General features: G+C 72.0%; 56 protein-coding genes, 1 pseudogene and 1 riboswitch (1 of these 58 only partly in view). Of the genes and pseudogenes, 25 read left to right on the forward strand and 32 right to left on the reverse strand.

Annotated elements, in window-relative coordinates; genetic code table 11:
* Positions 1-374: 374 nt before the first annotated feature.
* Positions 375-1,025 (reverse strand): DNA-3-methyladenine glycosylase, encoded by a 651-nt coding sequence (locus AB0J12_RS29930; protein WP_363267659.1) that lies wholly within the window; start codon positions 1,023-1,025, stop codon positions 375-377.
* A gap of 153 nt (positions 1,026-1,178) precedes the next feature.
* Between AB0J12_RS29930 and AB0J12_RS29935 the strand changes: the two genes are divergently transcribed.
* From AB0J12_RS29935 to AB0J12_RS29945, 3 genes are all read left to right on the forward strand, one after another.
* Positions 1,179-1,961 carry a sporulation protein gene (locus AB0J12_RS29935; protein WP_363267660.1) on the forward strand — a complete coding sequence of 261 codons (783 nt, stop codon included), beginning with the start codon at positions 1,179-1,181 and terminating at the stop codon, positions 1,959-1,961.
* Positions 1,962-2,001: 40 nt separating this feature from the next.
* Positions 2,002-2,541 (forward strand): YbhB/YbcL family Raf kinase inhibitor-like protein, encoded by a 540-nt coding sequence (locus tag AB0J12_RS29940; RefSeq protein ID WP_363267662.1) that lies wholly within the window; start codon positions 2,002-2,004, stop codon positions 2,539-2,541.
* A 144-nt stretch (positions 2,542-2,685) separates the two neighbouring features.
* Complete coding sequence (locus tag AB0J12_RS29945; RefSeq protein ID WP_363267664.1) at positions 2,686-3,192, forward strand: HNH endonuclease; 507 nt, start codon at positions 2,686-2,688, stop codon at positions 3,190-3,192.
* Between the two features lie 114 nt (positions 3,193-3,306).
* On the opposite strand, the gene AB0J12_RS29950 is transcribed toward AB0J12_RS29945, so the two are convergent.
* The 3 genes from AB0J12_RS29950 to AB0J12_RS29960 all read right to left on the reverse strand — a co-directional run bounded on the left by AB0J12_RS29950 (position 3,307) and on the right by AB0J12_RS29960 (position 5,707).
* Positions 3,307-4,251 (reverse strand): SPFH domain-containing protein, encoded by a 945-nt coding sequence (locus AB0J12_RS29950; protein ID WP_363267666.1) that lies wholly within the window; start codon positions 4,249-4,251, stop codon positions 3,307-3,309.
* Between the two features lie 166 nt (positions 4,252-4,417).
* Positions 4,418-4,849 (reverse strand): NfeD family protein, encoded by a 432-nt coding sequence (locus tag AB0J12_RS29955; protein ID WP_363267667.1) that lies wholly within the window; start codon positions 4,847-4,849, stop codon positions 4,418-4,420.
* Positions 4,850-4,909: 60 nt separating this feature from the next.
* Positions 4,910-5,707 (reverse strand): ABC transporter ATP-binding protein, encoded by a 798-nt coding sequence (locus AB0J12_RS29960; protein WP_363267668.1) that lies wholly within the window; start codon positions 5,705-5,707, stop codon positions 4,910-4,912.
* 151 nt (positions 5,708-5,858) lie between these two features.
* Between AB0J12_RS29960 and AB0J12_RS29965 the strand changes: the two genes are divergently transcribed.
* Positions 5,859-6,638, forward strand: coding sequence for a hypothetical protein (locus AB0J12_RS29965; protein ID WP_363267669.1), 780 nt, complete (start codon positions 5,859-5,861; stop codon positions 6,636-6,638).
* 298 nt (positions 6,639-6,936) lie between these two features.
* Here AB0J12_RS29965 and AB0J12_RS29970 read toward each other — a convergent pair whose 3' ends face one another.
* The 4 genes from AB0J12_RS29970 to AB0J12_RS29985 form a co-directional block, all read right to left on the reverse strand.
* On the reverse strand, positions 6,937-7,173 hold the full coding sequence (locus AB0J12_RS29970) for a chaplin (protein WP_363267670.1): 237 nt from the start codon (positions 7,171-7,173) through the stop codon (positions 6,937-6,939).
* Positions 7,174-7,319: 146 nt separating this feature from the next.
* Positions 7,320-7,961, reverse strand: coding sequence for a response regulator transcription factor (locus AB0J12_RS29975; protein ID WP_363267671.1), 642 nt, complete (start codon positions 7,959-7,961; stop codon positions 7,320-7,322).
* Entirely contained in the window at positions 7,954-9,132 is a 1,179-nt protein-coding gene (locus AB0J12_RS29980) for a GAF domain-containing sensor histidine kinase (RefSeq protein WP_363267672.1), read from the reverse strand. Before AB0J12_RS29980 ends, AB0J12_RS29975 begins: the two co-directional genes overlap by 8 nt.
* 71 nt (positions 9,133-9,203) lie before the next feature.
* Positions 9,204-9,467 (reverse strand): hypothetical protein, encoded by a 264-nt coding sequence (locus AB0J12_RS29985; protein ID WP_363267673.1) that lies wholly within the window; start codon positions 9,465-9,467, stop codon positions 9,204-9,206.
* Positions 9,468-10,231: 764 nt separating this feature from the next.
* On the opposite strand from AB0J12_RS29985, the gene AB0J12_RS29990 reads away from it, so the two are divergent.
* A complete protein-coding gene (locus tag AB0J12_RS29990; RefSeq protein WP_363267674.1) occupies positions 10,232-11,029 on the forward strand; it encodes a transglycosylase SLT domain-containing protein in 798 nt (265 codons plus the stop codon).
* A 122-nt stretch (positions 11,030-11,151) separates the two neighbouring features.
* On the opposite strand, the gene AB0J12_RS29995 is transcribed toward AB0J12_RS29990, so the two are convergent.
* Complete coding sequence (locus tag AB0J12_RS29995) at positions 11,152-13,695, reverse strand: FHA domain-containing protein (protein WP_363267675.1); 2,544 nt, start codon at positions 13,693-13,695, stop codon at positions 11,152-11,154.
* A gap of 239 nt (positions 13,696-13,934) precedes the next feature.
* Here AB0J12_RS29995 and AB0J12_RS30000 point away from each other — a divergent pair.
* Positions 13,935-14,489: pseudogene (locus tag AB0J12_RS30000) on the forward strand (streptophobe family protein); the annotation flags it as partial.
* A gap of 325 nt (positions 14,490-14,814) precedes the next feature.
* Positions 14,815-16,056, forward strand: coding sequence for a phosphoserine phosphatase SerB (gene serB / locus AB0J12_RS30005; RefSeq protein ID WP_363267676.1), 1,242 nt, complete (start codon positions 14,815-14,817; stop codon positions 16,054-16,056).
* Positions 16,057-16,152: 96 nt separating this feature from the next.
* On the opposite strand, the gene AB0J12_RS30010 is transcribed toward serB, so the two are convergent.
* The 4 genes from AB0J12_RS30010 to AB0J12_RS30025 form a co-directional block, all read right to left on the reverse strand.
* On the reverse strand, positions 16,153-16,671 hold the full coding sequence (locus tag AB0J12_RS30010) for a histidine phosphatase family protein (RefSeq protein ID WP_363267677.1): 519 nt from the start codon (positions 16,669-16,671) through the stop codon (positions 16,153-16,155).
* Positions 16,672-16,740: 69 nt separating this feature from the next.
* Positions 16,741-16,947 (reverse strand): hypothetical protein, encoded by a 207-nt coding sequence (locus AB0J12_RS30015; RefSeq protein ID WP_363267796.1) that lies wholly within the window; start codon positions 16,945-16,947, stop codon positions 16,741-16,743.
* Positions 16,948-17,135: 188 nt separating this feature from the next.
* Positions 17,136-17,252, reverse strand: a complete 117-nt coding sequence (locus AB0J12_RS30020) for an SGM_5486 family transporter-associated protein (protein ID WP_363267678.1) — start codon at positions 17,250-17,252, stop codon at positions 17,136-17,138.
* 60 nt (positions 17,253-17,312) lie between these two features.
* On the reverse strand, positions 17,313-18,680 hold the full coding sequence (locus AB0J12_RS30025) for a CynX/NimT family MFS transporter (RefSeq protein WP_363267679.1): 1,368 nt from the start codon (positions 18,678-18,680) through the stop codon (positions 17,313-17,315).
* Positions 18,681-18,750: 70 nt separating this feature from the next.
* Between AB0J12_RS30025 and AB0J12_RS30030 the strand changes: the two genes are divergently transcribed.
* On the forward strand, positions 18,751-19,440 hold the full coding sequence (locus AB0J12_RS30030) for a FadR/GntR family transcriptional regulator (protein ID WP_363267680.1): 690 nt from the start codon (positions 18,751-18,753) through the stop codon (positions 19,438-19,440).
* A gap of 27 nt (positions 19,441-19,467) precedes the next feature.
* Here the strand turns inward: AB0J12_RS30030 and AB0J12_RS30035 are convergent, their stop codons facing one another.
* The 3 genes from AB0J12_RS30035 to fabG all read right to left on the reverse strand — a co-directional run bounded on the left by AB0J12_RS30035 (position 19,468) and on the right by fabG (position 21,451).
* On the reverse strand, positions 19,468-19,809 hold the full coding sequence (locus tag AB0J12_RS30035) for a hypothetical protein (protein WP_363267681.1): 342 nt from the start codon (positions 19,807-19,809) through the stop codon (positions 19,468-19,470).
* Between the two features lie 149 nt (positions 19,810-19,958).
* Positions 19,959-20,726 (reverse strand): enoyl-ACP reductase FabI, encoded by a 768-nt coding sequence (fabI, locus tag AB0J12_RS30040; protein ID WP_363267682.1) that lies wholly within the window; start codon positions 20,724-20,726, stop codon positions 19,959-19,961.
* A 5-nt stretch (positions 20,727-20,731) separates the two neighbouring features.
* Positions 20,732-21,451 (reverse strand): 3-oxoacyl-[acyl-carrier-protein] reductase, encoded by a 720-nt coding sequence (gene fabG, locus AB0J12_RS30045; protein ID WP_363267684.1) that lies wholly within the window; start codon positions 21,449-21,451, stop codon positions 20,732-20,734.
* A gap of 254 nt (positions 21,452-21,705) precedes the next feature.
* Here fabG and AB0J12_RS30050 point away from each other — a divergent pair, with 254 nt between their 5' ends.
* The 3 genes from AB0J12_RS30050 (at position 21,706) to tyrS (ending at position 25,982) form a co-directional block, all read left to right on the forward strand.
* A complete protein-coding gene (locus AB0J12_RS30050; protein WP_363267685.1) occupies positions 21,706-23,229 on the forward strand; it encodes a TldD/PmbA family protein in 1,524 nt (507 codons plus the stop codon).
* The gene (locus AB0J12_RS30055) at positions 23,226-24,620 is read left to right on the forward strand and encodes a metallopeptidase TldD-related protein (protein ID WP_363267686.1); all 1,395 of its coding nucleotides are present in this window, start codon (positions 23,226-23,228) and stop codon (positions 24,618-24,620) included. The genes AB0J12_RS30050 and AB0J12_RS30055 overlap by 4 nt, the downstream gene beginning before the upstream one ends.
* 93 nt (positions 24,621-24,713) lie before the next feature.
* Complete coding sequence (gene tyrS / locus AB0J12_RS30060) at positions 24,714-25,982, forward strand: tyrosine--tRNA ligase (protein WP_363267687.1); 1,269 nt, start codon at positions 24,714-24,716, stop codon at positions 25,980-25,982.
* A 49-nt stretch (positions 25,983-26,031) separates the two neighbouring features.
* On the opposite strand, the gene AB0J12_RS30065 is transcribed toward tyrS, so the two are convergent.
* On the reverse strand, positions 26,032-26,316 hold the full coding sequence (locus AB0J12_RS30065; RefSeq protein ID WP_363267688.1) for a GlsB/YeaQ/YmgE family stress response membrane protein: 285 nt from the start codon (positions 26,314-26,316) through the stop codon (positions 26,032-26,034).
* A 213-nt stretch (positions 26,317-26,529) separates the two neighbouring features.
* Between AB0J12_RS30065 and AB0J12_RS30070 the strand changes: the two genes are divergently transcribed.
* Positions 26,530-26,931, forward strand: a complete 402-nt coding sequence (locus tag AB0J12_RS30070; protein ID WP_363267689.1) for a DUF3099 domain-containing protein — start codon at positions 26,530-26,532, stop codon at positions 26,929-26,931.
* A 212-nt stretch (positions 26,932-27,143) separates the two neighbouring features.
* Positions 27,144-27,362, forward strand: a complete 219-nt coding sequence (locus AB0J12_RS30075; protein WP_363267690.1) for a hypothetical protein — start codon at positions 27,144-27,146, stop codon at positions 27,360-27,362.
* A 25-nt stretch (positions 27,363-27,387) separates the two neighbouring features.
* Here AB0J12_RS30075 and moaA read toward each other — a convergent pair whose 3' ends face one another.
* The 3 genes from moaA to AB0J12_RS30090 all read right to left on the reverse strand — a co-directional run bounded on the left by moaA (position 27,388) and on the right by AB0J12_RS30090 (position 30,564).
* On the reverse strand, positions 27,388-28,377 hold the full coding sequence (moaA, locus tag AB0J12_RS30080; RefSeq protein WP_363267691.1) for a GTP 3',8-cyclase MoaA: 990 nt from the start codon (positions 28,375-28,377) through the stop codon (positions 27,388-27,390).
* Between the two features lie 196 nt (positions 28,378-28,573).
* Entirely contained in the window at positions 28,574-30,211 is a 1,638-nt protein-coding gene (locus tag AB0J12_RS30085; RefSeq protein ID WP_363267693.1) for a cation acetate symporter, read from the reverse strand.
* A complete protein-coding gene (locus AB0J12_RS30090) occupies positions 30,208-30,564 on the reverse strand; it encodes a DUF485 domain-containing protein (RefSeq protein ID WP_363267694.1) in 357 nt (118 codons plus the stop codon). The genes AB0J12_RS30085 and AB0J12_RS30090 overlap by 4 nt, the downstream gene beginning before the upstream one ends.
* A 249-nt stretch (positions 30,565-30,813) precedes the next feature.
* Between AB0J12_RS30090 and AB0J12_RS30095 the strand changes: the two genes are divergently transcribed.
* The 3 genes from AB0J12_RS30095 to AB0J12_RS30105 all read left to right on the forward strand — a co-directional run bounded on the left by AB0J12_RS30095 (position 30,814) and on the right by AB0J12_RS30105 (position 35,368).
* A complete protein-coding gene (locus tag AB0J12_RS30095; protein WP_363267695.1) occupies positions 30,814-32,340 on the forward strand; it encodes a S8 family serine peptidase in 1,527 nt (508 codons plus the stop codon).
* A 65-nt stretch (positions 32,341-32,405) separates the two neighbouring features.
* Positions 32,406-33,926 (forward strand): S8 family serine peptidase, encoded by a 1,521-nt coding sequence (locus AB0J12_RS30100; protein ID WP_363267696.1) that lies wholly within the window; start codon positions 32,406-32,408, stop codon positions 33,924-33,926.
* Between the two features lie 71 nt (positions 33,927-33,997).
* Entirely contained in the window at positions 33,998-35,368 is a 1,371-nt protein-coding gene (locus AB0J12_RS30105; protein ID WP_363267697.1) for a CoA transferase, read from the forward strand.
* A 119-nt stretch (positions 35,369-35,487) separates the two neighbouring features.
* Here AB0J12_RS30105 and AB0J12_RS30110 read toward each other — a convergent pair whose 3' ends face one another.
* Positions 35,488-36,198 (reverse strand): VIT family protein, encoded by a 711-nt coding sequence (locus AB0J12_RS30110; protein WP_363267698.1) that lies wholly within the window; start codon positions 36,196-36,198, stop codon positions 35,488-35,490.
* 195 nt (positions 36,199-36,393) lie between these two features.
* Between AB0J12_RS30110 and AB0J12_RS30115 the strand changes: the two genes are divergently transcribed.
* From AB0J12_RS30115 to AB0J12_RS30135, 5 genes are all read left to right on the forward strand, one after another.
* Complete coding sequence (locus tag AB0J12_RS30115) at positions 36,394-37,404, forward strand: DEDDh family exonuclease (protein WP_363267699.1); 1,011 nt, start codon at positions 36,394-36,396, stop codon at positions 37,402-37,404.
* A gap of 278 nt (positions 37,405-37,682) precedes the next feature.
* Positions 37,683-37,916: a hypothetical protein gene (locus tag AB0J12_RS30120; protein WP_078633039.1), complete on the forward strand. Its 234-nt coding sequence runs from the start codon at positions 37,683-37,685 to the stop codon at positions 37,914-37,916.
* Between the two features lie 84 nt (positions 37,917-38,000).
* The gene (locus AB0J12_RS30125; protein ID WP_363267701.1) at positions 38,001-38,795 is read left to right on the forward strand and encodes an SURF1 family protein; all 795 of its coding nucleotides are present in this window, start codon (positions 38,001-38,003) and stop codon (positions 38,793-38,795) included.
* 88 nt (positions 38,796-38,883) lie between these two features.
* Positions 38,884-40,671 carry a glycoside hydrolase family 15 protein gene (locus AB0J12_RS30130; protein ID WP_363267702.1) on the forward strand — a complete coding sequence of 596 codons (1,788 nt, stop codon included), beginning with the start codon at positions 38,884-38,886 and terminating at the stop codon, positions 40,669-40,671.
* 5 nt (positions 40,672-40,676) lie between these two features.
* Positions 40,677-41,432 carry an SDR family oxidoreductase gene (locus AB0J12_RS30135; RefSeq protein ID WP_363267703.1) on the forward strand — a complete coding sequence of 252 codons (756 nt, stop codon included), beginning with the start codon at positions 40,677-40,679 and terminating at the stop codon, positions 41,430-41,432.
* 18 nt (positions 41,433-41,450) lie between these two features.
* On the opposite strand, the gene amaP is transcribed toward AB0J12_RS30135, so the two are convergent.
* From amaP to AB0J12_RS30160, 5 genes are read right to left on the reverse strand one after another with little or no spacing between them, the layout of a single operon-like run.
* Positions 41,451-42,029, reverse strand: a complete 579-nt coding sequence (gene amaP / locus AB0J12_RS30140; RefSeq protein ID WP_363267704.1) for an alkaline shock response membrane anchor protein AmaP — start codon at positions 42,027-42,029, stop codon at positions 41,451-41,453.
* 5 nt (positions 42,030-42,034) lie between these two features.
* Entirely contained in the window at positions 42,035-42,658 is a 624-nt protein-coding gene (locus tag AB0J12_RS30145; protein WP_363267705.1) for a DUF6286 domain-containing protein, read from the reverse strand.
* On the reverse strand, positions 42,655-43,038 hold the full coding sequence (locus AB0J12_RS30150) for a hypothetical protein (RefSeq protein ID WP_363267706.1): 384 nt from the start codon (positions 43,036-43,038) through the stop codon (positions 42,655-42,657). The genes AB0J12_RS30145 and AB0J12_RS30150 overlap by 4 nt, the downstream gene beginning before the upstream one ends.
* Positions 43,035-43,220 (reverse strand): hypothetical protein, encoded by a 186-nt coding sequence (locus tag AB0J12_RS30155; RefSeq protein ID WP_363267708.1) that lies wholly within the window; start codon positions 43,218-43,220, stop codon positions 43,035-43,037. The genes AB0J12_RS30150 and AB0J12_RS30155 overlap by 4 nt, the downstream gene beginning before the upstream one ends.
* A gap of 49 nt (positions 43,221-43,269) precedes the next feature.
* The gene (locus AB0J12_RS30160; RefSeq protein WP_363267709.1) at positions 43,270-43,743 is read right to left on the reverse strand and encodes an Asp23/Gls24 family envelope stress response protein; all 474 of its coding nucleotides are present in this window, start codon (positions 43,741-43,743) and stop codon (positions 43,270-43,272) included.
* A gap of 85 nt (positions 43,744-43,828) precedes the next feature.
* On the opposite strand from AB0J12_RS30160, the gene AB0J12_RS30165 reads away from it, so the two are divergent.
* Positions 43,829-44,572 (forward strand): nucleopolyhedrovirus P10 family protein, encoded by a 744-nt coding sequence (locus AB0J12_RS30165; protein ID WP_363267710.1) that lies wholly within the window; start codon positions 43,829-43,831, stop codon positions 44,570-44,572.
* A gap of 237 nt (positions 44,573-44,809) precedes the next feature.
* Here the strand turns inward: AB0J12_RS30165 and AB0J12_RS30170 are convergent, their stop codons facing one another.
* The 6 genes from AB0J12_RS30170 to AB0J12_RS30195 all read right to left on the reverse strand — a co-directional run bounded on the left by AB0J12_RS30170 (position 44,810) and on the right by AB0J12_RS30195 (position 51,930).
* Positions 44,810-45,613 carry an enoyl-CoA hydratase/isomerase family protein gene (locus AB0J12_RS30170; protein ID WP_363267711.1) on the reverse strand — a complete coding sequence of 268 codons (804 nt, stop codon included), beginning with the start codon at positions 45,611-45,613 and terminating at the stop codon, positions 44,810-44,812.
* 158 nt (positions 45,614-45,771) lie between these two features.
* Positions 45,772-45,993 carry a helix-turn-helix domain-containing protein gene (locus AB0J12_RS30175; protein ID WP_190220789.1) on the reverse strand — a complete coding sequence of 74 codons (222 nt, stop codon included), beginning with the start codon at positions 45,991-45,993 and terminating at the stop codon, positions 45,772-45,774.
* 334 nt (positions 45,994-46,327) lie between these two features.
* A complete protein-coding gene (locus AB0J12_RS30180) occupies positions 46,328-47,926 on the reverse strand; it encodes an ABC-F family ATP-binding cassette domain-containing protein (protein WP_363267712.1) in 1,599 nt (532 codons plus the stop codon).
* Positions 47,927-48,129: 203 nt separating this feature from the next.
* Complete coding sequence (locus AB0J12_RS30185) at positions 48,130-49,434, reverse strand: hypothetical protein (RefSeq protein WP_363267713.1); 1,305 nt, start codon at positions 49,432-49,434, stop codon at positions 48,130-48,132.
* Positions 49,435-50,004: 570 nt separating this feature from the next.
* The gene (locus AB0J12_RS30190) at positions 50,005-51,138 is read right to left on the reverse strand and encodes an alpha/beta fold hydrolase (protein WP_363267714.1); all 1,134 of its coding nucleotides are present in this window, start codon (positions 51,136-51,138) and stop codon (positions 50,005-50,007) included.
* A gap of 90 nt (positions 51,139-51,228) precedes the next feature.
* Positions 51,229-51,930, reverse strand: coding sequence for a class II aldolase/adducin family protein (locus tag AB0J12_RS30195; RefSeq protein WP_363267715.1), 702 nt, complete (start codon positions 51,928-51,930; stop codon positions 51,229-51,231).
* Positions 51,931-52,158: 228 nt separating this feature from the next.
* Here AB0J12_RS30195 and AB0J12_RS30200 point away from each other — a divergent pair, with 228 nt between their 5' ends.
* From AB0J12_RS30200 to AB0J12_RS30210, 3 genes are all read left to right on the forward strand, one after another.
* Positions 52,159-53,418, forward strand: coding sequence for an inorganic phosphate transporter (locus tag AB0J12_RS30200; RefSeq protein WP_363267716.1), 1,260 nt, complete (start codon positions 52,159-52,161; stop codon positions 53,416-53,418).
* A gap of 34 nt (positions 53,419-53,452) precedes the next feature.
* Positions 53,453-53,674, forward strand: a complete 222-nt coding sequence (locus AB0J12_RS30205) for a hypothetical protein (protein WP_363267717.1) — start codon at positions 53,453-53,455, stop codon at positions 53,672-53,674.
* A gap of 124 nt (positions 53,675-53,798) precedes the next feature.
* Positions 53,799-53,945, forward strand: a riboswitch (cobalamin riboswitch).
* 106 nt (positions 53,946-54,051) lie between these two features.
* A protein-coding gene (locus tag AB0J12_RS30210) for a cobalamin biosynthesis protein (protein ID WP_363267718.1) crosses the window boundary here: on the forward strand, positions 54,052-54,897 show its 5' portion. It continues 96 nt past the right edge of the window; the window shows 846 of its 942 coding nt (coding positions 1-846); its start codon is at positions 54,052-54,054; the stop codon falls past the right edge of the window.

Below are 54,897 nucleotides of genomic sequence, written 5' to 3' on the forward strand. Positions count from 1 at the left end.
CTGGCGTTGACTTTTGGCACGCTGTTGAGTTCTCAAGGAACGGTCGCTTCCTTTGTACTCACCCTCTCGGGCTTTCCTCCGGGCTTCCCTTCGGTCTTGCGTTTCCGACTCTATCAGATCTTTCCGATCCGATTTCCTCGGTGTCTTGGGGTTTTCGGCTTTCGCCGTCCGCCCTTTCGACATTCACTACGTTAGCTCATTCTCTCGGCGACTCATAATCGAGCCTCGCGAGTTCGAATTCGGGTACGCGGACGCACCAGAAGCGACCCCGCCGAGGGGCTGTAGCTAGGTAGTGGGTTGGCCGCTCCGGCTGCAGGCGATCGCCGTACCCGGTTCAGCGGCTCGGGCCACATTACGCACCTTCCGGCGCCGCGTCAACCGCGGCGCCGCTTCGGGACATGGGCCCGGTACGGGCTCACCGTCGGGTCGTTGGCGACCCAGAAGCGCCACGGGTGGACGTCGCCGTCGCCGCCCTCGCCGGCGACGCCCGTGCGGGGGCCGTTGCGTACCTGGTCGGAGGGGATGGGCGTGCCCGTCAGCATGCGCAGCGGGGTCTCCCCCTCGGCGCACGCGTCCGTACCGTCCAGGGCCCGGCCCACGTCCAGGGCGGTGGCCAGGCGGGCGGGGCCCTTGGCCAACTCCTTGTCGTTCTTGGCCGAGAGGCGACGGACACGGGCCAGTTCGGCGCCCTCGACGATCTCGCCGGCGCGGAGCAGGACGGCGCTGGCTCGTCCGACCGGTCCGCAGACCAGGTTCATGCAGTGCCACATGCCGTAGGTGAAGTAGACGTACACATGTCCGGGCTCACCGAACATCACGCTGTTGCGGGCGGTCTGGCCGCGGTAGGCGTGGGAGCCGGGGTCGTTCGGGCCGTCGTAGGCCTCGACCTCTGTCAGGCGCAGGGCGATCGGGCCGTCCGGGGTGGAGCGGACCAGGATGCGGCCGAGGAGGTCGGGGGCGACATCGAGGACGGGCCGGTCGAAGAAGGCGCGGGGCAGGGGCGTACGGTCGGGGCTCGCGATCATGACCTCCGAGCGTACTGGAGTCGGTCCGTTCCATGGGGTGGTCAGGGGGCGTGCGGCCAGGGTGAGGGCGCGGAACCGGGCGGGGCCGGATCGCGTTTGTACGGATCAAGGACGCAGTCGCAGTCGTTTCAGTCGTAGTCGTTGAGGAGAACCATGGCGTTCAAGAAGCTGCTCGCGAGCCTGGGGGCCGGCGGGGCCTCGGTCGAGACCGTGCTGACCGAGGTGAACGTGGTGCCGGGTGGCGTGGTCCAGGGTGAGGTGCGGATCCAGGGCGGGTCCGTCAGCCAGGACATCGAGGGTCTGGCGGTGGGGCTCCAGGCCAAGGTCGAGGTGGAGAGCGGCGACCAGGAGTACAAGCAGGACATCGAGTTCACCAAGGTGCGGCTCGGCGGTGCCTTCGAGCTGCAGGCGGGGGCCGTGCACGCGGTGCCGTTCGGGCTGGAGATCCCCTGGGAGACGCCGGTCACCATGATCGACGGGCAGTCCCTGCGCGGGATGCACATCGGTGTGACGACCGAGCTGGCGATCGCGCGGGCCGTGGACTCCGGCGATCTGGACCCGATCAACGTGCATCCGCTGCCGGCGCAGAAGGCGATCCTGGACGCGTTCATCCAGCTGGGCTTCCGATTCAAGAACGCGGACATGGAGCGCGGCCACATCCGGGGTACGCGGCAGAAGCTGCCGTTCTACCAGGAGATCGAGTTCTTCCCGCCGTCGCAGTACAGGGGTCTGAACCAGGTCGAGCTGAGCTTCGTCGCCGACGAGCACGCCATGGACGTCGTCCTGGAGATGGACAAGAAGCCGGGTCTGTTCAGTGAGGGAAGTGACACCTACCGGTCCTTCCAGGTGGGTCTGAACGACTGGCAGGGGACCGACTGGGCGGCGTACCTCAACCAGTGGCTGTCCGAGGTCGGCAGCAAGCGGAACTGGTTCTAGGCTCGGACCTACTGAACGCAAGCGATCAGGAGGTACCGAGGTGACCGAGCTCAAGAGGCGGCCGCTCCCCCACGACTTCCATCCGCCCGTGCCGTCCTTCACGGTCACGAGTGAGGACGTCCAGGAGGGTGCCACCCTCAAGGACGCTCAGGTCTACGCGAAGGGCAACACCTCGCCGCAGCTGCGGTGGGAGGGCTTCCCGCCGGAGACCAAGAGCTTCGCCGTGACCTGCTACGACCCGGACGCCCCGACGGGCAGCGGGTTCTGGCACTGGTCCGTCTTCGACATCCCGGCCTCGGTCACCGAGCTGCCGGCGGGTGCGGGCAGCGGCAAGTTCGAGGGGCTGCCCGAGGGTGCGGTCCAGGTGCGCAACGACTACGGCTCGAAGGACTTCGGCGGTGCCGCGCCGCCGCCCGGGGACGGGCCGCACCGGTATGTGTTCACGGTGTACGCCGTGGACCAGGAGAAGCTCGGTCCGGATTCCGACGCCTCTCCCGCCGTCGTCGGGTTCAATCTGCGGTTCCACACGATCGGCCGGGCGCAGCTGATCGGTGAGTACGAGGAGCCCGCACAAGCCTGACGTTCACGGAAGGTTTGCCCGCCTCTGGTCTTGGAAGTGATCGGAGGCGGGCATTTTTTATTGCGTTGTCCATCTCGGCGCGCCCGTCCAGAGTTGATCCAAGCCCGCCGGGGGGTGGGCCGGTGCACACGGGAGGTGGGCTTGATGCGGGACACGCTCGTTCTGAACGCCAGCTTCGAACCGTTGTCGACGGTGACGCTGAACCGAGCCGTCGTTCTGGTGCTGCAGGACAAGGCGGTCGTCGAGCAGGCCCACCCCGAGCTGCGTATGCGGGGCGCCGATGTCGACATACCCGCGCCCCGGGTGATCCGGTTGTGCCGGTACGTACGGGTGCCGTTCCGAAGACAAGCGCCGTGGTCGAGGCGGGGTGTGCTGGTCCGGGACCGGCACCGGTGCGCGTACTGCGGGCGCAGGGCCACGACGGTGGACCACGTGGTGCCTCGGTCGCGGGGTGGGCAGGACACGTGGCTGAACACGGTGGCCGCGTGCGCGGAGGACAATCACCGCAAAGCGGACCGGACGCCGGAGGAGGCGGGGATGCGGTTGCTGCGGGAGCCGTTCGAGCCGACGCCGGCCGATGCGATGTTGCTGACGCTGGGGGCGGATGATCTTGCGTCCCTTCCCGGATGGCTGGCCCGGGATGCGGCCTGACTCTTCGCCGTAGGGCCTGTTGTCCGTCGTCGGCTGCGGGGTCGCGTGGCTTGTCGCGCAGCTCCCCGCGCCCCTTTCGGGGCGCGGTTCGCGGCCTTGGACCCAGTTGAACCCTCAGTCGATCGACGGCTTTTCTCGGCGGTCCGCGCCGTTGCCTGTCGAGCCGCCGCCCGAACCGCCGCCCATCGCACCGAAGTTGCCCATCGCGCCGGAGAGGCCCTTGAGGGCGTCGCCGATTTCGCTGGGGACGATCCAGAGCTTGTTGGCGTCGCCCTCGGCGATCTTCGGGAGCATCTGGAGGTACTGGTAGGAGAGCAGCTTCTGGTCGGGGTCGCCGGCGTGGATGGCTTCGAAGACCGTGCGGACGGCCTGGGCCTCGCCCTCGGCGCGCAGGGCCGCGGCCTTGGCCTCACCCTCGGCGCGCAGGATCTGGGACTGCTTCTCGCCCTCGGCGCGCAGGATCTCGGACTGCCGGACACCTTCGGCCTGGAGGATCGCGGCGCGCTTGTCACGGTCGGCGCGCATCTGCTTCTCCATCGAGTCCTGGATGGAGGTGGGCGGTTCGATGGCCTTGAGCTCGACGCGGTTGACGCGGATGCCCCACTTGCCGGTGGCCTCGTCGAGGACGCCGCGCAGGGCCGCGTTGATCTCCTCGCGGGAGGTGAGGGTGCGCTCCAGGTCCATGCCGCCGATGATGTTGCGCAGCGTGGTGACGGTGAGCTGCTCGATGGCCTGGATGTAGCTGGCGACTTCGTAGGTCGCGGCCCGGGCGTCGGTGACCTGGTAGTAGATGACCGTGTCGATGTTGACGACCAGGTTGTCCTGGGTGATCACCGGCTGCGGCGGGAAGGGGACGACCTGTTCGCGCAGGTCGATGCGGTTGCGGATGGTGTCGATGAACGGGACGACGATGTTGAGGCCCGCGTTCAGCGTCCTCGTGTAGCGGCCGAAGCGCTCCACGATGGCGGCGCTCGCCTGCGGAATGACTTGGATGGTCTTGATCAGGGCGATGAAGACCAACACCACCAGAATGATCAGGACGATGATGACCGGTTCCATCGTGGCTGCCCGTACCCTTCTCCGCCTCGGCGCTTTTGGAAGATCTTATGGCTGTTGAAGATCTTGCTGGTCGAGTCTGACAGACCGTCGGAGGGCTCGTGGGGTGTTCGGCCGAGTCCGTGCCCGGTCGTCGCTTGTCGCCTCGCAGGAGGTCAATCGCAGGAGGTCACATGACGATCGCGGTGGCCCCCTCGATGTCCACGACGTCCACTTCCTGCCCCACTTCGTAGGCGCGGCCGGTGTCCAGGGCGCGGGCCGACCAGATCTCTCCGGCGAGCTTGATACGGCCGCCGGAGCCGTCGACGCGCTCGAGGACGACGGCCTGACGGCCCTTCAGGGCGTCGATACCGGTGGCGAGTTGGGGGCGCTGGCGGCTGTGCCGGGCCGCGATGGGCCGTACGACGGCGATGAGGGCGATCGAGACGGCGAGGAAGACGAGCACTTGGACGACGACGCCGAGGCCGAAGCCCGCGACGACCGCCGCGGCGACGGCGCCCACGGCGAGCATCCCGAACTCCGGCATCGCGGTGACCACGAGCGGGATTCCGAGCGCTGCCGCACCGACGAGCCACCACACCCATGCGTCGATGTCGTTCACACGGCAATCGTAGGGGCGCCGGCCGGGTTGCCGACAGGGCGCCGGGCGGGGCGCACGGGGTCAGGACAGGGGCAGGCCCTGGGCGGTCCAGCGTTCGCCGACCTGCTCGACGACGAGCGGGAGGCCGAAGCACAGGGAGAGGTTGCGGGAGGAGAGTTCGAGCTCCAGCGGGCCGGCGGTGAGGACCTTGCCCTGGCGGATCATGAGGACGTGGGTGAAGCCCGGCGGGATCTCCTCGACGTGGTGCGTGACCATGATCATCGAGGGGGCGATGGGGTCGCGGGCCAGGCGGCCGAGGCGGCGGACCAGGTCCTCGCGGCCGCCGAGGTCCAGGCCGGCGGCCGGCTCGTCGAGGAGCAGCAGCTCCGGGTCGGTCATCAGGGCGCGGGCGATGAGGGTGCGCTTGCGCTCGCCCTCGGAGAGGGTGCCGAAGCGGCGGTCGAGGTAGTCGCTCATGCCGAGTCGGTCGAGGAAGGCGCGGGCGCGCTGCTCGTCGATCTCGTCGTAGTCCTCGTTCCACGTGGCGGTCATGCCGTAGGCGGCGGTGAGGACGGTCTGCAGGACGGTCTGGCGCTTGGGGAGCTTCTCGGCCATGGCGATGCCGGCCACGCCGATGCGGGGGCGCAGTTCGAAGACGTCGGTGCCGGGCTTGCCGAGGGTCTCGCCGAGGATGGTGGCGGTGCCCTTGCTGGGGTAGAGGTAGCTGGAGGCGACGTTGAGGAGGGTGGTCTTGCCGGCGCCGTTCGGGCCGAGGATGACCCAGCGCTCGCCCTCCTTGACCGACCAGGAGACCTGGTCCACCAGAGCCCGGTCCTCACGGACCACGGATACGTCCTGAAGCTCCAGAACATCGCTCATGAGCGCGTTGTCTCCCCTTGCAGTGTGGCCGGTCGCGGCAGTCGCGTACGCCTGTGGCTCTGTTCGCCGCGCCGGTGGGCGCGGCCCTGAACGAATCTACGCCACCGACCGGGCGGGCCGTTCCATCGGTCCGGTCCTTAGGGTGGGGGGCATGCTCGTGGAACCGCGCGCCGGCCGCCTTGCCGCCTGGGGAAATGCCCTTCTTGCCGGACTTGCCTCTCCGGATGACGCCGTGCTCGCCATCGTGGGCGAGGACGCGGTGCACCGGGTGGAGGGACTGCCGGGTGAGTCGGTTCCGGTCGGTCTCACACTGGCGCTGGGGCGGCTGCGGTCGCTGGGGGTGAGCGGGCTGCGGGTCGCGCTGCCGGCACCGGGGCATCCGTTGGGGCTGAGTGGTCCGCCGGAGTTCAACAAGCGGGCGCTGGAGGCCGAGGAGGCGGTGGTCTGCCACGGGGGCGCGCTGGGGCTGGTGCCGGAGGTGTACGAGGCCGGGCCCGAGGGCGATGTGCAGGTGGAGGTCGTCTGGCACTGCCTGCCGGTGCGGGAGGCTCCGCCGGCCGATGTGCCGTCGCTGGGTGAGGCCGAGCGGGAGCTGGCGGAGGCGTTGCGGGAGGCGACGGCCGCGCTGACGCGGCTGGACGTCGCCGGGTCGGGGCCGGTCGCGCAGGCGGCGCTCGACGCGTACCGGGCGCGGGCCGAGCGGGGGCGGGAGGTGCTGGCGCCGGGGTATCCGCCGCGGGCGGTGCGGGTGCTGGAGCTGGCGCAGCGGGTGGGGCTGCTGGTGTCGCTCGCGTCGGAGAAGGGGCCCGGCGGTGCGGTGAGCGCCGGGGAGATGTTCGCGCGGGCGGAGGCGTTGCGGCCGGTGGAGCGGGTGGCCCGGCGGGCGCAGGTGGCTGCGTACAACGCGTATGTGGAGGAACGGGAGCGGTGAGCCTGCGGCGGGAGTGAGGGTGCGGTGAGCGTTCGTTGTTCTTGTGCCCTGGGTCGGGGCGGGGTTGGCTCAGCGGGGTTCGCCGCGAGGTGACCGGCGTCGGTGCTGAGGGGTCGGGTGCGTGGCCCGGTGCTGAGGAGTGCCGCCCGCGCCCACCGGTGCCGCCCTGCGGCACGACTGCCCGCGGCTTGTGCGGCCGCGCGGCTGGTGCGGCGGGGGTGGCCGCAGCCGGCGCCGGCCTCCCGGGTGACGCCGGGAGGCCGGGGGCACCGAGGGAGGTGCGGGGAATGTCAGTGGTTCAGGCCGAGTTGCCGAAGGCCCGGTTCAGCGCGCCGATGACGTTGACGCTGTTGCCGACGACGTTGACCGGCACGTGGACCGGGGCCTGGATGACGTTGCCCGAGACGGCACCCGGCGAGCCCACGGCCGTGCCGTCGGCGTGCGCGCCCTCGGTGGCGGAGGCCAGGCCCGCACCGGCGGCGATCAGCCCGCCGGCCACCATCGTCACGGCCGCCGCCTTCTTCAGGTTCTTCACTTTCAAAGCCCTCCTTGCGATGGCCGCGGCAGTCGCCGCGGCACGCACTGGAGAACGGCGGGGCCCCGCCGTGGGATACGCCATTCGGGGGGCATTCCCACGACGGTATGAATCTCAGTCCGGAAGGGAACCTTCCGAGTTGCCGATCATCCGGACACACCATGACGAACGGCCCACAGCGCGGCCTGTGTGCGATCCGCCAGGTCGAGTTTCATCAGGATGTTCGAGACGTGGGTCTTCACCGTCTTCTCGGACAGGACCAGCGCACGGGCGATCTCCCGGTTGGAGCGGCCGTCCGCGATCAGGCCCAGCACCTCGCGCTCCCGCTCGGTGAGCGCATTGCCCCGGCCCTGGCCGGAGTTCGCCTCCTCCTGGGAGAGGAGCGCGGTGGCGACCTCGGGCTGGAGCAGCACATGCCCGGCGTGCACGGAGCGGATGGCGCCGGCGAGCGCGTCGGGGTCCACGTCCTTGTACACGTACCCGGCGGCGCCGGCGCGCAGGGCCGGGACCACCGTGCGCTGCTCGGTGAAGCTGGTGACGATCAGCACGCGCGCGGGGTTGCCGAGTTCGCGGAGCTTGCGCAGGGCCTCCACGCCGTCCATGCCGGGCATCTTGACGTCCATGAGGACGACGTCCGGCCGCAACTCCTCGGCCCGGGCTACGCCTTCGGCGCCGTCCGCGGCCTCCCCGACGACCTCTATGTCGTCCTGCACCTCCAGGAAGGTGCGCAGGCCCCGGCGGACGACCTGGTGGTCGTCGACCAGCAGCACCCTGATTGCCTCAGCCACCGGGGACCTCCATCTCGATCGTGGTGCCCTTGCCGGGCGCCGATTCCACGGTCAGCCTGCCGCCGACCCCGTCCGCCCGGTCGCGCATGGAGACCAGGCCGAGGTGGCGTCCCGCGCGCCGTATCGCCTTCGGGTCGAAGCCGGTGCCGTCGTCGGTGACGCGCAGGACGGCACCGGGACCGCGGCGGTCCAGGGTGACGTCGACGTGCTCGGCCGCGGAGTGCCGCAGGGCGTTGTGCAGGGCCTCCTGGGCGACGCGCAGCAGGGCCTCCTCCTGGGCGGAGGGCAGGGCGCGGATGCCGCGGGCGGCGAACGTGACCCGGGCGGAGTGGGCGCGGTCGAGGACCTGGATCTGGGTGCGCAGGGTGGCGACCAGGCCGTCCTCGTCGAGCGCGGCGGGGCGCAGCTCGACGACGGCGGCGCGCAGTTCGTCGGCGGCCTCGGCGGCCAGGGCCGCCACCTGCTGCAGCTCGCACTTGGCACGGGCCGGGTCGCGGTCGACGAGGCGGGCGGCGGCCTGGGCGGTCAGGCGCAGGGAGAACAGCTTCTGGCTGACCGCGTCGTGCAGTTCGTGGGCGAGGCGGGAGCGTTCCTCGGCGATGGTCAGCTCGCGGCTGCGCTCGTACAGGCGGGCGTTGGTCAGCGCGATCGCCGCGTGCTGGGCGAGGATGGCGAGCAGTTCCTCGTCCTCCTGGGTGAAGCCGCATCGTCCCTCTGCCCTCGGGGCCGGGGGCTGCGGGGGGTGTCCCCCCACGGGGCGCACCTTGTTGGCCAGGAACAGTGCGCCGATGACCTCGTCCCCGTCGCGGATGGGCAGGCCGAGGAAGTCGGCGAGTTCCGGGTGGGCGGAGGGCCAGCCCCCGAAGCGGGGGTCCTTGCGCACGTCGGCGAGGCGCTCGGGCCTGGCCTCCTGGAGCATCGCCGCGAGGATGCCGTGCTGGCGCGGCAGCGGGCCGATGGCCTTCCACTGCTCCTCGCTGACGCCGTCGACGACGAACTGGGCGAAGCCGCCGTGGTCGTCGGGGACGCCGAGGGCGGCGTACTGGGCGTCGAGCAGCTCGCGGGCCGAGGCGACGATCGTCTTCAGGACGTCGCGTACCTCGAGATGCCTGCTCATGGCGAGCAGCGCGGCGCTCACCGCGGCGAGGCCGGACCGGGGACCGTGACTCATGACCTCACGGTACCGGCGGGGTACGACAGCGCGGATCCGCCCCGTGACGGCCATCGCCCAGGACCCGGGACCTAGGCCTCGGGGTGATGTGGCGGGCGCCGGCGGCACGCGGCTGGGGTCTGGCGCCGGACGCGCCGGGCGCCGGGGCGCTGCAGGAGACGGCTGCGGCGCTCGGGGCGTACGGCACGCGGGTGGAGGCGGTGCCCGGGGATGTGACCCATGCCCGGCACCGGTCGGAGCCGGTGGCGGCGGCCTGGAAGCCGCGCGGCGTCGATCTGCTGGTCGACGACGCCGGCGTACTGGGCGTGGAGCCGCTGGTGCCGCTGGAGAGCCATCCGCTGGACGGCTTCGGGCGGCGCTGGAGACGAACGTGGTCGCTCCGCCCGCGCTGGTACAGAAGGCGCTGCCGCAGCTGCGCCAGGCGAAGGCCGGTGCCGTGCTCTCATGGCAGACGGGTGTCGCACCACACGTTCGTAGAGCTCCCGCGGCTGCTGCGGGCCGGGTACCTGCCCCTGCCGTCCGGCCTACTACCCGCGCGCGTGGGCGGGCCCGCGGGTGCCGAGGTGGGGAGTCAACGCCGTCGGGGCGGGTGATCGCCGTGGGGACGACCGCGGTGCGGGCCGTGGAGTCCGCGGGGGCGCCGACGGGGTCGTACGCGCGCGTGGGGGTGGACGGATCAGGTAGTGACGCCCGCGCGGGATGCGCTCAGTGGACGGACTGCTGACCGGGCCGCACGAGCCGCAGGACTCGCACCCTCTGATCGCCCTCACTGAGCGCATTGCTCACGCAACTGCCGGTGAGACCGGACGACCGCGCATGTGAGCCCGCACATAGGGCCCACGTCACGTACGAAGGGGATTAGGAGGACAAGCCCCCCACATGAACGGGGCAGACCGTCCAATCTGTCCCGTTTTGCCATTACCTGATCCACTACCTGGCTTCGTACGTCACACCTTTGCCACGCGATTTTGCGGCCGCTAAGAATTGCTTCGTCGCTCAGCGCCGCGGGCTCACCGTCCGCGGCGTTCCTGCGGGAAGTGCCCGTAGTCCCCCGCCGGACGTGAGCGAACTCCGCGCTATTCGAAGAGGTCCGTTACGCATGCCCAAGAACTTTTCCAGCCGTCTTTATAGTCGCTCGCTGACCAAGCACCACAAGATCGCCGCCGCCGGTGTCGGTGTCCTCGGCGCCGCCGCGATCGCCATGTCCGCGGTGCCCAGCAGCGCCGAAGGCAAGACCACGGTCACCACCGAGGCCGCCGCGCCCGCGAAGGTCGCCTACAGCACCGAGCAGATCAAGGACGTCAAGGCGAGCATCACCGACCAGCTCGCCAGCGCCGATCTCAAGGCCCAGCAGATCGCGGCCCAGAAGAAGGCCGAGGCCGCGAAGAAGGCCGCCGTGGCCAAGGCCGTCGCCGCGAAGAAGGCGGAGGCCGCCCAGAAGGCGGAGGCCGCGAAGAAGGCGGAGGCCGCGAAGAAGGCCGCCGTGGCCAAGGCCGTCGCCGCCCGCAAGGCCAAGGAGGCCGCGAGCCGCGCCGCCAAGCGCCCCGCCCTCAAGCCGCACGTGGTCAAGAGCTACCCGAACAACCTCGACGGCTGGATCCGTGAGTCGCTCGACATCCTGAAGAAGCACCACATCCCGGCCAGCTACTCCGGCATCCACCGCAACGTCATTCGGGAGTCCTCCGGCAACCCGATGGCCATCAACAACTGGGACATCAACGCCATCAACGGCATCCCGTCCAAGGGCCTGCTCCAGGTGATCCCGCCGACCTTCAAGGCGTACCACGTTCCCGGCACGTCCTGGAACATCTACGACCCGGTCGCCAACATCACCGCCGCCTGCAACTACGCGGCCGACCGCTACGGCTCGATGGACAACGTCAACAGCGCGTACTGAGGTCGGCGCGGACCTCTTCTCGCACCCGCGACGTATCCGCGAAGACACGGTTTTCGCGAGCACAGACGCCGAAGGGCGGCACCCAACTGACGGGGTGCCGCCCTTCGGGGTCGTACGGCGTCCTACTTGCGCATGACTTCCGGCTCGTGGCGGCGCAGGAAGCGCGCCACGAAGAAGCCGCAGACCACGCCGAGCGCGATCAGCGCGACCATGTCCAGGCCCCAGGCGCCGACCGTGTGGTCCCACAGCGGGTCGGTCTCGCCGGCCTTCTCCGGCGGGCTGATCCGGTTGAAGTCCAGCGTGGCGCCGGCGGCGGCCACCGCCCAGCGCGACGGCATCAGGTACGAGAACTCGTTGACGCCGAGCGAGCCGTGCAGGCTGAACAGACAGCCGGTGAAGACCACCTGGATGATCGCGAACATCACCAGCAGCGGCATCGTCTTCTCGGCGGTCTTCACCAGCGAGGAGATGATCAGGCCGAACATCATCGCGGTGAAGCCCAGCGCCATGATCGGCAGGGACAGCTCGACCAGCGTGGCGCCGCCGAGGACCAGGCCCTTGGAGGGGATCTCCCGGCTGGCGAAGCCGATCACACCGACCAGCAGGCCCTGGCCCACGGTGATCAGGCCGAGCACGAAGACCTTCGACATCAGATACGCCGACCGGGACAGACCGGTCGCGCGCTCCCGCTCGTAGATCACCCGTTCCTTGATCAGCTCACGGACGGAGTTGGCGGCGCCGGCGAAGCACGCGCCGACCGCGAGGATCAGCAGGACCGTGGTCGCGGTGCCGTTGGGGATGATCCGGCCGGTCTGCGGGTTGACCGGGTTGGGCAGCAGGCCGCGGTCGTGGTCGATGAGCAGGCTCACCGCGCCGAGAACGGCCGGAAGGATCACCATCAGGGCGAGGAAGCCCTTGTCGGAGACGATCACGGAGACGTAGCGGCGCACCAGTGTGACCCACTGCGACAGCCAGCCCTGCGGCTTCGGCGGCTTCATCGCCTGCATCGGCGCGACCTGTACGGCCTGCGGGGCGACGGCGTCGATGTCCGCGGCGTACATCTGGTAGTGCTGCGAGCCCTTCCAGCGGCCCGCCCAGTCGTAGTCGCGGTAGTTCTCGAAGGCGGAGAAGACATCGGCCCAGGTGTCGTAGCCGAAGAAGTTCAGCGCCTCCTCCGGCGGGCCGAAGTAGGCGACCGCGCCGCCCGGCGCCATCACCAGCAGCTTGTCGCACAGTGCCAGCTCGGCCACCGAGTGGGTGACGACGAGCACGGTGCGGCCGTCGTCGGCGAGGCCGCGCAGCAGCTGCATCACATCGCGGTCCATGCCCGGGTCGAGGCCCGAGGTCGGCTCGTCGAGGAAGATCAGCGACGGCTTGGTCAGCAGCTCCAGGGCGACCGAGACGCGCTTGCGCTGGCCACCGGAGAGGGACGTGACCTTCTTGTCCTTGTGGATGTCGAGCTTGAGCTCACGCAGCACCTCGTCGATGCGGGCGTTGCGCTCGGCGGTCGTGGTGTCGGCCGGGAAGCGCAGCTTGGCCGCGTACTTCAGGGCCTTCTTGACGGTCAGCTCCTTGTGCAGGATGTCGTCCTGCGGGACCAGACCGATGCGCTGACGCAGCTCGGCGAACTGCTTGTAGAGGTTGCGGTTGTCGTACAGGACCTCGCCCTGGTCGGCGGGCCGGTAGCCGGTCAGCGCCTTGAGCAGCGTGGACTTGCCCGAGCCGGACGGGCCGATGACCGCGATCAGCGACTTCTCGGGGACGCCGAAGGAGACGTCCTTGAGGATCTGCTTGCCGCCGTCGACCGTGACGGTCAGGTGACGGGCCGAGAAGGACACCTCACCGGTGTCCACGAACTCCTCGAGCCGGTCGCCGACGATCCGGAACGTCGAGTGGCCGACGCCGACGATGTCGGTGGGGCCGAGCAGCTGCGAGCCGCCCTTCGGGATCGGCTGGCCGTTGACGTACGTGCCGTTGTGCGAGCCGAGGTCGCGGATCTCCATGCGCCCGTCGGGCGTCGAGTGGAACTCGGCGTGGTGCCGGGAGACCTGCAGGTCGGAGACCACCAGCTCGTTCTCCAGCGCACGGCCGATGCGCATCACGCGGCCGAGGGAGAACTGGTGGAAGGTGGTCGGGCTGCGGTCGCCGTAGACCGGCGGCGCCCCCGCGCCACCGCCGGGCGTGTGCTGCGCCGGGCCCTGCTGCTGCGGAATGCCCGGGGCGGGCTGCTGCCAGTTGCCCTGCGGCGCCTGCGGCTGCGCGGCCTGCGGCTGGGGCGTCTGCTGCCAGTCGGCCTGCGGCGTCTGCGGCTGACCCCAGGCCGGGTTGGCGGCCTGCGCGGCGTACGGCTGCTGGGGCTGGGCCACCGCGGCGCCCGTGCCGGTCAGATTCAGCAGCGGGCCGTCGGTGGCGTTGCCCAGGTTCACCGACGTGCCGGGAGCGAGTTCCAGATGGTGTATCCGCTGGCCCTGCACGAACGTGCCGTTGGTGCTGCCGTGGTCCTCGATCACCCAACTGCGGCCGTCGAAGCTGACCGTGGCGTGGCGCCAGGAGACCCTGGCGTCGTCGAAGACGATGTCGCCCTGCGGATCACGTCCGAGGGTGTATGCCCTGGACGGATCGAGCGTCCAGGTACGTCCGTTTGATTCCAGTACGAGTTCCGGCACTCCATGCCCCACTGAGTTGTCCCCCGAATTACCCCCGTCGCGGGGAGTCTAGGGATGTCGAACATCGGGGGGAACTATTTCAGTAGCGGCCCCCTGACCGAAAGTCGGGCCTTGTGAAGACCTCTCACGGGCGTCTCGGCCGTTGCCGTTGGCGGGGTGAAAACCGGGCCGGAGAGTGGTAATCCCCCACGAGGGAGACAAGCGCGGCGCAAGCCGCAGCGCGGATCGGGGGGTCTGCCATGGATTCGGCTGCGAAGGGCGACGGCGCGCGGCTCGGCGGCGAAGTGCCGCGGGGGAACGTCCTGTTGTCCGCGATCGCCGCGGTGAGCTGGGGATTCGCTGGGATGGCGGGCACGGCCGCGCTCGGCCTGCATCTCCTCGGGGCCGATACGGCGGGCTCGTGGGGCCCGATGACCGCGGCGGTGGTGGCGCTCGGGGCGGGTGGGGCGGTCATCCCGTCCGGGGATGTGTCCGCGTTCGGACTCCAGGGCGCCGAGGCGCACATCGCCATCGAGATCACGCCACTGGGCGTGAGCCTGGTCGGTGCGCTGCTGCTGTCGTGGTTCTTCCTACGGTCTCTGCGGACGGCCACAGTTGTCGTCGCACCGGCCGAACTCCTCGCGCGCGGGGGCACGGTGCTCGCCCTGTTCACCGGCCTGATGGGCCTGCCGGCCTGGGCCGGACACGATGTGGGGAGGATCGACGGCGGCGCGCTGGGCCTGGACCGGCTGCCGGGCGGTGGCGGCGGCGGGCCGGAGATCCCCGGGCTCGGTGACGTCGGGGACATCGGCGGGTCTGAACCCCCATGGCCGCCCTGGCGCCGACCAGGTCGCCGATCCGGTCCGGGAGCCGCCCCCGCCCGCTCCCCCGCCGCGCAGACCCGAGGGGCCTCGCTGAGCCGCGGCGTCGGCGGTGCGGGAACGAACGTCACCGGTGGATGCGCCGACCGCACACGCTCCCTGCGCGCCCTTCCGCGCCCCAGCAGCGCAGGTCTCGGTCGGCCCACGCCGGACCCCTCCCCTTCAGCCCGGCGTCACCCGAGTGTCGTCGAGTGTTCCGTGTCCGCCAGGCGGACCTGGAGGGCGCGCGGCACTCGGTGCCGGATACGGTGGGAGCACCATGAGCGCTTCGCAGACCTCGACCCCCGGGACTCCCGAGACCCCCGAGTCCTCGGACGTCCCCACCCTCCTCGTCAAGATCTTCGGCAAGGACCGGCCGGGCATCACGGCGGGACTCTTCGACACCCTCGCCGCCTACTCCGTCGACGTGGTCGACATCGAGCAGGTCGTCACCCGTGGCCGGATCGTGCTGTGCGCGCTCGTGACCCAGCCCTCGCAGAACCTGGAGGGCGATCTGCGGGCGACCGTGCACAGCTGGGCCGAGTCGATGAAGATGCAGGCCGAGATCATCTCCGGCCACGGCGACAACCGTCCGCGCGGGCTCGGCCGCTCCCTGGTCACCGTGCTGGGCCACCCGCTCACCGCCGAGGCCACCGCCGCCATCGCCGCGAAGATCACCAAGGCGGGCGGCAACATCGACCGTATCTTCCGCCTGGCCAAGTACCCGGTGACCGCAGTGGAGTTCGCGGTGTCCGGCGTGGCGACCGAACCGCTGCGGACCGCCCTGGTGACGGATGCGGCGGCACTCGGTGTCGATGTCGCGGTCGTCGCCGCGGGCCTGCACCGCAGGGCGCAGCGGCTCGTGGTGATGGACGTCGACTCCACGCTGATCCAGGACGAGGTGATCGAGCTCTTCGCCGCCCACGCCGGATGCGAGGACAAGGTCGCCGAGGTGACCGCGGCCGCGATGCGCGGGGAACTGGACTTCGAGCAGTCGCTGCACGCGCGCGTGGCCCTGCTGGAGGGGCTGGACGCGTCCGTGGTGGACAAGGTGCGCAGCGAGGTACGGCTGACGCCGGGCGCGCGCACGCTGATCCGCACGCTGAAACGACTCGGCTACCAGGTCGGCGTGGTCTCCGGCGGTTTCACCCAGGTGACCGACGACCTCAAGGAGCGGCTGGGTCTGGACTTCGCGCAGGCCAACACGCTGGAGATCGTCGACGGCAAGCTGACCGGCCGGGTCACCGGCGAGATCGTCGACCGCGCGGGCAAGGCGCGGCTGCTGCGCCGGTTCGCCGCGGAGGCGGGCGTACCGCTGTCGCAGACGGTGGCGATCGGTGACGGCGCAAACGACCTGGACATGCTGAACGCGGCAGGTCTCGGGGTCGCCTTCAACGCCAAGCCGGTGGTGCGGGAGGCCGCGCACACCGCGGTGAACGTGCCGTTCCTGGACACGGTGCTGTATCTGCTGGGGATCACCCGCGAAGAGGTCGAGGCGGCGGACACCGTCTCCGGGGAGTAGCACGACGGACACGTCAGGGGCCCGGCACCGCGAAGGTGCCGGGCCCCTGTGCGTCGGGGTCCGCGCGGGAGGCCGAGGGTCCGCGCAGGGGTGGGTTCAGTCGGCGGGCGCCCAGTAGTCGGCCAGGGTGGCCACGCCCGGCTCCAGGGACTTCCAGGGGGCGTCGAAGGTGAGGGCGGCGAAGGCGGCGGCCGGGAAGCCGCGTCGGCTCATGCTCGCGCGGGCGTCGTCCTCGGCCGCGCCGGCCAGGACCTCGGCGAGGCCCTGGATGCCCGGGTTGTGGCCAATGAGCAGCAGGTTGCGCACCTCGTCCGGGGTCTCGTTGAGCAGGGCGATCAGTTCGCCCGGGGAGGCCTCGTAGATCCGCTCCTCATAGACCGTTTTCGGCCGGTGCGGGAACTCGTGCGCGGCGAGCTTCCAGGTCTCGCGGGTGCGGGTCGAGGTGGAGCACAGGGTCAGGTCGAAGGGGATGCCGGTGTCGGCCAGCCTGCGTCCGGCTTCGACGGCGTCCTTGCGGCCTCGTTCGGCGAGCGGCCGCTCGTGGTCGGGCACCGGTGGCCAGTCGGCTTTCGCATGCCGGAAGAGGACGATCCTGCGGGGTTCTGCGACGCTCATGCGTCCCAGCTTCGCACGAAAGAGGCCATGGGGCGCAGGGAGTTGGCAGGCCTTCCCACCATGGGAGTCCTAGCGCGCGACGAGCGCCTGGAGGTGCTGGAGCAGCTGGGTGATCGCCGGCTCGCCGGCGGCCGCCTGCGCGTCCGTGGGATTCAGTATCAGCACGAACAGGGTGACGAAGGCGAGGGCGGGCAGGGCGAGGCCCCACCAGGGCAGCCGGGTCTGGACGCCGCCCGTGGTCGACGAGTGGGGCGGGGTGTGCGAACGGGCCGACATGGGTGCCTCCGCGATCGTCGAGCGTGCCGTGAACGTGGTGGTGGTCCGCCGGTCTGCGGCCACGTCTCGACGCTACGGAATCCGCGGGCTCCGGCCCATCCGGTGATCCACCCACTTGACCCTGACCCTCACCCCCTAGGGGATGGTGGGGGTAGCCCCACCATCGGCCGGTGAGGGCCGGGGGAGGTTCACGGGGAGGCGATCGTCGCGATGATGGCGATGATCACGAAGATGGCGAGGAACGAGCCGAAGACGATGAGCATCTTCTTCTGGCCGTTCTGGGGGTTCGGCTCGAGCACGGGCATGCCGCCAGTCTCGCATCCCTGCCCGAAACGCCCGGCTCCGGGGTCGGCCCAGGGGCACCCTCAGCGGGCGGACCCGGCCTCGTCCTCCACCGTGCGGTCGCGCCCGGCGAGGTAGCCCACCGCCATCTGCGGCACCATCAGGGCGGCCATCAGGGCGATCGGCAGGCCCCAGCCGCCGCTGCTCTGGTACAGCACGCCGACCAGCAGCGGACCGGGGATCGAGATCAGGTAGCCGGTGCTCTGGGCGAACGCCGACAGCTGGGCCACACCGGCTCCGGTCTTCGCGCGCATACCGACCATGGTCAGGGCGAGTGGGAAGGAGCAGTTGGAGATGCCGAGCAGCACGGCCCAGGCCCAGGCGCCGGCCGCCGGAGCGAAGTACAGCCCGGCATAACCGGCGAGGCCGCAGACACCGAGGGCGAGCACGATCGAGCCCTGGTGGGGCAGCCGGGTCGCCAGCCGCGGGATGACGAAGGCGAGCGGCACGCCCATCACCATGGTGACGGCGAGGAGCAGGCCCGCGGTGCCCGCCGAGACCCCCGAGTCACGGAAGATCTGCGCCATCCAGCCCATCGTGATGTAGGCGGCGGTGGCCTGGAGGCCGAAGAAGACGGCGAGCGCCCAGGCGGTGCGGCTGCGGGTGATGCGCAGCGCGGGCGCGGGCTCCCCGGCGGGCGCCTGCCGTGATGCGCCGGGCACACTCGGCCGCGATGCGCCGGGCTCGCTCCCCCGCGACGCGGTGGTCGCGCCCTGCCGCGGCGCGGTGGGCTCGGCGGTGCCGCGGTCGCGCAGCACGGGGAGCCAGGGGACCACGGCCGCGACGGCGAGGAAGGCCCACACGGTGAGGCCGGACTGCCAGCTGCCGCCCAGGGCGCGGGTCATCGGCACGGTCGCGGCGGCCGCGATCGAGGTGCCGAAGGCGAGGAACATCGAGTACAGGCCGGTCATGGAACCCACCCGGTCGGGGAACCAGCGCTTGACGATGACCGGCATGAGCACATTGCTGACGGCGATGCCCATCAGGGCGAGCGCGCTGGCCGCGAGGAAGCCGGCCGTGCTCCCGGTGTACGGGCGTATGACCAGGCCGGCGGCGATGGCGGCCATGCCCGCGCACACGACGGCGACGGGGCCGAAGCGGCGGGCGAGCCGGGGGGCCGTCACACCGAAGACGGCGAAGCACAGCGGGGGCACCGAGGTGAGCAGGCCCGCCACGCTGCCGCTCATCCCGAGCCCGTCGCGGACCTCCTCCAGGAGGGCGCCGAAGCTGGTGATGGCCGGGCGGAGGTTGAGCGCGGACAGCATGATGCCGAGCACGACCAGGCGCGTCGCCCACGCGCGCGGGGCGGCACCGCCGGTCTTCCCGCTTGCCGCTGGCTGGGTCGGGGTCGTCCTCGTCCGGGTTTCCTCACTAACCATGCCACCCATCATAGAATCATGGGATGATTGGTTGTCCATTCCCGGGCGGTCGGCCCCGGCCGCGCGCGTGCGAAGGTGTCCCATGCCCCTGAGCCATCCCCGCCGCTCGGTACTGTCCGAGCAGGTCATCGCCGAGCTGCGCGACCAGATCACCTCCGGCGAGTGGCCGGTCGGTTCGCGCATCCCGACCGAACCCGAGCTGGTCGAGCAGCTCGGGGTGGCGCGCAACACCGTCCGCGAGGCCGTGCGCGCCCTCGCGCACAACGGCCTGCTGGACATCCGCCAGGGCTCCGGCACGTATGTGGTCGCGACCAGTGAGCTGGCCGGCGTGATGCACCGCCGGTTCGCCGGGGCCGATCCGCAGCATGTCGCCGAGCTGCGCTCCACGCTGGAGTCGAGCGCGGCCCGGCTGGCGGCGCACCGGCGCACGGAGAAGGACCTCAAGCAGTTGGACGCCCTGCTGCTGCGGCGCGAGGAGGCGTGGGAGTCGGGGGACGCGGAGGCGTTCGTGACGGCGGACGCCACGTTTCACCTCGCGGTGGTCTCGGCGTCCCACAACGACGTGCTGAAGGCGCTCTACGCCGACCTGGGCGAGGTCCTGCGGGACTGGCTGCGCGAGGACGTCGGCGGGCAGCTGACCCCGGAGACGCACATGGACCACCGGCGGCTTCTCGACGCACTGCGCGCGGGCGACGCCGAGGCGGCCGCCGAGGAGGCCGCGAGCTACCCCTTCCTGTGCCGCCCGGGCCGGTTCACCCCGTCCGGCGGCTGACGGACCCGCACGTACCCGTGGTGCCGTTCACGCCTTGTCGTGGCTGATCCACACCGCCTCGACCTCCTTCCAGCAGCGCCCGTCCAGCCGTACGGTCGTGGCCGGTCCGACCTCGGCCGGGGCGCTGTCGGTGTCGAGGTCCCACCATCGGGCGCACTCGATGTGCAGAGCGACGCGATCGGTGTCCACATAGGGGTTGTGGCACCAGGCGACGACCTCGGAGCCGTGCACGGTCGTGCGGCACTCGGCGCCGAAGGGCTGCTCGGCGGCCGGGCGCGCCGCACGCGCGTGGGGCAGCGCGTCGTACGGCAGGCAGAGGACGACAGCGGCGGCGACGGTCACTGGGGCGAGGCTGCGGAACAGACGCACAGGCAGACCTCCTCGGCCGTACGGCTGCGGGGCGGTGCCCTTCCAGCGTGCGTGGTGAGCGCGGCTGTCCGCCCGGCCGGTGAGCCGAACGGGTGACACGGAAAGGGCCCGCACCCAAGGGGTGCGGGCCCTTCGCAGGTGGACCGTGATCAGGCGCCGATGGCGTGCAGACCGCCGTCCACGTGGATGATCTCGCCGGTGGTCTTCGGGAACCAGTCGCTGAGCAGGGCGACGATGCCGCGCCCGGCCGGCTCGGGGTCCTTCAGGTCCCACTCCAGCGGGGAGCGGGTGTCCCACACGGCGGCCAGATCGCTGAAGCCGGGGATGGACTTGGCGGCCATGGAGCCGAGCGGGCCCGCGGAGATGAGGTTGCAGCGGATGTTCTGCTTGCCCAGGTCGCGGGCGATGTAGCGGCTGGTGGCCTCCAGGGCGGCCTTGGCCGGGCCCATCCAGTCGTACTGCGGCCAGGCGTACTGGGCGTCGAAGGTGAGGCCGACGACCGAACCGCCGTTCTGCATCAGCGGCAGGCAGGCCATGGTCAGCGACTTCAGGGAGTACGCCGAGACGTGCATCGCCGTGGCGACGGACTCGAACGGGGTGTTCAGGAAGTTGCCGCCGAGCGCGTCCTGCGGCGCGAAGCCGATGGAGTGCACGACGCCGTCCAGGCCCCCGAGCTCCTCGCCGACCAGGTCCGCCAGCCGGCCGAGGTGCTCGTCGTTGGTGACGTCCAGCTCGATGACCTTGGTGGGCCTCGGCAGCTTCCTGGCGATGCGCTCGGTCAGCGTGGGCCGCGGGAACGCGGTCAGGATGATTTCGGCGCCCTGCTCCTGGGCCAGCTTGGCGGCGTGGAAGGCGATGGAGGACTCCATCAGCACACCGCTGATCAGGACGCGCTTGCCCTCGAGAATTCCGCTCATGGTGATCAGTGACCCATTCCCAGTCCGCCGTCAACGGGAATGACGGCTCCAGTGATGTACGAGGCGTCGTCCGAGGCGAGGAACCGCACCGTCGCGGCGATCTCCTCCGGCTGCGCGTACCGGCCGAGCGGCACCTGCGACACGATGTTCTGGCGCTGCTCGTCGGTGAGCGCCTTGGTCATGTCGGTGTCGACGAAGCCGGGCGCGACGACGTTGAAGGTGATGTTGCGCGAGCCCAGCTCACGGGCGAGGGAGCGCGCGAAGCCGACGAGGGCGGCCTTGGACGCGGCGTAGTTGGCCTGCCCCGCGGAGCCGAGCATTCCGACGACCGAGGAGATCAGGACGACCCGGCCCTTCTTGGCGCGCAGCATGCCGCGGTTGGCGCGCTTGACGACCCGGAAGGTGCCGGTGAGGTTGGTGTCGATGACCGAGGTGAAGTCCTCCTCGGACATACGCATCAGGAGCTGGTCCTTGGTGACGCCGGCGTTGGCGATGAGCACCTCGACCGGACCGTGCTCGGCCTCGATCTCCTTGTAGGCCTGCTCCACCTGCTCGGGGTCGGTGATGTCGCACTTGACCGCGAGGCAGCCCAGTTCGGTCAGGGCGGCCGGCGGCTCCCCCGAGCGGTACGTGATGGCGACCTTGTCGCCGGCGTCGGCGAACGCGCGGGCGATGGCGAGGCCGATGCCCCGGTTGCCTCCGGTGACGAGAACCGAGCGGCTCAACGGATCACCCTTTCGATTGCGGTCGGACACCCGCCCGAACAGCTGGAATGCAGGCGGCTTCCCGGAAAACCTATCGGTCCGCCGGGGCGCGCGGACATTAGGGCACCGACAGCGGCATACGGAACTGACTGTGGGGTCCCTACAGAAAGCGACGCACGTCAGCCGCAAACCTGTGGTCCGCGCCCCGGCGGGCGCGACATGATCGGGGCAGCCACAGGTCACGATGACAGGTCACGACGACAGGAGAGACCTCGGTGCCTCATACGATCGACGAAGCCTTCACGGCACTCCCCCTGCGCGCCCTCGCCGACGCCGCGCTCGCACGCGCCCGTGCGCTCGGGGCCGAGCACGCCGACTTCCGGCTGGAGCGGGTGCGCAGCGCCTCCTGGCGCCTGCGGGACGCCAGGCCGGCCGGGTCGTCGGACACCACCGACCTCGGGTACGCGGTGCGAGTCGTGCACGGCGGGACCTGGGGGTTCGCCTCGGGCGTGGACCTGACGATGGGCGCCGCCGCCAAGGTCGCCTCCCAGGCCGTGGCCATGGCGAAGCTGTCCGCGCAGGTCATCAAGGCCGCGGGGTCGGATGAGCGAGTGGAACTGGCCGACGAGCCCGTGCACGCCGACCGGACGTGGATCTCGGCCTATGAGATCGATCCCTTCGCCGTGCCGGACGAGGAGAAGGCGGGCCTGCTGACCGAGTGGAGCCGGCGGCTGCTGAACGCGGACGGGGTCGACCACGTCGACGCCTCGCTGCTCACCGTCCACGAGAACAAGTTCTACGCCGACACCGCGGGCACCGTGACCACCCAGCAGCGCGTGCGGCTGCACCCCGTGCTCACGGCCGTGTCGGTGGACGACTCCAGCGGCGAGTTCGAGTCGATGCGCACCCTCGCGCCGCCCGCCGGGCGCGGCTGGGAGTATCTGACCGGCACCGGCTGGGACTGGGACCGGGAGCTCGCCGAGATCCCCGAGCTGCTCGCGGAGAAGATGCGCGCGCCGAGCGTCGAACCGGGGCTGTACGACCTGGTCGTCGACCCGTCCAACCTGTGGCTGACCATCCACGAGTCCATCGGCCACGCCACCGAGCTGGACCGCGCCCTCGGCTACGAGGCCGCCTACGCCGGCACGTCCTTCGCCACGTTCGACCAGCTGGGCAAGTTGCGGTACGGCTCGGAGCTGATGAACGTCACCGGTGACCGCACCGCCGAGCACGGGCTCGCCACGATCGGCTACGACGACGAGGGCGTGGCGGCGCAGTCCTGGGACCTGGTGAAGGACGGGACGCTGGTGGGCTACCAGCTGGACCGGCGGATCGCGAAGCTCACCGGCTTCGAGCGGTCCAACGGGTGCGCCTACGCCGACTCCCCCGCGCATGTCCCGGTGCAGCGCATGGCCAATGTGTCACTCCAGCCGGACCCGGCGGGGATGTCCACGGAGGGTCTCATCGGGTCCGTGGACCGCGGGATCTACGTCGTCGGGGACCGGTCCTGGTCGATCGACATGCAGCGGTACAACTTCCAGTTCACCGGCCAGCGGTTCTTCAGGATCGAGAACGGCCGGATCACCGGGCAGCTGCGGGACGTCGCCTACCAGGCCACGACCACCGACTTCTGGGGCTCCATGGCGGCCGTCGGCGGCCCGCAGACGTACGTCCTCGGCGGTGCCTTCAACTGCGGCAAGGCCCAGCCGGGGCAGGTCGCCGCGGTCTCGCACGGCTGCCCGTCGGCCCTGTTCAAGGGCGTCAACATCCTCAACACCACGCAGGAGGCCGGTCGATGAGCGCCGCGACGAACAAGCCGCACGAGATCGTCGAGCGGGCCCTGCAGCTGTCGCGGGCCGACGGCTGTGTGGTGATCGCCGACGAACAGTCCACCGCCAACCTGCGCTGGGCCGGGAACGCGCTCACCACCAACGGCGTCACGCGCGGGCGCACGCTCACCGTGATCGCGACCGTGGACGGCAAGGAAGGCACGGCGTCGGGTGTGGTCTCCCGGTCAGCGGTGACCGCCGACGAGCTGGAGCCGCTGGTGCGAGCGGCCGAGGCCGCCGCGCGGGGCGCCGGGCCCGCCGAGGACGCGCAGCCGCTGGTCACCGGTGTGCCGGAGTCCGCCGACTTCGCCGAGCCGCCCGCCGAGACCTCGTCGGCCGTCTTCGGGGACTTCGCTCCGGCGCTGGGTGAGGCGTTCGCACGCGCGCGTGCGGGCGGACGGGAGCTGTACGGCTTCGCCAACCACGAGCTGGTCTCCTCGTACCTGGGCACCTCGACGGGGCTGCGGCTGCGGCACGACCAGCCCACCGGGACGCTGGACCTGAACGCCAAGTCGCCCGACCGCACCCGCTCCGCCTGGGCCGGCCGCGCCACGCGGGACTTCAAGGACGTCGACCCGGCGGCGCTGGACGCCGAGCTGGCCGTACGCCTGGGGTGGGCCGAGCGGCGTGTGGAGCTGCCCGCCGGGCGGTACGAGACGCTGCTGCCCCCGACCGCCGTGGCGGATCTGCTGATCTACCAGCGGTGGTCGGCGTCGGCGCGGGACGCGGCCGAGGGCCGGACGGTGTTCTCCACGCCGGGCGGCGGCACGCGCGTGGGCGAGAGGCTCACCGATCTGCCGCTGACCCTGCGCAGCGACCCGCACGCGCCCGGCCTGGAGTCGGCGCCGTTCGTGATCGCGCACTCCTCGGGCGGGGACCAGTCGGTCTTCGACAACGGTCTGCCGGTCCAGGACACCGAGTGGATCAGCCGGGGTCAGCTGCGGCACCTGACCACCAGCCGGTACAGCGCCGGCCTGACCGGGCTGCCGGTCGCACCGGGCGCGGACAACCTGATCCTCGAGGGTGGCGAGGACCGCTCCCTGGACGAGATGGTCGCGAGCACCGAGCGCGGGCTGCTGCTGACCTGCCTGTGGTACATCCGCGAGGTGGACCCGGCGACGCTGCTGCTCACCGGTCTGACCCGGGACGGCGTCTACCTGGTGGAGAACGGCGAGGTGACCGGCGAGGTGAACAACTTCCGGTTCAACGAGTCGCCGGTGGGCCTGCTCGGGCGGGCCACGGAGGCCGGGCGCACGGAAAAGACGCTGCCGCGGGAGTGGAGCGACTGGTTCACTAGGGCTGCGATGCCTGCCCTGCGCGTGCCGGACTTCAACATGAGCTCGGTCAGCCAGGGCGTCTGAGGTGTCGGTGGCCCCCCATAGACTGGGGGAACCCCCTCCTTGGGGGACTGGTTTTTTTCTTCGTTTTTCCTTCGTTCGAGGAGACATACGACCGTGACGGACATCGTCGACGAGCTGAAGTGGCGGGGGCTGTTCGCCCTGTCCACTGACGAGGACGCATTGCGCAAGGCTCTCGCGGACGGTCCCGTCACGTTCTATTGCGGCTTCGACCCGACCGCGCCGTCGCTGCACGTGGGGCACCTGGTGCAGGTGCTCACCGTGCGCCGGCTCCAGCAGGCCGGCCACCGGCCGCTGGCGCTGGTCGGCGGTGCGACGGGCCTGATCGGTGACCCGCGCCCGACCGCCGAGCGCACGCTGAACGACCCGGAGACGGTCGCCGGCTGGGTGGACAAGCTGCGCCGCCAGATCGAGCCGTTCCTGTCCTTCGAGGGCGAGAACGCCGCGGTCATGGTGAACAACCTGGACTGGACCGCGGGCCTGTCCGCGATCGAGTTCCTGCGGGACATCGGCAAGCACTTCCGCGTCAACAAGATGCTGACGAAGGACTCCGTGGCCCGCCGCCTGGAGTCCGACCAGGGCATCAGCTACACCGAGTTCAGCTACCAGATCCTGCAGGGCATGGACTTCCTGCAGCTCTACCGGCGCTACGGCTGCACGCTCCAGCAGGGCGGCAGCGACCAGTGGGGCAACCTCACGGCCGGCCTGGACCTGATCCACCGGCTGGAGCCGGACGCCACGGCGCACGCGCTGGCGACGCCGCTGATGACCAAGGCGGACGGCACCAAGTTCGGCAAGACCGAGGGCGGCGCCGTCTGGCTGGACCCGGAGATGACGACGCCGTACGCGTTCTACCAGTTCTGGCTGAACGTGGACGACCGCGACATCAATCGCTACCTGCGCATCCTGTCCTTCAAGTCCCGCGAGGAGCTCGAGGAGCTGGAGAAGCAGACGCAGGAGCGTCCGCAGGCGCGTGCGGCGCAGCGTGCGCTGGCGGAGGAGCTGACGACGCTGGTGCACGGCGCCGATCAGACGGCCGCCGTGATCGCCGCGTCCAAGGCGCTGTTCGGCCAGGGCGAGCTCGCCGACCTCGACGAGCGCACGCTGGCCGCGGCGCTGTCCGAGGTGCCGCACGTGAAGGTCACCGAGCCGGCCTCGGTGGTGGACCTGTTCGCCGAGGTCGGCCTCGTGCCCAGCAAGTCGGCCGGGCGGCGCACGGTGAAGGAGGGCGGTGCCTACGTGAACAACGTGAAGGTCACCGCCGAGGACGCGGTCCCCGCGGCGGAGGACCTGATCCACGGGCGCTGGCTGGTGCTGCGGCGCGGCAAGAAGAACCTGGCGGCCGTCGAGGTCACCGGAGCGTGAGCGCGGTGCCGGGCCCCGCATCCCTCAAGGGGTGCGGGGCCCGGCCCGTTCAGGCCCGCTGACGCTGCTTGCGGTTCCCCCACATGGCCATGTAGGCCATGTCGCCGACGGCCACGATGAGGATCGCGGCGACGAGCTGGAACAGGTGGCGCGTCCAGTCGATGCCCGATGTCGCCTCGACCCCCGCGGCGCGGGCCACGGCGTTGCCGACGATGGCGCCGAGCATGCCGAAGATGGTCGTCAGCCACAGGGGGCTGTGCTGCTTGCCCGGGATGATCGCCTTCGCGATCAGCCCCAGCACGAATCCGACGATGATCGCCCACAACCAGCCCATGGCTGCCTCCTCGTCCCGCTCGACGTGAGCATTACGACGAGTCTCGGGCCGTACGCCGTACGGCGCCTGCCGGGTGCGCCATACGCGCTACGCCGCAGGTCGCGCGCTCCCTCAGGACGGGGGACCCGGTCTCGTGGGCGACGCTGGGGCGGCGTACCGTGGACGGTGTCCGGGATGTCCGGGGGAGTCCGAGCGGGCGGGTGGTGGAATGTGATGCGGAAGCTGCAGCACGACGGCGGCAACACCCAGGTGTTCCGGATCACGGGAGCGCGCACGGGGCTGCAGGATGACGTGCGCGCTCGGCAGCGGCGGTATGTCATCTCCATGACGATCCGCACCTTGTCGGTGATCCTCGCGGTCTCCCTGTGGAACGTGGAGCGTTACGTCGCGATCGCGGCGCTGGTCCTGGGCGCGGTGCTGCCGTACATCGCGGTGGTGGTCGCCAACGCGGGGCGGGAGAACGCACCGGGGCTCCCCTCGACGTTCCTGACGACGCCCGTCCGGACGATGATCGCGCCGCTGCCGGACGAGGATCCGTTCGGCGAGGGCAGCGCGGAACCGGGAGCGGAACGGGCCGGGCGGGCCGTCAAGGAGCCGCCCGAGCCGCAGGTGTGAGGACGGTGCGCGCCGGCTGTGCGCGGCCTGTGCGCGAAGCTCAAGAAAAGCTCAGATCAATCCTGTTGTTCCGCTGCCGTGCGGCCTGTGGGTCGTGACATACTGCGTACGCGCTCCGCATCCCCCGTCGGAGCGACGGACCGACGCCGGGCAGCTCCCCCCGTGGCTGCTCGGCGTCGCCTTTTGTGCGCCTGTTTCTGTGAGACGAACCTGTGAGTGACGAGACCCCGATCTGTTCCGCCAAGGGCTGCCGCGCCGACGCCGTGTGGGTGCTGGCGTGGAACAACCCCAAGATCCACACGCCGGAGCGGCGCAAGACGTGGCTGGCGTGCGAGGAGCACCGGGAGCACCTTGCCCAGTTCCTCGGGGTGCGGGGCTTCCTGAAGGACGTGGTGAGGTTCGACGAGTGGCAGGCCCCCGAGGGCGCCTGAGCCCCGTCCTGGGCTGCCCGGGTGGCTACCCCCCGATCGCCGACATCGGCCGGTCCGGCTGGATGAAGCTCGGGTCGTCCAGGCCCGCTCCCGCCTTCTTGCCCCACATCGCCAGGCGCCAGATGCGGGCTATCTCCTCGTCGGGGGCGCCCGAGCGCAGGGCGGCGCGCAGGTCCGTCTCCTCCGTGGCGAACAGGCAGGTGCGGACCTGGCCGTCGGCCGTGAGACGGGTGCGGTCGCAGGCGGCGCAGAAGGGGCGGGTGACGGAGGCGATGACGCCCACCACATGCGGGCCGCCATCGACGAGCCAGCGCTCGGCCGGGGCCGAGCCGCGCTTCTCCTGGCCTTCGGCGGTCAGCTCGAACCGAGTGCGCAGCGAGGTCAGGATGTCCCCGGCGGTGATCATGCCGTCGCGCTTCCAGCCGTGCTGGGCGTCGAGCGGCATCTGCTCGATGAACCGCAGCTCGTAGTCGTGCTCGACGGCCCAGGCGAGGAGGTCGGGGGCCTCGTCGCCGTTCAGGCCCGGCATCAGCACCGTGTTGACCTTGACGGGGGTCAGGCCGGCGTCGCGGGCGGCGTCGAGGCCTTCGAGGACGTCCTTGTGGCGGTCGCGGCGGGTGAGGGCCTTGAAGACGTCGGGGCGCAGGGTGTCGAGGGAGACGTTGACCCGGTCCAGGCCGGCCGCCTTCAGGGCGGCGGCGGTGCGCTTGAGGCCGATGCCGTTGGTGGTCAGGGACATCTGCGGGCGCGGGGAGAGTGCGGCGACTCGCTCGACGATGCCGACCAGGCCCGGGCGCAGCAGGGGCTCACCGCCGGTGAAGCGGACCTCGGTGATACCGAGGGAGGTGACCGCGATGTCGATCAGGCGGACGATCTCGTCGTCGGTGAGCAGGTCGGGCTTGGCCAGCCACTGCAGACCCTCTTCGGGCATGCAGTAGGTGCACCGCAGGTTGCAGCGGTCGGTCAGCGAGACCCTCAGGTCGGTGGCCACCCGGCCGTAAGTGTCGATGAGCACGTGGGCCCCCTCCCTCGTCACGGAGCAGTCGTACCTGTCACTGGTCCTCAGCTCAACAGCTGTCGTCACGTGTGAGCCTACGCGACAGCACTGACAGCGACACCAGCCCGATCCCACGACGTAAGACGCGGCCGTGTCGTAGGTACCTACCAGTCACCCACGCCACGGCCGCTCGGAGGATGTGCCAGGCGCGCGCTCAGTGGGCTCCGGTGCCGGTCAGCGAGCGCACCTCCAGTTCGGCGTACTTGCCGGTGTCCGGGGTCTCCTTCGACAACAGGGTGCCCACGACGCCCAGCAGGAATCCGACCGGGATGGAGATCAGGCCGGGGTTCTCCAGCGGGAACCAGTGGAAGTCGACGTCCGGGAACATCGACGTCGGCTTGCCGGAGACGACCGGGGAGAACAGCACGAGGCCGACCGCGGTGACCAGGCCGCCGTAGATCGACCACAGGGCGCCGGCGGTGGTGAACCGCTTCCAGAACAGGCTGTAGAGGATCGTCGGCAGGTTGGCCGAGGCGGCGACCGCGAAGGCGAGGGCGACCAGGCCGGCCACGTTGAGGTCGCGGGCGAGGGCGCCGAGGACGATGGAGACCGCGCCGATGCCGACCGTGGCCCAGCGGGCCGCGCCCAGTTCCTGCTTCTCGGTGGCCTGGCCCTTCTTGATGACGTTGGCGTAGATGTCGTGCGCGAAGGACGACGAGGACGCCAGGGTCAGGCCCGCGACGACGGCGAGGATGGTGGCGAAGGCGACCGCCGAGATGGAGGCCAGCAGGATCGCGCCCCAGCTGGAGTCGGTGCCGCCCAGGTGCAGGGCGAGCAGCGGGGCGGCGGTGTTGCCGGCCTTGTTGGAGGCGATGATCTCGTCCGGCTTGATGAGTGCGGCGGCGCCGAAGCCGAGGGCGAGGGTCATCAGGTAGAAGGCGCCGATCAGGCCGATGGCCCAGATGACGGACTTGCGGGCGGCCTTGGCGGTGGGGACGGTGTAGAAGCGGATCAGGATGTGCGGCAGACCGGCGGTGCCCAGCACCAGGGCGATGCCGAGGGAGAGGAAGTCCAGCTTGGTGGTGCCGGTGGCGCCGTACTTCAGGCCGGGCTCCAGGAAGGCGGCACCCTTGCCGCTGTTGTCGGCGGCCGAGCCGAGCAGGTCGGAGACGTTGAAGTCGAACTTCAGCAGCACCAGGAAGGTCAGCAGCACGGCGCCCGCGATGAGCAGGACCGCCTTGACCATCTGCACCCAGGTGGTGCCCTTCATCCCGCCGATCGTGACGTAGACGATCATCAGCAGGCCGACCAGGGCGACGATGCCGATCTTGCCGCCGTCGCTGGTGATGCCGAGCAGCAGCGACACCAGCACGCCGGCCCCGGCCATCTGCGCGAGCAGGTAGAAAATCGACACGACGATGGTGGAGGTGCCGGCGGCCGTGCGGACCGGGCGCTGGCGCATCCGGTAGGCGAGCACGTCGCCCATGGTGTAGCGGCCGGAGTTGCGCAGCGGCTCGGCGACCAGCAGCAGGGCGACCAGCCAGGCGACGAGGAAGCCGATGGAGTACAGGAAGCCGTCGTAGCCGAAGAGGGCGATGGCGCCGGCGATGCCGAGAAAGGACGCGGCGGACATGTAGTCGCCGGAGACGGCGAGGCCGTTCTGGAAGCCGGTGAACTGCCGGCCGCCGGCGTAGAAGTCGGCGGCGTCCTTGGTCTGCCGGCCGGCCCAGACGGTGATGACGAGGGTCGCTGCGACGAAGACGGCGAACAGGGTGATGATCAGCGTCCGGTGTTCGCTCGCCTCGCCCGCCGCGAGCGGGGTCAGCGCGGCGTGGGCGATCGCGGGGCTCATGTCCGGTCCTCCATACGGGACTTGATGGCCTCCGCCTTGGGGTCGAGCTTGGCGGCGGCATGCCGGGCGTACCACCAGGCGATGAGGAACGTGGTGAGGAACTGGGCGAGGCCGAGCGCGAGGGCGACGTTGATGTTGCCGACGAGCTGGGTGCCCATGAAGTCGCCCGCGTAGTTGGACAGCAGGACGTACAGCAGGTACCAGGCGATGAACGCGACGGTGAGCGGGAAGGCGAAGGAGCGGTGTGAGCGGCGCAGTTCACGGAACTCCGTGCTGGCCTGCATATGGACGAACTCCTCTGTGGCGGGGAGCGCGGTGGGGGTTTCGGAGGGGGGTGGTGTCTCGGTGGCCACCTGGTTCTCCTCGCGTCGCGGACGGTTGCGGCCGGGGCTCCCGGCACTGCGGGGGGCTCCCTGTACAACGGCACGGCGCGGGGCGAGGACCGGTTCAGTGCGCGGTTTTTCTTTCATCCGCAACGCCATAGGTCATTGCTGGCCGTCGAGGTGGCGGGATAGCTTCGGCCTGCACCACCCGTCATGTACCTGCCCGAGGACCACCTGTGTCTCGGGCCGGTGTCGTTTTCCGGATGATGTGGAGACCCCATGGCTCATCTGCGCTCCAGACGCCGTCTCGCCCTCGCGGTGCCCGTCGTGATGTCGCTGACCGCCTCGCTCGGCTTCCTGCCGTCGGTGGCGTCGGCGGCGCCGCACGCCGCGACCACGGCCGAGGCGAGCACGGCCGGAACGCTGGCGTACGTCGTCAACACGCGGACCGACCACCGCACGATCGAGTCGGTGCGGCAGGCGATCACCGCGCACGGCGGGACCGTCGTGGCGACGTACGCGCGCATAGGCGTCTTCGTCGTGCACTCGGCCAACCCGGACTTCGGCAAGGAGATACGCGCGGTGCGCGGCGTGCAGTCGGCGGGTGCCACGCGCACGGCCCCGCTGAGCGCGGCGGGCACCACCGAAGAGGGCGCGGTGCAGTACCTGTCGAAGGCCGAGGCCGCGAAGGTCACGCAGGGCGCTTCGGCGGGCGAGGAGCCGCTGGAGGCCGACCAGTGGGACCTGCGCGCGATCGGCGCCGACAAGGCGGCGAAGACCGACCCGGGCAGCCGGAACGTCACCGTCGCGGTCATCGACACCGGTGTGGACGACACCCACCCCGACCTCGCGCCGAACTTCTCCCGGTCCCAGTCGGCCAACTGCGTCGGCGGTGTCGCGGACACCAGCGAGGGCGCCTGGCGGCCGTACAACCCGGCCGAGGACTACCACGGCACCCATGTCACCGGTGAGATCGCCGCGGCCCGCAACGGCATCGGGGTGGCCGGTGTCGCACCGGGTGTGAAGGTCGCCGGCATCAAGGTGAGCGACCCGAAGGACGGTCTGTTCTACCCGGAGAACGTGGTCTGCGCGTTCGTGTTCGCGGCCGACCACGGGGTGGAGGTCACCAACAACAGCTACTACGTTGATCCGTGGCTGTACAACTGCATGGACGACCCCGACCAGCGGGCCATCGTGGACGCGGTCAACAGGGCCCAGCTGTACGCCCAGCGCAAGGGCACCCTCAACGTCGCCTCGGCGGGCAACTCCAACGACGACCTGGACTCCGACGCGCTGGTGGACGACTCCAGCCCGGACGACGCGACGCCGGTGACCCGGACGGTGAACCCGCACGAGTGCTTCGACGTGCCGACCCAGCTGCCCGGCGTGGTCACCGTGAGCGCGACCGGCGTCAAGGGCACCAAGTCGTACTACTCCAGCTACGGCCTGGGTGTGGTGGACGTGGCGGCGCCGGGCGGTGACAAGTACCAGATCCCGGACACCCCGTCGAAGAACGGCCGCATCCTGTCGACGATGCCGGGCAACCAGTACGGCTTCCTCCAGGGCACTTCGATGGCCTCCCCGCACGTGGCCGGTGTGGCCGCGCTGCTGAAGTCCGCGCACCCGCACGCGACCCCGGCCCAGCTGCAGGCGCTGCTCAAGGCGCAGGCGGACAACCCGGGCTGCCCGGCCGAGCCGTACGACGGTGACGGCGACGGCGTGGTGGACGCGACCTGCGTGGGCGGCGAGCGTGTCAACGGCTTCTACGGCTTCGGCGTCGTCGACGCGCTGCGCGCTGTCAAGTGACCGGATCCCTGCGGCACTTCCGCACGGCCCGCTCGTACCGCGAACGAACTGGAGATCCTCACACCATGACAGCGCCCCACCCGCGCCACCGCCGCCTCGTGGCGATCCCGGCCGGCATGGCCCTGGCCACCGCTCTGGCGTTCCTGCCGAACGTCACCGCCTCGGCCGCGCCGCAGCAGCCGGCGCCCGTGGCCGCCGCCTCGGCCGCGCTCAGCTATGTCGTCAACGTCCCGCCGGGGCACGGCGTCTCGGCGCACGTGAAGCAGGCCATCACCGAGGCCGGCGGCACGATCGTGACGTCGTACGACCAGATCGGCGTGATCGTCGTCCACTCCTCGAACGCCGACTTCGCCAAGACCGTGCGCGAGGTGCCCGGTGTGCAGTCGGCGGGCGCCACGCGCACCGCGCCGCTGCCGGCCCAGTCCACGGGCGACATGGGCGCTCCGCAGGTGCTCAGTGCCCAGGAGGTCGCCGCCGCGCAGGCCGGCGCCGGGCAGGACCCGCTGGAGCCGTTGCAGTGGGATCTGCCGGCCATCAAGGCGGACAAGGCGCACGAGAAGACGCTGGGCAGCCGGGACGTCACCGTCGCGGTGATCGACACCGGGGTCGACGACACCCACCCGGACATCGCGCCCAACTTCGACCGGGCCGCGTCCGTCAACTGTGTGTCGGGCAAGCCGGACACCGCCGACGGGGCGTGGCGGCCGAGCGCGGCGGAGAGCCCGCACGGCACGCATGTGGCCGGGGAGATCGCCGCGGCCAAGAACGGCGTCGGCATGACCGGGGTCGCGCCGGGTGTCAAGGTCGCCGGCATCAAGGTGGGCAACCCGGACGGCTTCTTCTACACGGAGGCGGTCGTCTGCGGTTTCGTCTGGGCGGCCGAGCACGGCGTCGACGTCACGAACAACAGCTATTACACCGACCCGTGGTACTTCAACTGCGCCGACGACCCGGATCAGAAGGCGCTGGTGGAGGCCGTCACGCGCGCGTCGCGGTACGCGGAGAAGAAGGGTGCGGTGAACGTCGCCGCGGCGGGCAACGAGAGCTACGACCTCGCGGCCGACGAGATCACCGACCCGGTCTCGCCGAACGACTCCACCCCCGGTGACCGGGTGATCGACCCGTCGAAGTGCTTCGACATCCCGACCCAGCTGCCGGGTGTGGTGACGGTGGCGGCGACGGGTGCCAAGGGGCTCAAGTCGTCGTTCTCCAACTACGGCCTGGGCGTGATCGACATAGCCGCCCCCGGTGGCGACTCGACCCGCTACCAGACCCCGGCCCCGCCGGCCACGAGCGGCCTGATCCTGGGCACGCTGCCCGGCGGCAAGTGGGGCTACATGGCGGGTACGTCGATGGCGACGCCGCATGTCGCGGGTGTGGCCGCGTTGATCAAGTCGACCCACCCGCACGCCTCGCCGGCCCTGGTCAAGGCCCTGCTGTACGCCGAGGCCGACGCCACGCCGTGCACGGACCCCTACGACATCGACGCCGACGGCAAGGTCGACGCGGTGTGCGAGGGCACGAAGAACCGGAACGGCTTCTACGGCTGGGGCATGGCGGACGCACTGGACGCGGTCACCAAGTAGGCGATCAACGGTAGGGGATCAAGGTCATCCCCTACCGCATATTGATTCAGTCAATACTGCATAGTGCAGTCATGACTGACATCGAGTCCGCGTGGTCCGCGCTGGGCGGCGATCCCGCCCTGGTCGCGCGGACGTCCACCGTGGTGCGGGAGGGCGCGCTGACGGCGCGCCTTCCCGTACGGGAGCTGGCACGCGCGTGCGTCGGGGCATGCGCGCTGGCCGCCGCCGAACTGGGCGCGCGCCGGGCCGGACTGTCTGACGTGCCGGCCGTGCGGGTGGACGACGGTGCCGTGGCCGCCGCGTTCGGCAGTGAGCGGCTGCTGCGCGTCGACGGGCGGGCGCCGGTCTCGTTCGCGCCGCTGTCGCGGCTGTGGCGCACGGCCGACGGCTGGGTGCGTACGCACGCCAACTACCCGCACCACCGCGCCCGGCTGCTCGCCGCGCTGGGCGAGGTCCCCGAGGACGTGAGCGCCGTACAGGCCGTGCTCGCCGGGCGGTCCGCCGCCGAGATCGAGGAGAGCGTGTACACCGCCGGGGGGCTCGCCGTCGCCTTGCGCACCCCCGAGGAGTGGGCCCGTCATCCGCAGGCCGCCGCCCTCTCGGGGCGGCCCCTGGTCGAGCGGGAGCGGCTGGACGACTCCCCCACGCGCGTGCTCGCGCCACTCACCGGCACTCCCCTGCTGCCCGCCGCCGGGCTGCGCGTGCTCGACCTCACCCGGGTCCTCGCCGGGCCCGTCGCCACCCGCACCCTCGCCCTGCTCGGCGCCGACGTGCTCCGGATCGACGCCCCCTGGCTGCCCGAACCGGCCGACCAGCACGCCGACACCGGCTTCGGCAAGCGTTCGGCACTGCTGGACCTGGCGACCGACCGTGCGGCGTTGGAAGACCTGCTGGCGGGAGCAGACGTCGTCGTCACCGGCTACCGTCCCGGCGCCCTCGACCGGTTCGGACTGTCTCCGCGGGCGCTCGCCGCCCGCCGGCCCGGGATCGTGGTGGCGCAGGTCTCGGCTTGGGGTGCGCACGGGCCGTGGGCCGCGCGGCGCGGTTTCGACAGCCTGGTGCAGGTCGCGACCGGCATCGCGGTCACCGAGGGGTCGGCCGCGGAGCCGGGGGCGCTGCCCGCGCAGGCGCTCGACCACGGCACCGGGTATCTGCTCGCGGCGGCCGTGCTGCGGGCGGTGACGGAGCAGACGCAGCAGGGCGGCAGCCGGTGCGTGCGGGTGGCGCTGGCGCGCACGGCGGCCTGGCTCACGGACGGTGTCCGCGACGCGCCGGCCGGGTCGCCCGAGACGTACGAGGGGCCCGGGCCGTGGCTCGCCGAAGCCGACAGCGCGCTGGGCCGGCTGCGCTACGCACGGCCCGCCGTGTCGTTCGCGGGCGGGCCCACCGACTGGGCCCGGCCCGCCGGCCCGTGGGGCGCCGATCCAGCCCACTGGACGTGAGCCGGTCCTGCGGAACGGAAACGTGCGGATCGCGCCATGCCGTACGTGCTCGGGGTGGACCCCGCCCGGCTGACGGGGTCACCTCGCCGCCCGCCCGTCGGGGCCACCGCCCCGTCCCGTCAGACCCCGGCCGCCCCCAGCAGCGCCCCCGCCGCGTAGGTCACGCCCATCGCCAGGGCACCGCCCGCGGCGTTGCGCAGCACGGCCCTCCCCGGACGCGCCGCACCCAGGCGGGCACTGCTCCACCCGGTGAGCACCAGGGCGGCCAGGACGGAGACGACCGTGACGGCGAGCCGCCAGTCGGCGGGCGGCAGCACGATGGCGAGCAGCGGCAGCAGCGCGCCCACGGTGAACGCGAAGAAGCTCGCCCACGCCGCGTGCCAGGGGTTGGTCAGCGCGTCGGGGTCGATGCCGAGCTCCACACGCGCGTGCGCGCGCAACGCGTCCCGTTCGGTCAGCTGCTCGGCCGCCTCCCGGGCCACCTGGTACGACAGCCCGCGTTCCTCGAGGAGTTGGGCCAGCTCCTCCAGCTCCGCCTCCGGCTGCTCCTTCAACTCCCGCTTCTCCAGGGCGAGCGCGGCCAGCTCGGAGTCGCGCTGGGTGGACACCGACACGTACTCGCCTGCCGCCATCGACATGGACCCGGCGAGCAGCCCGGCCAGGCCGGCCGTCAGCAGGGCCGCGCGGTCGTCGGTGGCTCCGGCCACGCCGACGACGAGACCGGCGGTCGACACGATGCCGTCGTTGGCCCCCAGCACCGCCGCCCGCAGCCAGTTCAGCCGCTCCCCGAGGGCGCCGCCGTGGGCTTCGTCATGGTTGGAGTCGGTCACATCGGGAGCATGGCAGCCGGCGCGGCGGGCGGGAACGCCGACCCGCCGGGCCGCCGCGGCGGGCGAACGCGGCGGAAGCTGCGGCGTTTCGGAAGAAGAGGGGACGTATCGGGCACGCCGGTGGGGCGAATCCGCTTGGCCGCGGGCGGACCTGACGGACGGTGCTGTCAGTGGCGGCCCGTATCCTCGTGAACCATGCTCGAAGACCTCGCGACCGCAGTCTCCTCCCCCACCGAGTGGCCGACCGCGTATCCCCAGGGATACGCGGTCGTTGACGTGGAGACCACCGGCCTGGCCCGCGACGACCGCATCATCTCCGCGGCCGTCTACCGGCTGGACGCTCGCGGCGAGGTCCAGGACCACTGGTACACGCTGGTCAACCCCGAGCGCGACCCCGGGCCGGTGTGGATCCACGGCCTGACGAGCGACGTCCTCGAGGGGGCGCCGCTGTTCCAGGACGTCGCCGAGGAGTTCGCGGCGCGGCTGTCCGGGCGGGTGCTGGTGGCGCACAACGCGGTCTTCGACTGGCAGATGATCGCGCGGGAGTACGCGCGCGCCGAGAGCGAGGCGCCGGTGCGGCAGCGGCTGTGCACCATCGCGCTGTCCAAGGAGTTGGGGCTGCCGCTGCCCAACCACAAGCTGGAGACGCTGGCCGCCCACTTCGGTGTCGTCCAGCAGCGGGCGCACCACGCGCTGGACGACGCGCGCGTGCTGGCGGAGGCGTTCCGGCCGAGCCTGAAGGCCGCGGCGGCGAGCGGGGCGCGGCTGCCGCTGCAGGAGTGCCGGCCGCTGACGGAGTGGCGGGACGGGCCCGCGCCGCTGATCGGGCGGCAGCCGGGCGGCTCCTACGGCTACGGCGGCCAGGGCTCGGGCAGTTGGCGTCCGTCCCGCAAAAGGCCCGCATGCCCCTATCCCAACCCGGGCCGGTATGAAGAGGGCAAAAGGCTCAAGCAGGGAATGCGGATCGCCTTTTCCGGTGACACCTCGACCGACCGGGAGCTGCTGGAGGACCGGGCGGTCGAGGCCGGGCTTCATGTGGCGACCAGCCTCTCCCGGCTGACCAGCCTGCTGGTCACGAACGACCCCGATTCGGGCACGTCGAAGGTGGTCAAGGCCCGGCAGTACGGCACGCCGGTGGTGGACGAGGCGGCGTTCGGCCAGCTGCTGGCCGACGTGGAGCCGGCGGAGGGCGGGACGCCGGCGTAAGGCGGAGCGCCGGCGTCCTGCCTAGGGCGGGGCGCCGGCGTAAGGCGAGACGCCGGCGGCTGGCGGGGCGGTCATGACGCCGGCCATCCGGAGAAGGGCCACGGCGGCCCGGTCACCCCGAAGAGGCCCCGGCAGCGCGCGGGTCACCCCGGAGTGGCCACCGCGGGGCGGGGCAGCTGGAGCCGCAGCCCCCCGCGACCGGTGCGGACGGGTGATTGCCGCGCGACTCGCCCGGCGCCCGCTCGCCCGCGTCCGGCCGACGGCCCACCCTGTGGCCCATGGCGAGATGCGAAGTTTGCGGCAATGACTACGGAATGACCTTCGAGGTCCACGCCCAGGGCGCGGTGCACGTCTTCGACTGCTTCTCCTGCGCGATCCACCGCATGGCCCCCATCTGCGAACACTGTCGTGTGCAGATCATCGGTCAGGGCGTGGAGGTCGAGGGCCACTGGTACTGCGGCGCCCACTGCGCCCGCGCGGAGGGAAGGGCGGGCATCGTCGACCGGGTCTGAGCCGGCGCAGGAGCACCTCCCGGAGCACGCCCTCGGCACACCCCCTGTGCGAGCACCCCACGGCCCGAGTTGTACCGTCGTGGGGTGTACCGCTTCCTGTTGACCCGGCAATGGGTGATCCTCACGCTGGTCGCTCTGCTGCTCATCCCCACGATGATCAAGCTGGGCTTCTGGCAGATGCACCGCTACGAGGAGCGCAGCGCCCGCAACCAGCTGGTGTCCGACGCACTCGGCTCGAAGCCGGTGCCCGTGGAGCGGCTGACCTCCCCGGGGCACAGCGTGACCACCGACCAGCGCTACCGCAACGTGACCGCGACGGGCCGTTTCGAGCCCGAGCGTGAGGTCGTCGTCCGGCGGCGGGTCAACGCCGACGGCGAGGTCGGTTTCCACGTCCTCACCCCCTTCGTGCTGCACGACGGCAAGGTCGTCCTGGTCAACCGGGGCTGGATCCCCGCCGACGGCCCGACCCAGACCGCGTTCCCGAAGATCCCCGCCCCGCCCGGCGGAGAGACGACCGTCACCGGGCGGCTGATGCCCGACGAGACGACCGCGGCCAGCGGCATCAAGGACGTCAAGGGGCTGCCGGACCGGCAGATCATGCTGATCAACAGCGAGCAGGAGGCCCGGCGCCTGGGCGCGCAGGTGGTCGGCGGCTACCTCGTGCTGAGCACCCCCGAGCCCAAGGGCGGCACGCCCGAGCTGATCGGCAAGCCCGGCATGGAGGACTCCGCGCTGAACTATGCCTACGCCATCCAGTGGTGGCTGTTCTCCGCCTGTGTCCCCGTCGGCTGGGTCGTCATGGCCCGCCGCGAGATCCGGGAGCGGGCGCAGAAGGCCGCGCAGGAGACGGCGGAGGAGGCCGAACCCGCCACGGTGTGACCGCGCGGACACCTGCCGGGGCCGGGCCCTCACTCCCCCGGGCGCACCCGTTGATTGCCGTGATCCCCGCGCGGGAACCCGGAACTGCGTGCAAGCCCGCATCGAGGACTACGCCCTGATCGGCGACGAGCAGACCGCGGCCCTGGTGGGGCGCGACGGCTCCGTGGACTGGCTCTGCCTGCCCCGCTTCGACTCCGGCGCCTGCTTCGCCAGGCTCCTCGGCGACGAGGACAACGGCCACTGGCGTCTCGCTCCGAAAGGCGTCGACGGCCCCTGCACCCGCCGCGCCTACCGTCGCGACACCCTCGTCCTCGACACCGAGTGGGACACCCCCGACGGCCGCGTGCGGGTCACCGACCTGATGCCGCAGCGCGACCGCGCGCCCGACCTGGTCCGCATCGTCGAGGGCCTGGACGGCCGGGTCACCATGCGCGGCACGCTGCGGATCCGTTTCGACTACGGCTCGGTCGTGCCGTGGATGCGCCGCTCCCGCGACCACCGGGTGGCCGTCGCCGGACCGGACTCGGTGTGGCTGCGCAGCGAGCCGTCCGTGCGGACCTGGGGCGAGGACTTCTCCACCCACTCGGAGTTCACCGTCGGCAAGGGCGAGTCGGTCGCGTTCGTGCTGACCTGGCACCCCTCGCACGAGCCGCGGCCCCGGCAGATCGACCCGTACGAGGTGCTGCGCGCCAGCGTGCGCGACTGGCGCAGCTGGGTGGCCCGGTGCCGCTACGACGGCCCGCACCGCGACGCCGTGGTCCGCTCGCTGATCACCCTCAAGGCGCTCACCTACGCCCCCACCGGCGGCATCGTCGCCGCGCCGACGACCTCGCTGCCGGAGGAGATCGGCGGCGTGCGCAACTGGGACTACCGCTACAGCTGGCTGCGCGACTCCACCCTCACCCTGGGCGCGCTGCTGTCGGCCGGTTACCGGCACGAGGCGGAGGAGTGGCGCAACTGGCTGCTGCGCGCGGTCGCCGGCGACCCGGCCGACCTGCAGATCATGTACGGGCTGGCGGGTGAGCGGCGGCTGCCGGAGGTGGAGCTGCCCTGGCTGTCCGGCTTCGCCGGCTCCACGCCCGTGCGCATCGGTAACGACGCGGTCAGGCAGCTGCAGCTCGACGTGTACGGCGAGGTGATGGACTCCCTCTGGCTGGCCCGCCGCGCGGGGCTGTCCACCAAGCCGCACATGTGGGCGATCCAGCGCTCCCTGCTGGACTGGCTGCGCGACCAGTGGCACCGGCCCGACGAGGGGCTCTGGGAGGTGCGCGGCGGACGCAAGCAGTTCGTGCACTCCAAGGTGATGGTGTGGGTCGCCGCCGACCGGGCCGTGCGCACGCTGCAGACCCACAAGGAGCTCGACGGCGACCTCGACGGCTGGCGGGCGATGCGCGACGAGGTGCACCGCGAGGTGTGCGAGAAAGGGTTCGACAAGCAGCGCAACACCTTCACCCAGTACTACGGCTCACGGGAACTGGACGCCGCGCTGCTGCTCATCCCGCGCGTGGGCTTCCTGCCGCCGGACGATCCGCGCGTGCTCGGCACGATCGAGGCCATCCGCGAGGAGCTCGGCCACCACGGCTTCGTGCGCCGCTACACCACCGACGGGACCACCGTGGACGGGCTGCCCGGCGACGAGGGCACGTTCCTGGCGTGCTCGTTCTGGCTGGCGGACGCCCTGCACGCGAGCGGCCGTACGGAGGAGGCGCGGGAACTGTTCGAACGCCTGGTGGGCGTGGCGAACGACGTGGGGCTGCTGTCCGAGGAGTACGACCCGGCCGGCCGCCGCCAGCTGGGCAACTTCCCGCAGGCGTTCAGCCACATCGGTCTGGTCAGCACCGCCCTCGCCCTCTTCGGCGGGCAGCAGGCAGGATAGGGGCCATGGATCTTGGACTGAAGGACCGGGTGTACGTCGTCACCGGGGCCACGCGCGGGCTGGGCAACGCCACCGCGCGGGAGCTGCTCGCCGACGGCGCGAAGGTCGTGATCACCGGGCGGGACGAGAAGCGGGTCGCGGACGCGGCCGCCGAACTGGGCGCGCACGCGGTCGGGGTGGCCGTGGACAACGCCGACGCCGACGCGCCCGAGCGGCTCGTCGCCGCCGCGCGCGAACACTTCGGCGGCTTCCACGGCATGGTCGTCAGCGTCGGCGGACCGCCGCCCGGCTTCGTCGCCGACAACACCGACGAGCAGTGGCGGGCCGCCTTCGACTCGGTGTTCCTCGGCGCGGTACGGCTGGCGCGGACCGCGGCGGCCGAACTGGAGCAGGGCGGCGTCATCGGCTTCGTACTGTCCGGGTCGGTGCACGAGCCGATCCCGGGGCTGACCATCTCCAACGGGCTGCGGCCGGGCCTGGCCGGGTTCGCCAAGTCCCTGGCGGACGAACTGGGGCCGCGCGGCATCCGCGTCGTGGGGCTGCTGCCGGGGCGTATCGACACCGACCGGGTGCGGGAGCTGGACGCCCTGTCGGCCGACCCGGAGGCGACGCGGGCGGCGAGTGAGTCGCGCATCCCGCTGCGCCGCTACGGCGCGCCGGAGGAGTTCGGCCGCGCGGCGGCGTTCCTGCTCTCCCCGGCGGCCTCCTACGTCACCGGTGTGATGCTGCCGGTGGACGGCGGCACACGGCACGGGTTCTGAACCACCGGGCGCCCCGGCTCAGCTGACCCGCTCCGCGCCGTGTCTGACGCCCCGTAGCCGTACTTCGGCGGGCAGGGAGGTCAGGCCCGTCGCGTCGCGGGCGTGGGTGAGGGTCCGGGCGGTGAGGTGGTTCAGGGCAGTCTCCGGGTCCACGTGCGGTTCCAGGTGGACCCGGATGCGCGCCGAGGGCGCGGTGCGGTGGCCCCTGAGGTGGGCGTGCGCGCGGGCGACGCCGTCCAGCGTGCCCGCGTCGCCGACGAGGACGCGCTCCAGTGCCCGGCCACGCAGCCGCGCGCCCTCACCGTCACCGGTGTCGACGAGGACCTCGGCGAGCCTGTGGCGGCGCAGCACCGCGGTGAGCCACCACAGGGCGAGCAGGAGCAGGACGGCGAGCGCGGCGATGACCACCGGCCACCACCAGCCGGCGTCCCGCCAGCGGGTGCGTTCGGCGTCGCTGAGCAGCACGTCGTGCCGGTCGGCGTGGATCCACCAGGACGGGGCGGACGCGCCCAGCCCCACGGCGAGGACCGCGCCGCCCAGTGCCAGGAGCACCAGTCCGGCCAGCGCGAGCAGCACGCGGTTGACGGTGGTGAGCATGCGGTTCACCCCTTGCGTCCGGGCCGCCGGACGCGCACGGCGAGACGGGGCGGCCGGGCGAGGCCCAGTCCGCGCACCGCGTCGCCGAGCACCTCGTCCAGGTCGGCGTGCACGTCGTCCAGTTCACGGAAGTGCGACATCGCCCGGACGTTCGCTTTCCTGCGGCGCACCCGCACCCGCGCCGACTGCACGCCGGACACCTCCATCGCCCGGTCGCGCAGCACCAGGGCGGCCGCGTCCCGGGTCAGTGCGGCGCGCACGTCGGGGTGCGTGCGGCGCATCGGCAGCAGGGCCCGCAGGCCGGGCGTGAGGGCCAGCACGATCAGCCACAGCCCGAGGGCCGCGGCGACCCCCGCGCCGACACGCACCCAGACGTCGTCCAGGGGCCGCGTGGCGAGCTGGTGGGCGAGGACCCGGCGCCAGCGCATCGCCGAATGGCCGGCCCGGACGGCGCAGATGTCGTACAGGAAGAGGCCGAAGCCGCCCACGAGCAGCGCGGCGACGATGCCGGCCGGGACGCGGCGGGCCGACCAGAAGCGACGCGCGTGGGGGTGCCCGCCCTCGTCGGGGGCGGGCTCGGCCTTCTCCAGTACGGGCAGCCGCTGGGTGGCCCCCTCGGGTTCACTCATGACGTCCTCCCCTGTGGCGTGGCGTACGCCGGCGCCAGGTGCAGCCGTTCGACGTGGACGGCGACCTCCGGAACGTCCATGCCCACCAACGTGCCCACCCGCTCGGCGACATGGCCGCGCACCGCGCGGCAGCGGGCGCCGATGTCGGTGGGGTAGTCGAGTTCGAGGTGGACGCGCAGATGGGCGGCGTTGTGGCGGACGACCACCGTGGCGTGCGGGGTCGCGGCGTCCTCGGGCAGCGTGCCGATCGCCTCGCGCGCCGCCTGCGCGGCGACCTTCGCCACGACCCGGTCCGCGATCCGTGTCGCGCCGCGCTCGCCGGGCAGCACGGCGCCCCGGGGTCTACGGAGCTCACCGGCCCCACTGGTCACGGGCGTCACCGCCGCCGGTCGCTGCGCGTGCGGAAGAGGTCGCCGATGTCGAGATCTCCCTCGGCGAACCGGCCGACCACGAAGCCGATGGCGCCCAGGGCCGCCACCAGCACGAAGGCGCCGAAGCCGCCGAAGTATCCGGCGAAGGCCAGTGCCATGCCGGCGATCATGCCGGCCACGGCCATGCTCATGCTGTGCTCCTCAGCTTGTCAGCCTGCTCGACGACCCGCTCGGGTGCCGTCACTGGATACGGGGCTGCTCGGGCTCCTCGTCCTCCTCCTCGGGGAGCTTCACATCGCTGACGGCGATGTTGACCTCGACGACCTCCAGGCCCGTCATCCGCTCGACGGCCGCGATGACGTTCTCCCGCACATCGCGCGAGAGCTCCGAGATCGACACGCCGTACTCGACGACGATCTCCAGATCGAGCGCGGTCTGTACCTCTCCGACCTCTGCCTTCACGCCCCGGGTCACGGACTTGGAGCCGCCCGGTACGCGGTCGCGCACGGCGCCGATGGTGCGGGACAGACCGCTGCCCATCGCGTACACGCCCGGTACGTCGCGGGCCGCGAGACCTGCGATCTTCTCGACGACGCCGTCCGCGATCGTCGTCTTGCCGCGGCTGCCGGGGTCACCGCCACCGCGACGGGTGGTCTGCGGTTCCTTGCGAATCTCGGACGTGCTTGTCCGGGTTCCGGCCGTCATGTCGCTCATCGCCGTGTCCTTCCGCATCGTCGTCCTTCGACCACCGTAAGTGCGGTTACGCGATCGCGCGCCCGCGATGCGGCAGGCTGGAGGAATGACAGCGGATCGGTGGACGTGGGACGTGCGGCAGCGGCTGGGCCTCGGCAGACTGCTGCCTCTCGGGGAGGCGCGCGACGGCGCGTGGCTGGCGGAGGCCGCGGCGCAGGCGTTTCTTGCGCGGGCCGCGATGGGCCTGCCGGGTGTACTGCTGGGGGCGGTGCGCGTCGCGCTCGCCGATCCGGCGGACGTGGCCGAGCCGGTCGTACCGCCGCCGCCGAGCGCCCTGCCGCCGGGGCCGCTGCGGGTGACGGCGGAGTTCTCCGCGACGGTGGCCGAGCCGCTGCCGGTGACCGCGGACCGGGTGCGGGCGGTGCTCGGGACGGCCGCGCGGGACGGGCTGGGGCTGACGGTCGCGGAGGTGGACCTGCGGGTGGTCGCCCTGCTGGACGAGGCCGTGCAGCCCGTGGCCGGGCCGGCGCCCGCGGAGGCGCCCCGCGGTTACGAAGGCGGCGCGGGCGGCGACACGACGGGTCCCGATGAGGCGCGTGCCGCCGCGGCGGCTCTCGCGGTGCCGGGCGTGGCAGGGCTCGCCGGTGCACTGGGCGGGCTGGGCCGTCCGGTACACCTGGAGGAACGCGCGCAGGACGGCGCGACCCTGCCGCACCGCCACGCACGCGTGGAGATCGCCGTACGCACCGGCCACCGCCCCGTGGACGTGGCCCGGGCCGTCCGCGCGGCGGTGGCCCAGGCACTGCCGGACCGCCCGACGGTGGCGGTACTGGTCACGGCGGTCGGCTGAGGCCCCGCCGCAGCGGCGCCGGCTCAGCCGACCGCGGCGGCACCGGCTACGCCGATCGGGTGAGGCGGCACAGCGGCCCGCCGGACAGCCGACGGCGGCGGCACCCGATACGGCCCGCCCGGTCAGCCGGCGCGGCGAAACCCGGTACGGCCCGCCGTCGGGCGGGACGGCACCGCGGCCCGCCCGGTCAGCCGGCCGTGGCGGTGCCCCGTGCGGCGATCGGGTGAGGTTTCGTGGTCACTCGCCCATGCCGGCCAGGTCGCGCAGGCGGCGGGCCTGGGCCTGGCGTTCGGCCGCGCGCTGTTCGTCGTAGGTACGGTCGGCGGCGCCGCGCAGCAGGGCCTTGGTCTCGATGACCGCGTCGCGGGGCGCGGCAAGCAGGGCGGCGGCCAGGTCCTTGACCGCGCCGTCGAGCTGGTCGGCGGGCACGGCGAGGTTGGCCAGGCCGCAGGCCACCGCTTCCTCGGCCGCCACGAAGCGCCCGGTCGCGCAGATCTCCAGCGCCCGGGCGTAACCGACCAGCGCGACGAGCGGATGCGTGCCCGTCAGGTCGGGCACCAGCCCGAGGCTGGTCTCGCGCATGGCGAACTGCACGTCGTCCGCGACGACGCGCAGGTCACAGGCGAGTGCGAGCTGGAAGCCCGCCCCGATGGCATGCCCCTGCACGGCGGCGATGGACACGACGTCGTTACGCCGCCACCAGGTGAACGCCTCCTGGAACGCGGCGATGGACGCGTCCAGGTCGGCGTCGCTGCTGCGGGCGAGGTCGACGAACGACGGCTCGCCCTCGATCCCCTCGGGCGTGAACATCTGCCGGTCGAGCCCGGCGGAGAAGGACTGGCCCTCACCGCGCAGCACGACCACCCGGACGGAGCCCGGCAGCCGCCGGCCGGCCTGGGCGAGCGTCCGCCACATGGCGGGGCTCTGCGCGTTGCGCTTGGCCGGATTGGTCAGCGTCACCGTGGCGATCGCGCCGTCGACGGTGAGCCGTACGCCGTCCTGGTCGAGCAGGGGAACGAGTTCCGGGCCGGGCGTGGCCATGGGGCGCCTCCGATGCGTGCGGTCACTGTGGATGCCCACGTGGGCAACCATCGTTGGATGCCCCTGCGGGCCATCCGTAAGTGACTGCACAGTAACCACCCGCCCGGCCGGTCGGCCGACCGGGTGGCCACCATCGGAGCCGTGGGGCCGCCCGGGGATCAGGCCGTCTGAGCCTTCTTGCCCCGGGTAGCCCCGCCACGTCCGCGGAGCGTGACGCCCGACTCGCTGAGCATGCGGTGCACAAAGCCATACGAGCGGCCGGTCTCCTCGGCCAACGCCCGGATGCTCGCACCGGCGTCGTACTTCTTCTTCAGGTCTGCCGCGAGCTTGTCGCGCGCGGCGCCGGTCACCCGGCTGCCCTTCTTCAGAGTCTCGGCCACCCGTGCCTCCTCATGGGAAGTGCGCTCTGGTCTCCTCATGATCACCCCTCCGGCGCGGGTTGGCCACCCATTCGGCAAGGTCTGTGCGACACCGTTGTGACGACAGGAGCGCGTCCACACAATCGGAAGCTGATATTCCGCGTGCCGCCGTTCGCAGGATCGAACCGGCTCGCCAGGAAATCCGCAGGTCAGAGACGCAGAACGGCCGGCCCTCCGGACAGGGAGGAACCGGCCGCCAGATACGTGTAGGGCACACCTCGATACGAGGAGATCTCACACAGATGATGGATCACGGATCGGCCGAATGATCCATACCGCTGGATCATCCATTCGATCAAGCCAGGGCGACGAGATCCGCGTAGTCCGAGCCCCACAGGTCCTCGACACCGTCCGGGAGCAGGATGATCCGCTCCGGCTGCAGCGCCTCCACCGCGCCCTCGTCGTGGGTGACCAGGACGACGGCGCCCTTGTAGGTGCGCAGCGCGCCGAGGATCTCCTCGCGGCTGGCCGGGTCGAGGTTGTTGGTGGGCTCGTCCAGCAGAAGGACGTTCGCCGAGGAGACCACCAGGGTGGCCAAGGCCAGACGGGTCTTCTCACCGCCGGAGAGGACACCGGCCGGCTTGTCGACGTCGTCGCCGGAGAACAGGAACGAGCCGAGCACCTTGCGGACCTCGACGAGGTCCATGTCGGGCGCGGCGGAGCGCATGTTCTCCAGGACCGTGCGGTCCGGGTCGAGCGTCTCGTGCTCCTGCGCGTAGTAGCCGAGCTTGAGGCCGTGGCCGGGGACGACACGGCCGGTGTCCGGCTCCTCCACACCGCCCAGCAGACGCAGCAGGGTGGTCTTGCCGGCGCCGTTGAGGCCGAGGATGACGACCCGGGAGCCCTTGTCGATGGCGAGGTCGACGTCGGTGAAGATCTCCAGCGAGCCGTACGACTTCGACAGCCCCTCGGCCATCAGCGGGGTCCTGCCGCACGGCGCGGGCTCCGGGAAGCGGAGCTTGGCGACCTTGTCGGACTGGCGGACCGCTTCCAGTCCGGAGAGGAGCTTGTCGGCGCGGCGGGCCATGTTCTGCGCGGCGACCGTCTTCGTCGCCTTGGCGCGCATCTTGTCGGCCTGCGAATGCAGCGCGGCGGCCTTCTTCTCGGCGTTGGCCCGCTCGCGCTTGCGGCGCTTCTCGTCGGCCTCGCGCTGCTGCTGGTACAGCCTCCAGCCCATGTTGTAGACGTCGATGGTCGAGCGGTTGGCGTCCAGGTAGAACACCTTGTTCACGACCGTCTCGACGAGGTCCACGTCGTGGCTGATGACGATGAAGCCGCCGCGGTAGGTCTTCAGGTAGTCCCGCAGCCAGATGATCGAGTCCGCGTCGAGGTGGTTCGTCGGCTCGTCCAGGAGCAGCGTGTCCGCGTCGGAGAACAGGATCCGGGCCAGTTCGATACGGCGGCGCTGACCACCGGAGAGGGTGTGCAGCGGCTGGCCGAGCACCCGGTCGGGCAGGTTCAGCGCGGCGGCGATGGTGGCGGCCTCGGCCTCGGCGGAGTAACCGCCCTTGGTGAGGAACTCCGTCTCGTGCCGCTCGTACTGCTTGAGGGCCTTCTCGCGGGTGGAGCCCTTGCCGGTGGCGATGCGCTGCTCGTTCTCGCGCATCTTGCGGATCAGTACGTCGAGGCCGCGCGCGGAGAGGATGCGGTCGCGGGCGAGGACGTCGAGGTCGCCGGTGCGCGGGTCCTGCGGGAGGTAGCCGACCTCGCCGGAGCGGGCGACGGTGCCGGCGGCGGGCATGCCCTCGCCGGCGAGGACCTTGGTGAGCGTGGTCTTGCCGGCGCCGTTGCGGCCGACGAGCCCGATGCGGTCGCCCTTGGTGACGCGGAAGGTGGCGTTCTCGAGGAGGATTCGGGCACCAGCGCGCAGCTCGATACCGGAGGCGGAGATCACGGGGTCATACTCCTGGGCGGTGGGGATTGACGGTGGAAGGCTGGTGGACGGTCCCGCCGTCTAATGCGCGAGGAGAATGGCCATGGGAACAGTCTAACGGGCCCCTGCAACTGGTTTTCCGGCCTACGGCGGGGGCCACCCGCGGCGGGGGCGGCCCACGGTGGGGGCGTACGTCCGCTGCGGGTCGTGCGCCCCCGGTGCGGTCAGCTGCCGCCGGTGTGCACCTGGAAGGCGGCGCGGCGCACGGCCTTGGCCAGGGCCGGGTCGGGGTGGGCGGCGGCCAGGGCGACCAGGACCTGCACGGTGCGCGGGTGACCGACGGCGCGGACCTCGTCGAGCAGGGCCGGCACGGTGGGCTGCAGGGCCGACTCCAGGTGCCGGACCAGCATCGGGGCCTCGCCGTGGTCGGCGACGGCGGCGGCCGTGTCGACCCACAGCCAGGTGGCCTCCTCGCGGGTGAGCACCTCGTGGGCGTCCTCGGGGTCCACACCGTCGTGCTCGGCCAGCCACAGCAAGGCGTACGGCCGCAGCGTCGGCTCCTCGACGACGGCACGGACGTCGGGCTCGGCGGGGGCGCCGACGACGCGCAGCGCCTCGAAGGCCAGGCCGCGCAGCAGGGCGTCGTCGCCGCGGGCGGCGGCGAGCAGCTCGGTGACGGCGTTGCCCACGGGGCGGGCGGCGAGCCAGGCGCGGTACTCGGCGCGGGCGGCGTTCGGCCGCAGCTGGGCGCAGCCGCGCAGCATGTCCTCGGCCGCCTGCTCGATGTTGCCCGCGGGGCTCTGCGCGGCGACGCAGATCTGCTCCAGCTTGACCCAGACCGCCCAGCTGCCGAGCGGGGTGAGCGTGGCCTGCCCGTCGCCGTAGGTGAGGGCGCCGACCGCGGCGAGGGCCCGCAGCGCCCAGTCGAGCAGCGGCGCCAGCTCGGCCTCGCCGACCGGTACGCCGACGGCGGCGTCGGCGGCGCCCCCGGCGGTGGCGGACGCGCCGGTGGGCGGCACCTGCGGAGCGCCCGACGTGGGGGCGTAGGGGACCTCGCAGCGCTCCGTGCGCAGTTCGGTGACCCGCTGGCGGAGCAGGTCGAGGAGCTGTTCCACGGGGACGGGGCCGGCGGAGAGCTGGAGGAAGGAGAGGACCTGCGGCATGGCCGAGACGACCTCGGCGACGGCCGCGGGTTCCTGGTCCCCGGGTTCGGGGTGGGCGAGCGACCAGGCGTCGAACAGGGCGACCCAGCCCCGCAGGACGGCGCTGTCGTCACGGTCCCAGGCGCGCAGCCGCCAGCCGGGGCGGGCGCTGTCGCCGTGGACCTCGACGAGGCCGGCGAGGCGGGCGATGTCCCAGTCGGCCCGGATCTGGTCCACGGTCAGGCCCAGCTCGTGTGCGGCGCGTTCCGCGGTCGTGTCGGAGAGGGTGGCCTTGCCGTCGGCGGTGGCACCGGCCCGGCCGGGGCCGAGCGCGGCGTCGGCCCAGCGGGCGACGCGGGCGGCGGCGGCCAGGCCGGAACGAGCCATTCCGGCCAGCTCCGCGGGCGCCGGGGTGCCCTCGGGCGGGCGGGGCGCCCGACGGCGCGGGCGCCGCTGGTTCACGGCTCTGGGGGCGGCGGCCAGGGGTCGGGGACGGACGAGTCGAAGCCTGGAGTCGCGCGGGATACGGGACGTCACGGGTGCAGTCTTCCGGTTGACGGTCCGAAAACCCAAACGGAATGCCACGGCGAGCGACGGGGCGGGAGCGTGGACCTGCCCGGGACGGCGAAAGCAGGCGTGATCAGGCCAGTCGTACGGCCTTGAACGGAGCCCAGAAGCGGAATGATCCCCACCGCCCCGCAGCCGGAGCGACGCCGCGACGCGCCCCCCGGCGGGGTCACCCTTGCTCCCGCGGCGGCGCCGACGGCCGGCACGTCACCCGCCGGCTCCGAGGCCCGGACGGCACCGCGCGCCCGTCGGCGGCCGGCCCGGGGCGGTGCACCGCTCCCACGCCGGTGGACGGCCGTCTCGGCGCCGCCGGTCCTCGGCGCACGCGCCCGCGCAGGGACCGTCCCGGTCCGGGCGGATCGGCGGCACCGACGTGGGCGGTCCACCGGGTCACATCAAAGGGGTCAGGAAGCGGCGGAGTGCTTCTTCGTAGGACTCCGGGTCGGCGTTCCACATCGCTCCGTGCGGGGCGTGGGCCACCGTGTGCAGGGCGACCAGGTCGGGGCGGCGGTCGGCGAAGCGGCGGGAGAAGCGCCAGGGGGCCACCGTGTCGCCGGGGCCGTGGACGATCAGCGTCGGCACCGCGAGGCCGTCGGCGTCCGCGGCGATGGTCCCGTCGGCGGGGCCGTCCTGCAGCCCGGTGCGGCCCTGCGCGGCGCGCACCGCGAGCGGCAGCAGCGCGCCCGGCGTGCGCCGGGCCAGGGCCAGGGAGCGCAGTGTGGTCGGCCAGCTGAGCACCGGGGAGTCCAGCACGAGCCCCGAGACGTGCTCCCGCATCCCGGACAGCTGAGCGGCGCGCAGCGCCATCGTGGCTCCGGTGGACCAGCCGTAGAGGACGACCCGGCGGGCGCCGTAGCGCACCGCGTAGCGGATCGCGGCGTCCACGTCGCGCCACTCGGTCTCGCCGAAGTGGTTCAGGCCGTCCGGAGGGCGGGGGGCGCCCAGGTCGCCGCGGTAGGCGAGGGCGAGCACCGGGAGGCGCAGCCGGTTCAGCATGCCCATGACGTTCATGGGGAGCTCCCGGGTGGTGGCGAGGCCGTGCACGGCGATCACCCAGGTGTCCCGGGCGGCGGGAACGAACCAGGCGGGCAGCGGGCCGAGTTCTCCGGGCACGTCGACGTCGGCGTGCTCCAGGCCGAGGGCGGCCCGGGGGTCGCCGACGTGCAGGTTCGCGGTGAGCCACACTTTGTCGCCCGGTTCCAGCGTGCCGTGCGTGACGCGCTCCAGACGCCGTACGACGGTGTCGGCGGTGTGCTCGGCGGAGTCCAGGACCTGGCCCACGACCGCGTGACTGCCGTCGCCGGCGAGTCCGTAGGTACCGGGGCGCAGGGTGGCCAGGTCGCGGGTGAGCGCGATCCGGCCGGCGGCCGTGGCATGCACGGTGAGCCGGGGCTCGGTCGGCAGCGGCCGGCCCGGCGGCGCCTTGAGCGCGGCGTCGCTGGCGAGTCGGCCGGCGACCACGGCTGCGGCCCCGGCACCCATCACGGCGGTGACGGCAGCGGCCGTCGCTTTGACAGTGCGCACGGGAACCAGTTTCCCGGCGTGGTCCGTCCCAAGCCACCGGAAGTGACATGCGGAGTGATCAACCCGGTCCTCGCCGCCACCGCGCCGCGCTCACCCCCGCTGCCCGTACCCCCGCAGCCGCTCCCCCACCTCCGCCAGCTGCTCCTCGGTCAGCAGGCTCGGGGCGAGGCCCGGGACCGAGGACGCCGTCAGCCACAGCCGGCACATCCACTCCAGCTGGGCGGTGCGGTCGTAGGCCTGGTCGAGGGTGGCGCCGTAGGCGATCGTGCCGTGGTTCTGCAGGAGGCAGCCGGTGCGGCCGGTCAGGGCCCGCAGCATGTTCTCGGCCAGCTCCTGCGTGCCGTACGTCGCGTAGGGGGCGACGCGGACCGGGCCGCCGAGGGCCGCGGCCATGTAGTGGACGAGCGGGAGCTCCGGCACGAGCGTCGAGACCGCCGTGGCGTGGACGGCGTGCGTGTGCACCACAGCCCGGGCGTCCGTGGTGCCGTATACGGCGAGGTGCATCGGCAGCTCGCTCGTCGGCACCAGGATGCCGCGCACCTGCCGGCCGTCGAGGTCGACCGCCGTCAGGTCCTGCGGCCGCAGCCGGTCGTAGGGCACGCCCGACGGCGTGACCAGCACCAGGTCACCGACGCGTACCGAGACATTGCCGGAGGTGCCCACGACCAGTCCGTCGGCGACGGTCCGGCGCGCCGTGGCGACCAGATCCGCCCAGGCCAGGGCCTCCCGCTCGGCGTCGTCCCCCTCGTCGGCCACCCGTCCGCCCCGCCGTTCCCACCGCTGCTCCGTCATGCCGCGATCCTGCCAGCCCCGGGTGACGGAAATCTCCTCCCCGGACCCGCGCACGGCCACGACGCCCCGCGCCGGGCACCCGGCCCGTGTGCCGCCCGGGCCGTGGGCGGGGGAACGGAGCAGCGACCCCCTCTTTCCGACATCGAGACGCCCGACTCAGTTCACCTTCCGTTCACCCACGTTACCTACGTTCGACCCGCCAATGACTTCGAACGAATGCCTGGGTAAATGGAAAGCTTCTCGCTGATCCTCGCGATTGTGGTCGTCACCGCTCTCGCGTTCGATTTCACGAACGGTTTCCACGACACCGCCAACGCGATGGCCACCACCATCTCGACCGGCGCGCTGCGGCCCAAGATCGCCGTGGCCATGTCCGCCGCCCTCAACCTCGTGGGCGCCTTCCTCTCCGTGGAGGTCGCCAACACGATCTCCAAGGGTCTCGTCGACGAGAACGGCATCCGTCCCGAGGTCATCTTCGCCGCCCTGGTCGGCGCGATCCTCTGGAACCTGCTGACCTGGCTCGTGGGCCTGCCCTCCAGCTCCTCGCACGCCCTCATGGGCGGTCTGATCGGCGCCACCGTCGCCTCCGCCGGCTTCGGCGCCGTCCACGGTGACGTGCTCGTCACCAAGGTGCTGCTGCCCGCGGTCGCCGCCCCGGTCGTCGCCGGCGTCGCGGCGATGGTCGCGACCCGTCTGTCGTACACGCTGGGCAAGAAGGCCGACGGCAAGGCCGCCCAGAAGGGCTACCGGGCCGGCCAGATCGCCTCCGCGGGCCTGGTCTCCCTCGCCCACGGCACCAACGACGCGCAGAAGACGATGGGCATCATCACCCTCGCCCTGGTCGCGGGCGGCGCCGTCGCGCCCGACTCCGACCCGCCCACCTGGGTGATCCTCTCCGCCGGCCTGGCCATCGCGCTCGGCACCTACATCGGCGGCTGGCGCATCATCCGCACCATGGGCAAGGGCCTGACGGACATGCAGCCGCAGCAGGGCTTCGCCGCCCAGACCAGCGCGGCCACCGCCATCCTCGCCTCCTCCCACCTCGGCTTCTCGCTGTCCACCACGCACGTCGTCTCCGGCTCCGTGATGGGCGCGGGCGTGGGCCGCAAGGGCGGCGTTGTGCGCTGGTCGACCGCGACCCGGATGCTCGTCGCCTGGGTGCTGACCCTGCCGGCCGCCGCGCTGGTCGGCGCGCTCGCCGAGTACGTCACCGGCTTCGGCGCCTGGGGCACCGCGCTGGTCGCCGTCTTCCTGGTGTCCGCCAGCTTCGGCATCTGGAAGGTCTCCCGCCGCGAGGTCGTCGACCACACCAACGTCAACGCCGTGGAGGAGGAGCCGGCCGGCGTGGTCACCACCGCGATCGCCGCCGTGACCCCGCCTCCGGCCGCCGGCCCGGCGGTCACGGACGGCCTGACGGCCACCATCCCCGCCCCCGCCGCCGCGACGGCGGAGCAGCCGGCCACCGCGAATCCGGCCCCGGCCGTCTGACCGCCGCTTTCGGGTACGAAGGAAGAGAAGCAGCATGAAGATCGACTGGGCGGCCCTCGGCTCCGTCTTCGGTGTCAGCCTCATGGTCACCGTGGGTCTGGTGGCCCTGTTCACCCTCGGCATCATGGGCCTGTCCCGCCGCGAGCGGGTCCAGGCGCAGGGCGGTTCGGCCGCCCTCACGGTCACCGGCGCGTACGCCTGCTTCGCGGCGTGCGCGGCGGCGGTGGCGTACGGCATCAGCCTGATCGTCGCCTGACCGGCCTCATCGACGAAAACGCGGGGTGCCCGAGCGGCACCCCGCGTTCCTTTGTGACCTGGCAGGTCGTCTCCGTGTGGGCCTGCCCACACTCCTCCGCCCCAGGTCAAGGGCAAGTTGACGGCCCTCTGACAGCCGTGGTGGACTGCCGGAGCCAAGTTTGCGGCGTGCAGGAGAGGAAGCCGGTGGAAGTCCGGCGCGGTCCCGCCACTGTCACCGGGGTGAGCAACCCCGGGAGCCAGGAACTCTCACCGCCGAACCTCCTTCGAACCAGGGCGCGGACACCCTGAGTGAGGACATGACGCCATGCGCGGCTGCCGGTTGAGGACCAGGCCCATCAGCGACGCTCCGCTCGACCCCACGGCCGGCTGAGCCCGATGCGAGCCGAACGCGTCTTCGCGTACGGCGCCGCCGCCGGCCTCCTCGGTGACCTCCTCCTCGGTGATCCGCGCCGCGGGCACCCGGTCGCCGTGTTCGGACGGGCCGCGGACGCCGTCGAGCGCACCCTGTGGCGCGACCACCGCGGCTGGGGCGCCCTGCACACCGCCGTCTGCGCCGGAGGCGCCGTCGCGCTCGGGGGCGTGGCCGCCCGCTCGGTGCGCCGCTCCCCCGCCGCCTCGGTCGCGCTGACCGCCGCCGCCACCTGGTCCGTGGTCGGGGGGACCTCCCTCGCACGCGAGGCCGGCGCCATCGGGCGCGCCCTGGAAGCCGGGGACGTGGAGGCGGCGCGGGCCCGGCTGCCCCATCTGTGCGGCCGTGACCCGCAGGCGCTGGACGCCGACGGGATCGCCCGGGCCGTGGTCGAGTCGGTCGCCGAGAACACCTCCGACGCCGTCGTGGGCGCGCTGGTGTGGGGCGCCGTCGGCGGGGTGCCCGGGCTGCTCGGGTTCCGGGCCGTCAACACCCTGGACGCGATGGTCGGTCACAAGTCGCCGCGGCTGCGGCGCTTCGGCTGGGCCTCCGCCCGCCTCGACGACGTGGCCGGCTGGCCGGGCGCCCGGCTGACCGCCGCCCTCGCCGTGCTCACCGGCCCGGACCGGCGTGGCGCCGTACGGGCGTGGCGGGCGGACGCGGTGAAGCACCCGAGCCCCAACGCGGGCCCCGTGGAGGCCTCCTTCGCGGGCGCGCTCGGCCTGCGGCTGGGCGGCACCCTGTCGTACGGCGGGCGCGTGGAACACCGGCCCGTGCTGAACCCGCAGGGGCGCGCCGTCGGGACCGAGGAC

Origin of the sequence: Streptomyces sp. NPDC049915 (assembly GCF_040656475.1) — a bacterium.
Lineage (GTDB): Bacteria > Actinomycetota > Actinomycetes > Streptomycetales > Streptomycetaceae > Streptomyces.

Coding starts and splice junctions, on each gene's coding strand:
- AB0J12_RS29930 (WP_363267659.1), bottom strand. CDS start 1,025: ATGATCGCGAGCCCCGACCGTACGCCCCTGCCCCGCGCCTTCTTCGAC.
- AB0J12_RS29935 (WP_363267660.1), top strand. CDS start 1,179: ATGGCGTTCAAGAAGCTGCTCGCGAGCCTGGGGGCCGGCGGGGCCTCG.
- AB0J12_RS29945 (WP_363267664.1), top strand. CDS start 2,686: ATGCGGGACACGCTCGTTCTGAACGCCAGCTTCGAACCGTTGTCGACG.
- AB0J12_RS29950 (WP_363267666.1), bottom strand. CDS start 4,251: ATGGAACCGGTCATCATCGTCCTGATCATTCTGGTGGTGTTGGTCTTC.
- AB0J12_RS29960 (WP_363267668.1), bottom strand. CDS start 5,707: ATGAGCGATGTTCTGGAGCTTCAGGACGTATCCGTGGTCCGTGAGGAC.
- AB0J12_RS29965 (WP_363267669.1), top strand. CDS start 5,859: ATGCTCGTGGAACCGCGCGCCGGCCGCCTTGCCGCCTGGGGAAATGCC.
- AB0J12_RS29980 (WP_363267672.1), bottom strand. CDS start 9,132: ATGAGTCACGGTCCCCGGTCCGGCCTCGCCGCGGTGAGCGCCGCGCTG.
- AB0J12_RS29985 (WP_363267673.1), bottom strand. CDS start 9,467: ATGGCTCTCCAGCGGCACCAGCGGCTCCACGCCCAGTACGCCGGCGTC.
- AB0J12_RS29990 (WP_363267674.1), top strand. CDS start 10,232: ATGCCCAAGAACTTTTCCAGCCGTCTTTATAGTCGCTCGCTGACCAAG.
- serB (WP_363267676.1), top strand. CDS start 14,815: ATGAGCGCTTCGCAGACCTCGACCCCCGGGACTCCCGAGACCCCCGAG.
- AB0J12_RS30010 (WP_363267677.1), bottom strand. CDS start 16,671: ATGAGCGTCGCAGAACCCCGCAGGATCGTCCTCTTCCGGCATGCGAAA.
- AB0J12_RS30015 (WP_363267796.1), bottom strand. CDS start 16,947: ATGTCGGCCCGTTCGCACACCCCGCCCCACTCGTCGACCACGGGCGGC.
- AB0J12_RS30020 (WP_363267678.1), bottom strand. CDS start 17,252: ATGCCCGTGCTCGAGCCGAACCCCCAGAACGGCCAGAAGAAGATGCTC.
- AB0J12_RS30025 (WP_363267679.1), bottom strand. CDS start 18,680: ATGATGGGTGGCATGGTTAGTGAGGAAACCCGGACGAGGACGACCCCG.
- AB0J12_RS30030 (WP_363267680.1), top strand. CDS start 18,751: ATGCCCCTGAGCCATCCCCGCCGCTCGGTACTGTCCGAGCAGGTCATC.
- fabI (WP_363267682.1), bottom strand. CDS start 20,726: ATGAGCGGAATTCTCGAGGGCAAGCGCGTCCTGATCAGCGGTGTGCTG.
- AB0J12_RS30055 (WP_363267686.1), top strand. CDS start 23,226: ATGAGCGCCGCGACGAACAAGCCGCACGAGATCGTCGAGCGGGCCCTG.
- AB0J12_RS30065 (WP_363267688.1), bottom strand. CDS start 26,316: ATGGGCTGGTTGTGGGCGATCATCGTCGGATTCGTGCTGGGGCTGATC.
- AB0J12_RS30070 (WP_363267689.1), top strand. CDS start 26,530: ATGCGGAAGCTGCAGCACGACGGCGGCAACACCCAGGTGTTCCGGATC.
- AB0J12_RS30085 (WP_363267693.1), bottom strand. CDS start 30,211: ATGAGCCCCGCGATCGCCCACGCCGCGCTGACCCCGCTCGCGGCGGGC.
- AB0J12_RS30095 (WP_363267695.1), top strand. CDS start 30,814: ATGGCTCATCTGCGCTCCAGACGCCGTCTCGCCCTCGCGGTGCCCGTC.
- AB0J12_RS30100 (WP_363267696.1), top strand. CDS start 32,406: ATGACAGCGCCCCACCCGCGCCACCGCCGCCTCGTGGCGATCCCGGCC.
- AB0J12_RS30105 (WP_363267697.1), top strand. CDS start 33,998: ATGACTGACATCGAGTCCGCGTGGTCCGCGCTGGGCGGCGATCCCGCC.
- AB0J12_RS30115 (WP_363267699.1), top strand. CDS start 36,394: ATGCTCGAAGACCTCGCGACCGCAGTCTCCTCCCCCACCGAGTGGCCG.
- AB0J12_RS30120 (WP_078633039.1), top strand. CDS start 37,683: ATGGCGAGATGCGAAGTTTGCGGCAATGACTACGGAATGACCTTCGAG.
- AB0J12_RS30135 (WP_363267703.1), top strand. CDS start 40,677: ATGGATCTTGGACTGAAGGACCGGGTGTACGTCGTCACCGGGGCCACG.
- amaP (WP_363267704.1), bottom strand. CDS start 42,029: ATGCTCACCACCGTCAACCGCGTGCTGCTCGCGCTGGCCGGACTGGTG.
- AB0J12_RS30145 (WP_363267705.1), bottom strand. CDS start 42,658: ATGAGTGAACCCGAGGGGGCCACCCAGCGGCTGCCCGTACTGGAGAAG.
- AB0J12_RS30155 (WP_363267708.1), bottom strand. CDS start 43,220: ATGAGCATGGCCGTGGCCGGCATGATCGCCGGCATGGCACTGGCCTTC.
- AB0J12_RS30160 (WP_363267709.1), bottom strand. CDS start 43,743: ATGAGCGACATGACGGCCGGAACCCGGACAAGCACGTCCGAGATTCGC.
- AB0J12_RS30165 (WP_363267710.1), top strand. CDS start 43,829: ATGACAGCGGATCGGTGGACGTGGGACGTGCGGCAGCGGCTGGGCCTC.
- AB0J12_RS30170 (WP_363267711.1), bottom strand. CDS start 45,613: ATGGCCACGCCCGGCCCGGAACTCGTTCCCCTGCTCGACCAGGACGGC.
- AB0J12_RS30185 (WP_363267713.1), bottom strand. CDS start 49,434: ATGGCTCGTTCCGGCCTGGCCGCCGCCGCCCGCGTCGCCCGCTGGGCC.
- AB0J12_RS30195 (WP_363267715.1), bottom strand. CDS start 51,930: ATGACGGAGCAGCGGTGGGAACGGCGGGGCGGACGGGTGGCCGACGAG.
- AB0J12_RS30200 (WP_363267716.1), top strand. CDS start 52,159: ATGGAAAGCTTCTCGCTGATCCTCGCGATTGTGGTCGTCACCGCTCTC.
- AB0J12_RS30205 (WP_363267717.1), top strand. CDS start 53,453: ATGAAGATCGACTGGGCGGCCCTCGGCTCCGTCTTCGGTGTCAGCCTC.